The organism is Mesorhizobium sp. WSM4845 (assembly GCF_055811455.1).
Genome location: NZ_JBVVQA010000010.1, coordinates 1 through 56,475 on the forward strand (window position 1 = coordinate 1; position 56,475 = coordinate 56,475).

The 56,475-nt window shown below is 61.9% G+C and carries 52 protein-coding genes, 2 tRNA genes and 1 pseudogene (1 of these 55 only partly in view); 27 read left to right on the top strand and 28 right to left on the bottom strand.

The window, feature by feature from the left end; all coding sequences use genetic code 11:
• Positions 1-177 precede the first annotated feature (177 nt).
• Complete coding sequence (locus AC0L2C_RS13640) at positions 178-501, bottom strand: TfoX/Sxy family protein (protein WP_091591417.1); 324 nt, start codon at positions 499-501, stop codon at positions 178-180.
• Positions 502-591: 90 nt separating this feature from the next.
• Here AC0L2C_RS13640 and AC0L2C_RS13645 point away from each other — a divergent pair, with 90 nt between their 5' ends.
• On the top strand, positions 592-1,089 hold the full coding sequence (locus AC0L2C_RS13645) for a GFA family protein (protein WP_473523573.1): 498 nt from the start codon (positions 592-594) through the stop codon (positions 1,087-1,089).
• A gap of 132 nt (positions 1,090-1,221) precedes the next feature.
• On the opposite strand, the gene sufA is transcribed toward AC0L2C_RS13645, so the two are convergent.
• The 7 genes from sufA to AC0L2C_RS13680 form a co-directional block, all read right to left on the bottom strand.
• Entirely contained in the window at positions 1,222-1,602 is a 381-nt protein-coding gene (gene sufA, locus AC0L2C_RS13650) for a Fe-S cluster assembly scaffold SufA (RefSeq protein ID WP_006206001.1), read from the bottom strand.
• A gap of 89 nt (positions 1,603-1,691) precedes the next feature.
• Positions 1,692-2,084, bottom strand: coding sequence for an SUF system Fe-S cluster assembly protein (locus tag AC0L2C_RS13655; protein WP_128246646.1), 393 nt, complete (start codon positions 2,082-2,084; stop codon positions 1,692-1,694).
• A gap of 5 nt (positions 2,085-2,089) precedes the next feature.
• Complete coding sequence (locus tag AC0L2C_RS13660) at positions 2,090-3,331, bottom strand: cysteine desulfurase (protein WP_473523574.1); 1,242 nt, start codon at positions 3,329-3,331, stop codon at positions 2,090-2,092.
• A 185-nt stretch (positions 3,332-3,516) separates the two neighbouring features.
• The gene (gene sufD, locus AC0L2C_RS13665; RefSeq protein WP_287237500.1) at positions 3,517-4,785 is read right to left on the bottom strand and encodes a Fe-S cluster assembly protein SufD; all 1,269 of its coding nucleotides are present in this window, start codon (positions 4,783-4,785) and stop codon (positions 3,517-3,519) included.
• A gap of 43 nt (positions 4,786-4,828) precedes the next feature.
• Positions 4,829-5,584, bottom strand: coding sequence for a Fe-S cluster assembly ATPase SufC (gene sufC, locus AC0L2C_RS13670; RefSeq protein WP_091591425.1), 756 nt, complete (start codon positions 5,582-5,584; stop codon positions 4,829-4,831).
• A 29-nt stretch (positions 5,585-5,613) separates the two neighbouring features.
• Positions 5,614-7,131 (bottom strand): Fe-S cluster assembly protein SufB, encoded by a 1,518-nt coding sequence (sufB, locus tag AC0L2C_RS13675; protein WP_473523575.1) that lies wholly within the window; start codon positions 7,129-7,131, stop codon positions 5,614-5,616.
• A gap of 187 nt (positions 7,132-7,318) precedes the next feature.
• Positions 7,319-8,482 carry a cysteine desulfurase family protein gene (locus tag AC0L2C_RS13680; RefSeq protein WP_023798291.1) on the bottom strand — a complete coding sequence of 388 codons (1,164 nt, stop codon included), beginning with the start codon at positions 8,480-8,482 and terminating at the stop codon, positions 7,319-7,321.
• Positions 8,483-8,740: 258 nt separating this feature from the next.
• Between AC0L2C_RS13680 and AC0L2C_RS13685 the strand changes: the two genes are divergently transcribed.
• Positions 8,741-9,415 (top strand): alpha/beta hydrolase, encoded by a 675-nt coding sequence (locus AC0L2C_RS13685; RefSeq protein ID WP_027154148.1) that lies wholly within the window; start codon positions 8,741-8,743, stop codon positions 9,413-9,415.
• Between the two features lie 206 nt (positions 9,416-9,621).
• Positions 9,622-10,875 carry a tyrosine--tRNA ligase gene (gene tyrS, locus AC0L2C_RS13690; protein WP_287237496.1) on the top strand — a complete coding sequence of 418 codons (1,254 nt, stop codon included), beginning with the start codon at positions 9,622-9,624 and terminating at the stop codon, positions 10,873-10,875.
• Between the two features lie 303 nt (positions 10,876-11,178).
• On the opposite strand, the gene groL is transcribed toward tyrS, so the two are convergent.
• The 4 genes from groL to AC0L2C_RS13710 all read right to left on the bottom strand — a co-directional run bounded on the left by groL (position 11,179) and on the right by AC0L2C_RS13710 (position 15,236).
• Positions 11,179-12,822 (bottom strand): chaperonin GroEL, encoded by a 1,644-nt coding sequence (gene groL, locus AC0L2C_RS13695; protein WP_027154146.1) that lies wholly within the window; start codon positions 12,820-12,822, stop codon positions 11,179-11,181.
• Between the two features lie 55 nt (positions 12,823-12,877).
• On the bottom strand, positions 12,878-14,134 hold the full coding sequence (gene hemA, locus AC0L2C_RS13700; protein WP_473523653.1) for a 5-aminolevulinate synthase: 1,257 nt from the start codon (positions 14,132-14,134) through the stop codon (positions 12,878-12,880).
• 173 nt (positions 14,135-14,307) lie between these two features.
• Positions 14,308-14,550, bottom strand: coding sequence for a hypothetical protein (locus AC0L2C_RS13705; protein WP_027154144.1), 243 nt, complete (start codon positions 14,548-14,550; stop codon positions 14,308-14,310).
• A gap of 80 nt (positions 14,551-14,630) precedes the next feature.
• Complete coding sequence (locus AC0L2C_RS13710) at positions 14,631-15,236, bottom strand: SCO family protein (protein WP_473523576.1); 606 nt, start codon at positions 15,234-15,236, stop codon at positions 14,631-14,633.
• A gap of 194 nt (positions 15,237-15,430) precedes the next feature.
• On the opposite strand from AC0L2C_RS13710, the gene AC0L2C_RS13715 reads away from it, so the two are divergent.
• The 10 genes from AC0L2C_RS13715 (at position 15,431) to AC0L2C_RS13760 (ending at position 24,661) form a co-directional block, all read left to right on the top strand.
• Positions 15,431-16,129 carry a carboxypeptidase regulatory-like domain-containing protein gene (locus tag AC0L2C_RS13715; protein ID WP_473523654.1) on the top strand — a complete coding sequence of 233 codons (699 nt, stop codon included), beginning with the start codon at positions 15,431-15,433 and terminating at the stop codon, positions 16,127-16,129.
• A gap of 90 nt (positions 16,130-16,219) precedes the next feature.
• On the top strand, positions 16,220-17,365 hold the full coding sequence (locus AC0L2C_RS13720; protein ID WP_023798297.1) for a metallophosphoesterase family protein: 1,146 nt from the start codon (positions 16,220-16,222) through the stop codon (positions 17,363-17,365).
• Positions 17,366-17,376: 11 nt separating this feature from the next.
• Positions 17,377-17,841: a c-type cytochrome gene (locus AC0L2C_RS13725; RefSeq protein WP_023798298.1), complete on the top strand. Its 465-nt coding sequence runs from the start codon at positions 17,377-17,379 to the stop codon at positions 17,839-17,841.
• A 127-nt stretch (positions 17,842-17,968) separates the two neighbouring features.
• Entirely contained in the window at positions 17,969-19,411 is a 1,443-nt protein-coding gene (locus AC0L2C_RS13730) for a cbb3-type cytochrome c oxidase subunit I (protein ID WP_473523655.1), read from the top strand.
• Positions 19,408-21,072 carry a cbb3-type cytochrome c oxidase subunit II gene (locus tag AC0L2C_RS13735; RefSeq protein WP_473523577.1) on the top strand — a complete coding sequence of 555 codons (1,665 nt, stop codon included), beginning with the start codon at positions 19,408-19,410 and terminating at the stop codon, positions 21,070-21,072. The genes AC0L2C_RS13730 and AC0L2C_RS13735 overlap by 4 nt, the downstream gene beginning before the upstream one ends.
• Positions 21,073-21,075: 3 nt before the next feature.
• Positions 21,076-21,270 carry a hypothetical protein gene (locus AC0L2C_RS13740; RefSeq protein ID WP_084833660.1) on the top strand — a complete coding sequence of 65 codons (195 nt, stop codon included), beginning with the start codon at positions 21,076-21,078 and terminating at the stop codon, positions 21,268-21,270.
• Positions 21,224-21,448: a hypothetical protein gene (locus tag AC0L2C_RS13745; RefSeq protein ID WP_023718671.1), complete on the top strand. Its 225-nt coding sequence runs from the start codon at positions 21,224-21,226 to the stop codon at positions 21,446-21,448. The genes AC0L2C_RS13740 and AC0L2C_RS13745 overlap by 47 nt, the downstream gene beginning before the upstream one ends.
• Before the next feature lie 153 nt (positions 21,449-21,601).
• Positions 21,602-21,724: a hypothetical protein gene (locus tag AC0L2C_RS13750; protein ID WP_023798301.1), complete on the top strand. Its 123-nt coding sequence runs from the start codon at positions 21,602-21,604 to the stop codon at positions 21,722-21,724.
• A gap of 25 nt (positions 21,725-21,749) precedes the next feature.
• Positions 21,750-22,478, top strand: coding sequence for a sulfite exporter TauE/SafE family protein (locus tag AC0L2C_RS13755; protein ID WP_287228901.1), 729 nt, complete (start codon positions 21,750-21,752; stop codon positions 22,476-22,478).
• Between the two features lie 56 nt (positions 22,479-22,534).
• Entirely contained in the window at positions 22,535-24,661 is a 2,127-nt protein-coding gene (locus AC0L2C_RS13760) for a heavy metal translocating P-type ATPase (protein ID WP_473523656.1), read from the top strand.
• Between the two features lie 8 nt (positions 24,662-24,669).
• Here AC0L2C_RS13760 and AC0L2C_RS13765 read toward each other — a convergent pair whose 3' ends face one another.
• The 4 genes from AC0L2C_RS13765 to AC0L2C_RS13780 are packed head-to-tail and all read right to left on the bottom strand — an operon-like array spanning position 24,670 to position 27,129.
• Complete coding sequence (locus AC0L2C_RS13765; RefSeq protein WP_128182110.1) at positions 24,670-25,938, bottom strand: NAD(P)/FAD-dependent oxidoreductase; 1,269 nt, start codon at positions 25,936-25,938, stop codon at positions 24,670-24,672.
• Positions 25,935-26,285, bottom strand: a complete 351-nt coding sequence (locus tag AC0L2C_RS13770) for a c-type cytochrome (protein ID WP_236389845.1) — start codon at positions 26,283-26,285, stop codon at positions 25,935-25,937. Before AC0L2C_RS13770 ends, AC0L2C_RS13765 begins: the two co-directional genes overlap by 4 nt.
• 54 nt (positions 26,286-26,339) lie before the next feature.
• Positions 26,340-26,666, bottom strand: a complete 327-nt coding sequence (gene soxZ, locus AC0L2C_RS13775) for a thiosulfate oxidation carrier complex protein SoxZ (RefSeq protein WP_287237484.1) — start codon at positions 26,664-26,666, stop codon at positions 26,340-26,342.
• 16 nt (positions 26,667-26,682) lie between these two features.
• Positions 26,683-27,129, bottom strand: a complete 447-nt coding sequence (locus tag AC0L2C_RS13780) for a thiosulfate oxidation carrier protein SoxY (protein WP_473523578.1) — start codon at positions 27,127-27,129, stop codon at positions 26,683-26,685.
• A gap of 168 nt (positions 27,130-27,297) precedes the next feature.
• Here AC0L2C_RS13780 and AC0L2C_RS13785 point away from each other — a divergent pair.
• Both AC0L2C_RS13785 and AC0L2C_RS13790 read left to right on the top strand, forming a co-directional pair.
• Positions 27,298-27,529 (top strand): annotated as a pseudogene (locus tag AC0L2C_RS13785) (sulfite exporter TauE/SafE family protein); the annotation flags it as partial.
• A gap of 177 nt (positions 27,530-27,706) precedes the next feature.
• Positions 27,707-28,042, top strand: a complete 336-nt coding sequence (locus AC0L2C_RS13790; RefSeq protein WP_473523579.1) for a hypothetical protein — start codon at positions 27,707-27,709, stop codon at positions 28,040-28,042.
• A gap of 112 nt (positions 28,043-28,154) precedes the next feature.
• Here AC0L2C_RS13790 and AC0L2C_RS13795 read toward each other — a convergent pair whose 3' ends face one another.
• Complete coding sequence (locus tag AC0L2C_RS13795; protein WP_473523580.1) at positions 28,155-29,714, bottom strand: BCCT family transporter; 1,560 nt, start codon at positions 29,712-29,714, stop codon at positions 28,155-28,157.
• 210 nt (positions 29,715-29,924) lie between these two features.
• On the bottom strand, positions 29,925-30,071 hold the full coding sequence (locus AC0L2C_RS13800) for a hypothetical protein (protein ID WP_287237477.1): 147 nt from the start codon (positions 30,069-30,071) through the stop codon (positions 29,925-29,927).
• A 58-nt stretch (positions 30,072-30,129) separates the two neighbouring features.
• Here AC0L2C_RS13800 and AC0L2C_RS13805 point away from each other — a divergent pair, with 58 nt between their 5' ends.
• Positions 30,130-31,860, top strand: coding sequence for an adenylate/guanylate cyclase domain-containing protein (locus AC0L2C_RS13805; RefSeq protein WP_023798310.1), 1,731 nt, complete (start codon positions 30,130-30,132; stop codon positions 31,858-31,860).
• A gap of 191 nt (positions 31,861-32,051) precedes the next feature.
• On the opposite strand, the gene AC0L2C_RS13810 is transcribed toward AC0L2C_RS13805, so the two are convergent.
• Positions 32,052-35,426 carry a hypothetical protein gene (locus AC0L2C_RS13810; protein WP_473523581.1) on the bottom strand — a complete coding sequence of 1,125 codons (3,375 nt, stop codon included), beginning with the start codon at positions 35,424-35,426 and terminating at the stop codon, positions 32,052-32,054.
• Between the two features lie 95 nt (positions 35,427-35,521).
• On the opposite strand from AC0L2C_RS13810, the gene AC0L2C_RS13815 reads away from it, so the two are divergent.
• The 8 genes from AC0L2C_RS13815 (at position 35,522) to AC0L2C_RS13850 (ending at position 44,140) form a co-directional block, all read left to right on the top strand.
• On the top strand, positions 35,522-35,989 hold the full coding sequence (locus tag AC0L2C_RS13815; RefSeq protein WP_287171936.1) for a peroxiredoxin: 468 nt from the start codon (positions 35,522-35,524) through the stop codon (positions 35,987-35,989).
• Positions 35,990-36,160: 171 nt separating this feature from the next.
• Positions 36,161-37,450 carry a M23 family metallopeptidase gene (locus AC0L2C_RS13820; RefSeq protein WP_473523582.1) on the top strand — a complete coding sequence of 430 codons (1,290 nt, stop codon included), beginning with the start codon at positions 36,161-36,163 and terminating at the stop codon, positions 37,448-37,450.
• A gap of 320 nt (positions 37,451-37,770) precedes the next feature.
• The gene (locus AC0L2C_RS13825) at positions 37,771-38,937 is read left to right on the top strand and encodes an ROK family transcriptional regulator (RefSeq protein ID WP_287237471.1); all 1,167 of its coding nucleotides are present in this window, start codon (positions 37,771-37,773) and stop codon (positions 38,935-38,937) included.
• A gap of 38 nt (positions 38,938-38,975) precedes the next feature.
• Positions 38,976-39,740 carry an ATP-binding cassette domain-containing protein gene (locus tag AC0L2C_RS13830; RefSeq protein WP_287237469.1) on the top strand — a complete coding sequence of 255 codons (765 nt, stop codon included), beginning with the start codon at positions 38,976-38,978 and terminating at the stop codon, positions 39,738-39,740.
• A gap of 40 nt (positions 39,741-39,780) precedes the next feature.
• Entirely contained in the window at positions 39,781-40,821 is a 1,041-nt protein-coding gene (locus AC0L2C_RS13835; protein ID WP_023798316.1) for a sugar ABC transporter substrate-binding protein, read from the top strand.
• Between the two features lie 150 nt (positions 40,822-40,971).
• A complete protein-coding gene (locus AC0L2C_RS13840; protein WP_287237467.1) occupies positions 40,972-41,967 on the top strand; it encodes an ABC transporter permease in 996 nt (331 codons plus the stop codon).
• 13 nt (positions 41,968-41,980) lie between these two features.
• Positions 41,981-42,766: an SDR family oxidoreductase gene (locus AC0L2C_RS13845; RefSeq protein ID WP_031254617.1), complete on the top strand. Its 786-nt coding sequence runs from the start codon at positions 41,981-41,983 to the stop codon at positions 42,764-42,766.
• Positions 42,767-43,030: 264 nt separating this feature from the next.
• Positions 43,031-44,140 carry a hypothetical protein gene (locus AC0L2C_RS13850; protein ID WP_473523583.1) on the top strand — a complete coding sequence of 370 codons (1,110 nt, stop codon included), beginning with the start codon at positions 43,031-43,033 and terminating at the stop codon, positions 44,138-44,140.
• A gap of 60 nt (positions 44,141-44,200) precedes the next feature.
• Here the strand turns inward: AC0L2C_RS13850 and AC0L2C_RS13855 are convergent, their stop codons facing one another.
• The 5 genes from AC0L2C_RS13855 to asnB all read right to left on the bottom strand — a co-directional run bounded on the left by AC0L2C_RS13855 (position 44,201) and on the right by asnB (position 50,403).
• The gene (locus tag AC0L2C_RS13855) at positions 44,201-45,457 is read right to left on the bottom strand and encodes a flavin-containing monooxygenase (protein WP_287237462.1); all 1,257 of its coding nucleotides are present in this window, start codon (positions 45,455-45,457) and stop codon (positions 44,201-44,203) included.
• 160 nt (positions 45,458-45,617) lie between these two features.
• Entirely contained in the window at positions 45,618-46,625 is a 1,008-nt protein-coding gene (nadE, locus tag AC0L2C_RS13860) for an NAD(+) synthase (protein ID WP_287237461.1), read from the bottom strand.
• Positions 46,622-48,163 (bottom strand): class I adenylate-forming enzyme family protein, encoded by a 1,542-nt coding sequence (locus tag AC0L2C_RS13865; RefSeq protein ID WP_287363264.1) that lies wholly within the window; start codon positions 48,161-48,163, stop codon positions 46,622-46,624. The genes nadE and AC0L2C_RS13865 overlap by 4 nt, the downstream gene beginning before the upstream one ends.
• 23 nt (positions 48,164-48,186) lie before the next feature.
• On the bottom strand, positions 48,187-48,444 hold the full coding sequence (locus AC0L2C_RS13870; protein ID WP_128246668.1) for an acyl carrier protein: 258 nt from the start codon (positions 48,442-48,444) through the stop codon (positions 48,187-48,189).
• A gap of 21 nt (positions 48,445-48,465) precedes the next feature.
• Positions 48,466-50,403 carry an asparagine synthase (glutamine-hydrolyzing) gene (asnB, locus tag AC0L2C_RS13875; protein WP_473523584.1) on the bottom strand — a complete coding sequence of 646 codons (1,938 nt, stop codon included), beginning with the start codon at positions 50,401-50,403 and terminating at the stop codon, positions 48,466-48,468.
• A 329-nt stretch (positions 50,404-50,732) separates the two neighbouring features.
• Between asnB and AC0L2C_RS13880 the strand changes: the two genes are divergently transcribed.
• The gene (locus AC0L2C_RS13880; RefSeq protein WP_473523585.1) at positions 50,733-51,908 is read left to right on the top strand and encodes a hypothetical protein; all 1,176 of its coding nucleotides are present in this window, start codon (positions 50,733-50,735) and stop codon (positions 51,906-51,908) included.
• A gap of 540 nt (positions 51,909-52,448) precedes the next feature.
• On the opposite strand, the gene AC0L2C_RS13885 is transcribed toward AC0L2C_RS13880, so the two are convergent.
• A tRNA-Val gene (locus tag AC0L2C_RS13885) sits at positions 52,449-52,524 on the bottom strand.
• Between the two features lie 215 nt (positions 52,525-52,739).
• On the opposite strand from AC0L2C_RS13885, the gene AC0L2C_RS13890 reads away from it, so the two are divergent.
• Positions 52,740-52,816, top strand: a tRNA-Asp gene (locus AC0L2C_RS13890).
• Between the two features lie 173 nt (positions 52,817-52,989).
• On the opposite strand, the gene AC0L2C_RS13895 is transcribed toward AC0L2C_RS13890, so the two are convergent.
• Both AC0L2C_RS13895 and AC0L2C_RS13900 read right to left on the bottom strand, forming a co-directional pair.
• Positions 52,990-54,096, bottom strand: coding sequence for a flavodoxin family protein (locus AC0L2C_RS13895; protein ID WP_287237453.1), 1,107 nt, complete (start codon positions 54,094-54,096; stop codon positions 52,990-52,992).
• A 55-nt stretch (positions 54,097-54,151) separates the two neighbouring features.
• Positions 54,152-54,631 carry an EF-hand domain-containing protein gene (locus AC0L2C_RS13900; RefSeq protein ID WP_287237451.1) on the bottom strand — a complete coding sequence of 160 codons (480 nt, stop codon included), beginning with the start codon at positions 54,629-54,631 and terminating at the stop codon, positions 54,152-54,154.
• A 287-nt stretch (positions 54,632-54,918) separates the two neighbouring features.
• Between AC0L2C_RS13900 and AC0L2C_RS13905 the strand changes: the two genes are divergently transcribed.
• Complete coding sequence (locus AC0L2C_RS13905; protein ID WP_128170035.1) at positions 54,919-55,704, top strand: ion transporter; 786 nt, start codon at positions 54,919-54,921, stop codon at positions 55,702-55,704.
• 338 nt (positions 55,705-56,042) lie between these two features.
• On the opposite strand, the gene rbsK is transcribed toward AC0L2C_RS13905, so the two are convergent.
• A protein-coding gene (gene rbsK, locus AC0L2C_RS13910) for a ribokinase (protein WP_287237450.1) crosses the window boundary here: on the bottom strand, positions 56,043-56,475 show its 3' end. The gene runs 527 nt beyond the window's last position; the window shows 433 of its 960 coding nt (coding positions 528-960); its start codon lies beyond the right edge, outside the window; it ends in the stop codon at positions 56,043-56,045.

The window sequence follows — 56,475 nt, forward strand, 5'->3', positions numbered from 1 at the left end:
CCCCCCCCCCCCCCCCCCCCCCCCCCCCCCCCCCCCCCCCCCCCCCCCCCCCCCCCCCCCCCCCCCCCCCCCGGCGGGCCCCCCCCCCCCCCCCCCCCCCCCCCCCCCCCCCCCCCGGGGAGAGGGTCGGCGCCAACCTGGAGCGATTGTCTTTAGCTGAGTGGCTAGCGGACGCACCTATTTGCCGGCACGCAGCCCCGCCTCATAGGCCAGGCGTGCCCAGACCGCCATCTCATCCGGGTCGTCGAAGGCGCTGTCGGGAACGCTCCAATACGGCATCGACACCAGCTTGCCGTGCCGCGACCCCGTATAGGTCCATTGCCGGCAGCCGGCCGCCTCGAATTCGGGCGCGCTTTCCGCATCGGCTTTCAGCATCAATTCGTCACGAATGACGATGGCGACGATCACGCCGTCGAAATAGATGCCCTTGCCGCCGAACATCTTGCGAATGCTGACCGGTCCGAGGCCTTCGAAAAGTTCGGCAATGCGTTCATTGTCCATGCCGCGATCATGTCACCCGGATTTCCCCTTGTCATCGCCGCAGCCGGCACCATCCTGACAAGTTGAAAGCCAATTTCGTCGGAGTTTTTCATGCCGCTTCTGCTCAAAGGGTCCTGCCGGTGCAATGCCGTCCGCTTCGAGGTGGAAAGCCACACGCCGGTGCCGCTCATGCTGTGCTACTGCTCGATCTGCCGCAAGCAGCAGGGTGGCGGTGGCTTTGCCATCAATCTCGGTGCCGATTTCGAGACGCTGAAAATCAAGGGCAAGCGCCATCTTGGCGTCTACCAGGCCGAGATCGAGGACGACGAGCATCCGCAATGCGAGATCTCGTCAGGCGAGCGGAATTTCTGCAAAAAATGTGGTTCGGCACTGTGGCTCTATGACCGGACCTGGCCGGAACTGGTCCACCCCTTCGCCTCGGCGATCGACACAGACCTGCCGAAACCGCCTGAAAAGGTGCACCTCATGCTGAAATACAAGGCCAACTGGGTCGAGCCCGAAATCGGCAAGGACGACAAGGTCTTCGACGTCTATCCCGAGGAATCGATCGCAGACTGGCACAAACGAACGGGAATGTGGGTGGATTAGCATTTCTTCGCCCCGTTTACGGGTAGAAGATGCCGGCAGGCAGATGAGGGCGGCGCAACCATCACAGGGCCGGCGCTGCCCCTCATCCGGCCCTTCGGGCCACCTTCTCCCCGTAAACGGGGAGAAGGGAAATCAGGCCGATGCGCGCGCCTCGGCCAGGGCCTTCAGATCGGCCGGCTTGAGCTCCACCGATTCGCCGCAGCCGCAGGCCGAGCTCTGGTTCGGGTTGCGGAAGGTGAAGCCGGTGCGCAGCGTCGTCTGCTCGAAATCCATCTCGGTGCCGAACAGGAAAAGCGCTGCCTCAGGCGCGACATAGACATGGGCGCCGTCGCGCTCGATATGATCGTCCTTGGTGTTGGGCTCGGTCACCAGATCGACCGTATATTCCATGCCGGCGCAGCCGCCCTTCTTGATGCCAAGGCGAATGCCATGCGCATTCTCACGGGTCGCGACGATCTCGCGAACCCGATCGGCAGCCTTTTCGGTCATCGTGATGACGGCGAAGCGTCCCATTCTTTTTCTCCGCGTTCGCGCAGGTTCAAGGCCTGCGGAATGAGTCTTCACCTAAAATGGTGAAGTTTTCTGCCTGGCGCAAGTGCGCCTCAATACCAGCCCACCGCGACCTGCGCCTCTTCCGACATGCGGTCGGGCGACCAGGGCGGATCGAAGGTCATGTTGACCTCGACGCCGGAAACGCCTTCGACGGCGCCGACGGCATTTTCCACCCAGCCCGGCATTTCGCCGGCCACCGGGCAGCCCGGCGCGGTCAGGGTCATGTCGATCTTGACCAAGCGGTCGTCCTCGATGTCGATCTTGTAGATCAGGCCGAGCTCATAGATGTCGGCCGGGATTTCTGGGTCGTAGACCGTCTTCAGCGCCGAAACGATGTCGTCGGTCAGCCGTGCCAGTTCGTCGGCGGGAATGGCCGAGGCGGAAACCACCTCATTGGTTACCGTTTCCGACGTGGTCTCAGCGGTGTGGCCTGCATCATCCATGATCGTCATCCGAAGAACTTTCGCGCTTTTTCGAGCGCATCGGCCAAAGCGTCGACTTCGGCTCTGGTGTTATACATGCCGAACGATGCCCTGCATGTGGAGGTTACGCCAAAACGTTTCAACAGCGGCTGGGCGCAATGGGTGCCGGCACGGACGGCGACGCCTTGCCTGTCGATCACCATCGACACGTCGTGGGCATGAATGCCTTGCAGCTCGAAGGAGATGATGGCGCCCTTGTCAGGCGCATCGCCGAAGATGCGCAGCGAATTGATGGCGCGCAGCCGCTGATGGGCATAATCCTTGAGATCGGCCTCGTGGGCGGCGATGCGCTCGCGGCCGATCTTTTCCATATATTCGAGCGCCGCACCCAGCCCGATCGCCTGGACGATCGGCGGCGTGCCTGCCTCGAAACGGTGCGGCGGATCGTTGTAGGTGACGATGTCTTGCGTCACCTCCTCAATCATCTCGCCGCCGCCCATGAACGGGCGCATGCGCTCCAGCATGTCCCTCTTGCCATAGAGCACGCCGATGCCCGAGGGCCCATAAACCTTGTGGCCGGTGAAGACGAAGAAATCGCAGTCGAGGTCCTGCACGTCGATCGGCATGTGCACGGCGCTCTGGCTGCCGTCGACCAGCACCGGAATGCCGCGCGCATGCGCGATGCGGACGATCTCCTTGATCGGCGTCACGGTGCCTAGCGCATTCGACATGTGCGTGATGGCGACCAGTTTTGTGCGGTCGGTCAGCCGTTTCTCGAACTCCTCGATGTGGAAGATGCCGAGATCGTCGACCGGCACCCAGACCAGCTTCGCGCCCTGCCGCTCGCGGATGAAATGCCACGGCACGATGTTGGAATGGTGTTCCATGATCGACAGGACTATTTCATCGCCCTCGCCGATATTGGGCATGCCATAACCATAAGCAACGGTGTTGATCGCCGCGGTCGTGTTCGAGGTGAAGACGATGTTGTCGGTATCAGGCGCGTTCAGAAATCTTTGCACAATCTTGCGCGCGTTCTCAAAGGCGTCGGTCGCGGCATTCGACAGGAAATGCAAGCCACGATGGACGTTGGCATATTCCTGGGAATAAGCGTGCTGGATGGCGTCGAGCACGGCCTGCGGCTTCTGCGCCGAGGCGCCGTTGTCGAGATAGACTAGCGGTTTGCCGTAGACTTCCCGCGACAGGATCGGAAAGTCGCGGCGGATCGCCTCGACGTCGTAGGGGATGTTTTCGACTTTCTGGTCCATCTCGAAGTCCTTGCTACGCCGCGTTCCTTCCAGCACCCCTCATCCGTCTTGGCGCTACGCGCCAATCCACCTTCTCCCACAAGGGGAGAAGGAGAGGCGCTCTTCCTTCTCCCCTTGTGGGAGAAGGTGTCGGCGAAGGCGACGGATGAGGGGTGTTGGCCGAAGCGCCAAACCCTCACCCACTGTCACCCGTGCGCCGCGAACCAGCCGTCGAGCCTCGTTTCCAGCGCCTCGACGATCGCTTCGTCGTCGAGTTCCTCGATCACCTCGGCGACGAACGCCTTGACCAGCAGGCCACGAGCGGCCTTCTCGTCGATGCCGCGCGCCATCAGGTAGAACAAGTGGCTATGATCGATCTCGGTGACGGTGGCGCCGTGGCCGCAAACGACGTCGTCGGCGAAGATTTCGAGCTCAGGCTTGGTCGAGAACTCGCCGTCATCCGACAGAAGCAGCGTGTTGCAGGCCATCTTGGCGTTGGTCTTCTGCGCGTATTGGTGGACGTTGATGCGCCCCTGGAAGACGCCGCGCGCTCTTCCCGTCACCACGTTGCGGATCACTTCCGTCGAAGCCGTGTGCGGCACCGCATGGTCGAGCACCATGGTCACGTCGGTATGGGTATCACCAGCAAGCAGGTTGATGCCGCGCAGCGTGAAATCGGCGCCTTCGCCTGTCGTTCTGACCACGATCTCCTGGCGCACCAGCTTGCCGCCGGCATTCATCACGAACAGCGTCAGCTTCGCATTTTTGCCAAGATGCGCCTTGAACTGGGCAAGATGCGTCGCCGTATCCGGCTGCTCCTGCACGATCAGCCAGGTCACCTCGGCGCCCTCGTCAAGCAGAAGCTGGCTGACCGAACTGACGAGTGCGGCGCCCTCGCCCGCCTGGCGCTCGACGATCACGGCCTTGGCGCCGGCGCCGACGCGGACGCTGAGGCGGACATGCGTCTGGCCGCCGGCCTGCAGGTTCTGCAGTTCGATCGGCTTGTCCAACTCGGTGCCGTCGGCAATGTCGACAAAATAGCCGTCGGCAACGAAAGCGGTGTTCAGCGCGCCGATGGCATCGTCGGCGCCATAGAGGTCGAGGCCCGGTGCGATGCTGCCGTCGGTCAGCTTCTCCGACAGGCGCTGCACGGCGATGCCCTCGATTTCAGGCATTTTCGCACTGGACACGCCGTTGAGCACCGGCAGGACAGCGGATCCTTCGACGACAGGCGCAATGGCTTTTGGGGCGGCTGCGGGATCGAAATCCGGAACCGAAGTCAATAGGCGTCGCAGGTCGCTGTAGTGCCAGGATTCGACGCGCCGCGTCGGCAGGCCGCTCTTAATCGCCTCGATGGCGTCGTCGCGCTTCAGCATCACCGTGCCGTCGCCGGGCAGCAACGACAGCCGGTCGCTGAAGGCGTCGATCAGCGCCGTTTCGGCCGGCGTTCGCTGGGGTGTCGTATGTATATTCATCGGTCTCGCCTTGTTTGGCTTGCCTTCTTGGCCTTCTGGCATCTCACGCAGCTTGGCCGATCACGCCGGCATAGCCATTGGCCTCGAGGTCGAGCGCCAGCGACTTGTCGCCCGACTTGACCACCTGGCCTCTGTACAGCACGTGCACGCTATCCGGCACGATGTACTGAAGCAGGCGCTGGTAGTGGGTGATGATGACGATGGCGCGGTCCGGCGCGCGCAACGCGTTGACGCCTTCCGAAACGATCTTCAGCGCATCGATGTCGAGACCTGAGTCTGTCTCGTCGAGCACGCACAGCTTTGGCTCCAGAAGCTTCATCTGCAGGATCTCGGCGCGCTTCTTCTCGCCGCCGGAAAAGCCGACATTGAGCGGCCGCTTCAGCATCGCCATGTCCATGTCGAGCAAGGCGGCGGCATCCTTCACGCGCTTCAGGAATTCCGGGATCTTCAGCGGCTCCTCGCCGCGCGCCTTGCGCTGCTCGTTCATCGCCACTTTCAGGAATTCCATCGTCGCCACACCGGGTATCTCCATCGGATACTGGAAGGCGAGAAAAATGCCTGATGTGGCGCGCTCGGCAGGATCCATTTCGAGGATCGACCGGCCGTTGTAGAGGATGTCGCCTTCGGTCACCTCATAATCCTCGCGCCCGGCGAGGATGTAGGACAGCGTCGATTTTCCCGAGCCGTTCGGCCCCATGATGGCGGCGACCTCGCCGGCTTTCACCGTCAGGTTCAGGCCGCGGATGATCTCGGTGCCGTCATCGACGATGCGAGCATGCAAATTTCTGATTTCAAGCATTTTTCTTTTCCTGAAAATTTTCGGTCCGGTCAGCCGACCGAGCCCTCGAGGCTGATCCCAATCAGCTTCTGCGCCTCGACCGCGAATTCCATCGGCAGTTGCTGGATGACGTCCTTGACGAAGCCGTTGACGATCAGCGCGATCGCCTCTTCTTCGGGAATGCCGCGCTGCATGACGTAGAACTTCTGGTCCTCGGAAATCTTCGACGTCGTCGCCTCATGCTCGAACTGCGCCGTTGCGTTCTTGGCTTCCATGTAGGGCACGGTGTGCGCGCCGCACTGGTCGCCGATCAGCAGCGAGTCGCAGTTGGTGAAGTTGCGGGCGTTGGTCGCCTTGCGGTGCGCCGAGACTTGGCCGCGATAGGTGTTCTGCGAGAAGCCGGCGGCGATGCCCTTGGAGATGATGCGGCTCGACGTGTTCTTGCCGAGATGGATCATCTTGGTGCCGCTGTCGACCTGCTGGTAGCCGTTCGACACGGCGATCGAATAGAACTCGCCGCTGGAATCGTCACCGCGCAGGATGCAGCTCGGATATTTCCAGGTGATCGCCGAGCCGGTCTCGACCTGCGTCCATGAAATCTTCGAATGGTGGCCGCGGCAGTCGCCGCGCTTGGTGACGAAATTGTAGATGCCGCCCTTGCCTTCGGCGTCGCCGGGGTACCAGTTCTGCACCGTCGAGTATTTGATCTCGGCATCGTCGAGCGCGATCAGTTCGACAACCGCAGCGTGAAGCTGGTTCTCGTCGCGCTGCGGCGCCGTGCAGCCTTCGAGATAGGAGACGTAGGCCCCTTCCTCGGCGATGATCAGCGTGCGCTCGAACTGGCCGGTGTTCTTCTCGTTCATGCGGAAATAGGTCGACAGTTCCATCGGGCAGCGCACGCCCTTGGGCACGAAGACGAAAGAACCGTCGGTGAACACCGCCGAATTCAGCGTGGCGTAGAAATTGTCCGAGGTCGGCACCACCGAGCCGAGATACTTCTTCACCAGATCCGGGTGCTCGCGGATGGCTTCCGAGATCGAGCAGAAGATGACGCCGGCCTGCGCCAGCTCCTTCTTGAAGGTGGTGACGACGGAAACCGAATCGAACACGGCGTCGACGGCGACGCGGCCCGACTTGTAGACATTGTCGCTGGCTTCCTCGAGTTCCGACGCGTCGGTCTTCTGCACACCGGCGAGGATCTCCTGTTCCCTCAGCGGGATGCCGAGCTTTTCATAGACCCTCAACAGTTCGGGGTCGACGTCGCTCAGCGATGTCGGTCCCGGCGTGCTCTTGGGCGCCGCATAATAGTAGAGGTCCTGGAAATCGATCTTCGGATAATGGACGCGCGCCCATTTCGGCTCGTCCAGGGTCACCCAGCGCCGATACGCTTCCAGGCGCCATTCCAGCATCCAGGACGGCTCGTCCTTCTTCGCCGAAATGAAGCGGATAATGTCTTCACTCAGGCCCTTTGGGGCCTTGTCCATCGCGATTTCGGTCTGGAATCCGTATTTGTATTGGTCGACGTCGATCTTTCGGACCCGATCGATCGTGTCCTGCACAGCAGGCATCAGCGTTCTCCATCCACGCCGGGGTCAAGGCCCGGCAGTTTTCAAACTATGGCACCGCGAAACGAGTACCCGCGAGGCACCCGAGGCGGCGTAAGTTCCATATAGTGCGTCCCTGCCGGGAATTCACCCGGCCACCATGAAACGCACGGCTCTACCAGGCCAAAAAGCCTGCGTTTGTTTGCCGCGCTCAGGCGGCTTCTTCCCTGCCTGCGCGGCGTGAGGCAATGCCTGCCAGCGCAGCGCGGAACAGTTCGATGTCCTGCGCGCTCGTTGCGTGGCCGATGGACACGCGCAAAGCGCCAAGGCTGTCATTGTATCCCATGGCTTTCAGTACATGGCTCGGGCCGACCTTGCCCGACGAACAGGCGGAACCGGCCGACAGCGCCACGCCCGCCAGATCGAAGGCGATCTGCGCCGTCTCGGCCTTGATGCCCGCAATAGCGAAGAATGTCGTGTTGGCAAGCCTCGGCGCGCCGGTTCCGAAGATCTCCGCAACCGGCACCAGCGTTTTCACGATGGCCTCGATCTCATCGCGGCGGCTGCCGACCGCATCGATACTCTTCAATCCGATCAGGGCCTCCCGCGCCGCCGCGCCGAAGCCGGCGATCGCGGCCAGGTTTTCGGTGCCGCCGCGATGACCCTTTTCCTGGCCACCGCCGGCGATCAAGGGCCTGGGCATCATCAGGTCCGAGGCGGCGATAATGGCGCCAACGCCCTTGGGACCGCCGATCTTGTGGGAAGACAGAATCAAGTAATCGGCATAACCCGCTGACATATCGAGCGGAATGCGACCGGCTGCCTGCACGGCGTCGACGACCAGGATGCCGCCTGCCGCCTTGACGATTTCGGCGATGCGCCCGACCGGCTGGATGACGCCGGTCTCGTTGTTGGCGGCATGGATCGCCACCAGCGGCAGGCCGTCTGCCTTGTCATGCCGGCCAAGTGCCGCCGCCAGCGCGTCCAGCCTGACAATGCCGTCGGCGTCGACGCCGATGCGTGTTACCCGGGCTGCCGGAAAGCGCCCGCCGTTCAGCACACAAGGATGATCGGCTTCGCAGACATAGAGCCGGCTCATGCGGACAGTGCCGCGCCCCATCTGCCAATCCGGCGTCAGCAGCGTCGAGGCGGCTTCCGTCGCACCGGAGGTGAACACGACATGCTCGACGCCGGCGTTGACCAGCAGCGCCACATCGCGCCTTGCATTCTCGATCAGCCGCCGTGCGGCGCGGCCCTCGGCATGGACCGACGACGGGTTGCCGGCGGTGTCGAGCGCGGCAATCATTGCCGCGCGCGCCGCGGCAAGCAGCGGGGCGCTGGCATTGTAGTCGAGATAGGCGCGTCTTCCGGCCATTTTCGTTTCGATCGGTCCCTTCAAGAGCCATTCCGCGAGGATAGCGCGTTATTTCCTTGAAATTGCAAGGCAAGCCGTCCTATTTACGCGACTTGCGGCGCGGATGGCCGAACCACGACGTTTTGGCCACCCAGTTTTGAACAATTCTAAACTAGCTTCTAAGAAGACGCTCGCCCTGCGTCAAGGCCTGCGGAAGACTGGGGCCAGAGGAAGAGTTGTTCCGGGCGCCGCGCATTCTTATGCCATGTGGAGTATTTTATGCCTGAGGTCATTTTCACCGGTCCGGCCGGCCGCCTGGAGGGTCGCTACCAGCCTTCCAAGGAAAAGAGCGCGCCGATCGCCATCATCCTGCACCCGCACCCACAGTTCGGCGGCACGATGAACAACAAGATCGTCTACGACCTCTTCTACATGTTCCAGAAGCGGGATTTCACCACGCTGCGCTTCAATTTCCGCGGTATCGGCCGCAGCCAGGGCGAATTCGACCACGGCACCGGCGAATTGTCGGATGCGGCCGCGGCACTTGACTGGGTGCAGTCGCTGCATCCGGATTCCAAGAGCTGCTGGGTCGCCGGCTATTCGTTCGGCTCGTGGATCGGCATGCAGCTTCTGATGCGCCGGCCGGAGATCGAAGGCTTCATCTCGATCGCGCCGCAGCCCAACACCTATGATTTCTCGTTCCTGGCGCCCTGCCCGTCGTCCGGCCTCATCATCCATGGCGACGCCGACAAGGTCGCGCCGCCAAAGGACGTGCAGGGGCTGGTCGACAAGCTCCACACGCAAAAGGGCATCACCATCACCCAGAAGACCTTGCCCGGCGCCAACCATTTCTTCTCCAACGATGCGGACCTCTTGCTCCAGGAATGCGCGGACTATCTCGATCGCCGTCTGGCGGGCGAGTTGTCCGACCCGCGGCCGAAACGGTTGAGATAGGCCGAACAGCGAAGATTATCTCCGGCATCTCGCGTCGGGCTCTGTCGCAGGATATGGCATTCGATTCGAAGCCGTGCGGCGCCGTTACAGCGGTCTGGTGGAAAAACCGGATTCCCCTTTTGCTGACCGCGCTTGGATGCTAAACGCCCGCGTTCACGCATGCCACGCCCGATCCGCTTCGGTTGGGCGCTTTCGGGAAAGAAAAAATGTCCGCCTTCAAATCCGATTTCCTGCGCGTAATGAGCGAGCGTGGTTTCATCCACCAGATTTCGGATGATGCCGGCCTCGACCAGCTTTTCGCCAGGGAAACGGTGACCGCCTATGTCGGCTACGATGCCACCGCGACCAGCCTGCATATCGGCAATCTGATTTCCGCGACCATGCTCTACTGGCTGCAGGAGACCGGCCACCGGCCGATCGCGCTGATGGGCGGCGGCACTTCGATGATCGGCGATCCTTCCTTCCGCGACGACCAGCGCAAGCTTTTGACGCCTGAGGCCATCGCCACCAACATCGAGGGCATCAAGCGCATCTTCGGCCGCATCCTGCGTTTCGGCGACGGTGCGGGCGACGCGATCATGGTCAACAATGCCGACTGGCTGATGAAGCTCAACTATGTCGAGTTCCTGCGCGATGTCGGCCGGCATTTTTCGGTCAACCGCATGTTGACCTTCGACAGCGTCAAGCTGAGGCTCGAGCGCGAGCAATCGCTCTCCTTCCTCGAATTCAACTACATGATCCTGCAGGGCTATGATTTCGTCGAGCTCAGCCGGCGCTATGGCTGCCGCCTGCAGATGGGCGGATCGGACCAGTGGGGCAATATCATCAACGGCGTCGATCTCGGACACCGCATGGGCACGCCGCAGCTTTATGCCCTGACCACACCGCTGCTGACGACGTCGTCAGGCGCCAAGATGGGCAAATCGGCGAAGGGTGCGGTCTGGCTGAACGGCGACCTCTACTCGCCCTATGATTTCTGGCAGTACTGGCGCAACACCGAGGACGCCGACGTAACGCGTTTCCTCAAGATTTTCACCCGCCTGCCGCTCAGCGAGATCGCGCGGCTCGCCGCGCTTGGCGGCTCCGAGATCAACGAGGCCAAGAAGGTCCTGGCCACTGAAACGACGGCCATCGTGCACGGCCGCGAAGCAGCCGAGCGAGCCGAGGAAACCGCGCGCAAGACGTTTGAAGAAGGCGCGCTGGCCGAAACGCTGCCGACCGTCGAGGTCGGCAAGGCCGATCTGGAAAGCGGCGTCGGCATATTGTCGCTGTTCGTTGCCGCCGGGCTTGCCGCGTCCAACGGCGAGGCGCGGCGACACATCCAGGGCGGCGCCGTGCGGCTGAACGACCAGTCCGTGTCCGACGATCGCCGGTTGGTGACGCTTGAGGATCTGGGTCCGGAACAGGTCGTAAAGCTGTCGCTCGGCAAGAAAAAACACGTTCTGGTGCGGCCGGTCTGACCAGCGCTTGATCGATCTCGATGGAATCGGGATGGGGCTTCATTAGTCCTTTCCCGAAACCGGTTTCACATCTTGCTGCGCTGACCTTCGGTTCGGGATCACGGCCCAGGTAAAACCTAATCAGGTAGGTACTGAGAAGGGCCGAGATGGGTGAATATTGCCATTCGTCTCATCTATCGGAGCGAGCAGGGAGCGCCATAAGCCGACACCTTGGATACCGTGATCCTCGACGACTTGTCTCACCTCGATAGCGGACGAGATCATTTTTGACGGCGGCGAGCGCGGATTACGACCGCGAAGCGGTCAGAAATCCAAATCCATATCGTGATGATGATGCTCGTGACCGGGAAGCTCCGGCGGCGGCGGGCCAGGCACTTCGGCCACCATCGCCTCCGTCATGATGAGGAGGCCTGCCACCGAGGCTGCGCCCTGGAGCGCCGTTCGCACCACCTTGGCTGGGTCGATGATGCCCTTTGACACCAGATCCGCGTACACGCCCGATTGGGCATCGTAGCCATAGGCGTTGTCGTCGTTTTCGAGGATCCCGGCGATGACGACCGAGCCTTCCAGGCCGGCATTAATCGCGATTTGCCGAGCCGGCCAGGTGATCGCCTTCCTGACGATCGCGATGCCGACCTGCTGGTCCTCGTTGCTGCCCTTGAGCTTCTTGAGCGCCCTGCCGGCGCGCAGTAAGGCGACCCCACCGCCGGGGAGAATGCCCTCTGCAACCGCGGCTCTTGTCGCGTTCATCGCGTCATCGATGCGATCCTTCTTCTCCCTGACCTCGACTTCGGTTGCACCGCCGACCCGGATAACGGCGACGCCACCGGCGAGCCTGGCCAGCCGCTCCTGGAGGTTCTCGCGGTCGAAATCGGAGGTGGTTTCCGCAAGCTCGAGCTTGATCTCGGCGATGCGGGCCTCGATGCTTTCCCGCTCGCCGGCGCCGCCGACGATCGTGGTGTTTGCCTTGTCGATCATCACCTTCTTGGTGCGCCCGAGCATATCGAGGGAAGCATGTTCGAGCTTGATGCCCAAATCCTCGGAGATCACCGTTCCGCCGGTCATCAGCGCGAGATCCTGCAGCATCGCCTTGCGGCGGTTTCCGTAGGCCGGCGCCTTCACGGCTGCAACCTTGAGAGCGCCGCGCAACTTGTTGACCACCAGCGCCGCCATCACCTCACTCTCGACATCCTCGGCGATGATGAGCAGCGGCTTGCCGGCCTGCACCACCTTCTCCAGCAGCGGCAGTATTTCGTTCAGACTGGACAGTTTCTTCTCGCTGACGAGGACATAGGCATCCTGCATCTCGACCCGCATCTTTGCGCGATTGGTGATGAAATGGGGCGAGATATAGCCGCGGTCGAACTGCATGCCCTCGACGAATTCGAGTTCGGTTTCGAGCGACGTCCCGTCCTCGACAGTGATCACGCCGTCATTGCCGACCCTCTTCATGGCGTCGGCGAGGCAGCGGCCGATCTCCCTGTCGCCGTTGGCCGAGATGGTCCCGACTTGCGCAATCTCGACGTTCGAGGTGACCTTCGTGGCGTTGTTTTTGAGTTCCGCGACGACGGCTTCGACCGCGAGATCGATGCCGCGTTTCAGGTCCATGGGATTCATGCCGGCGGCCACCGCCTTGGCGCCCTCCCGGGCGATCGCATGCGCGAGCACGACGGCGGTGGTCGTGCCGTCGCCGGCCTGATGGGAGGTTTTTGTTGCTATCTCTCGCACCATCTGGGCGCCCATGTTCTCGAACTTGTTGTCGAGTTCGATTTCCCTGGCGACGGTCACGCCGTCCTTCGTGACCCGTGGCGCGCCGTGCTCCCTGCCGATCGCGACGTTGCGCCCCCGCGGGCCAAGCGTGACGCTCACCGCATTCGCCAGGATGTCAATGCCGCGCAGCATTCTGTCGCGAGCTTCGAACGAGAACATGATTTCCTTGGCAGCCATTTCCTTGATCCTTAAGACTAAATCTTCGGGGAACGGCGACGCCTCATTCGGCCGCTCAGGCGAGATTGTCCCGTGGCAGCCCGAGCCGATTCCAGACATCGAACAAAGCTGCCGCGAGCCGATCAATCATGATGTCCTCATGACAGGGTGTCGGCGTGATGCGCAGCCGCTCAGTTCCCTTCGCCACAGTCGGATAATTGATCGGCTGGATATAGATGTCGTGATCGCTCAGCAGCAGGTCGCTCGCCGCTTTGCAATGCGCCGGATCGCCGACTGCCACCGGAACGATATGGGTGTCGCTCAGGATGACCGGCAGCGCAGCGGCACCCAGCGCCGCCTTGACCCGCCGGACGCGATCCTGCTGGCGCTTGCGCTCCCAGTGCGAGGTTTTCAGATGCCGGATCGCCGCTGTGGCCGCGGCGCAGATCGCCGGCGGCAACGCGGTGGTGAAGATGAAACCCGGAGCATAGGAACGAACCGCATCGATCAGCACAGCACTTCCCGTGATATAGCCGCCGAGGCAGCCGAAGGCCTTGGCGAGCGTGCCTTCGATCACATCGATCCGGTTCATGGCGCCGTCGCGCGCGGCGATGCCGGCGCCGCGAGGGCCGTACATGCCCACAGCATGGACCTCGTCGAGATAGGTCATTGCGCCGTAACGATCGGCGATTTCGCAAATGCGATTGATTGGCGCGACGTCGCCGTCCATCGAATAGAGACTTTCGAAGACGATGAGTTTTGGCCGATCCGGACCCGCTGCCTTCAACAATTCCTCGAGATGATCGACGTCGTTGTGGCGGAAGATGCTCTTCTGCGTACCGGACTGACGGATGCCTTCGATCATCGAATTGTGGTTGAGCGCATCGGACAGGATCAGACAACCGGGGATCAGCTTGGCGATGGTCGAGATGCCAGTCTGGTTCGAAACATAGCCGGACGTAAAGACCAGTGCCGCCTCCTTGCCGTGGAGATCGGCAAGCTCGCTCTGGAGTTCTAGGAGCGGATGGCTGGTGCCGGAGATATTGCGCGTCCCGCCGGCCCCCGTTCCCAGGCGGGTAGCAGTCTCCACCATGGCGGCGACCACTTTTGGGTGTTGTCCCATCCCGAGATAGTCGTTGGAGCACCAGATCACGACGTCCTTCGGTCCATGCGGGGAATGCCACACGGCATTGGGAAAGCGTCCGGCGACGCGCTCAAGGTCCGCGAACACACGGTAGCGCCGTTCCTCCTGCAGACGCGCGATCGCATCTGCAAAGAAACCGTCATAACTCGTATTGCCTGGCACCAAGATACGGCCTTGCCCATCGGCCATATCGCCCGCATCTCCGGTCATCGGAGGTCCAAATCGCCGCGGCGCAAGGACGTTCTTTACGCCGCCAGGTTTGCCGGTGTGCAACGCTGTGGGTTCCGCCATCGCCCGATTCCCGTGCTTGCATACGAATTATGTCGAAGCGCGATGCGCGCCGATCCCGCTCGCATAGTTCCTCACGACCCGCGTTCAGGAAGGTCGAAATTGAGCTGCAACATTCGCGCGATGTTTATCAGAATTGTCTCGCAGACCTTATCTTGATTAGGATCCAGATATTTGACAGTCCAGTTTGCCCCGTTCTCCTTGGTTTCGAGCCGCTGAATCACAAAATCAGTGACGTGCTCGCATCCCGGCTCCTTATGAAGATCCGCGAGGATCAATGCCTTAAGCTCCGAAGCCTCCTTTGTATGTCTTTGCATGGTCGCTCTCCTTCCGGATGACAACTTTCTATGGATCGCTCAACTGCATAATCGTGATGTCCGTCATCCCAGGGCTGGTGTCATCGCACCAGTTCACCCAACCTAGCGGCAATGCCGCTGCTTGGTGTGTCAGAGTCTAGCCCCTCCACGAATTGCCCCTGTGGGTTCATGATGTAGATGTGGGTGCCGTGATCCATTAGGTAGTCGTCACCGCCCGCCTCGCCCCGGCGCGCCACACCATAGGCGCCATATGCCTCCGAAACCGCAGCGATCTGTTGCGGGCTGCCGGTCAGTCCCACGATGCGCGGATCGAACGCTGCGGTAAAGCTTCCCATCACCTCAGGCGTGTCGCGTTCGGGATCGACAGTGATGAAGAGCGGTTGCAGTTTTGCGGCGTCGGGGCCGAGTTCCTCAATCGCCGCGGCGATTGATGACAGCGTCGTTGGACAGATGTCGGGACAAGAAGTATAGCCGAAGAAAACCAGCAGCCATTTGCCGCGATAAGTCTCATCGGTGACCGTCGTTCCGTCCGGCGCCGTAAGCGTGAATGGGCCACCGACCGTCACAGGCGCCGTGTCGGCCCGCACGAGCGGTTGGCAGATCGACAGGGCCGCTGCGAATATGATGCAGAAGAGGATATGCGGACCGTAGGCCCAGGGGCTGAGGAGTCCATGCCGCCGCTTCATCAAGTACCTCCGGCACTTCGAGAATGACGCACCAACCCCCGCGTGTGTTTGTGATTAACAAACTCACCTAAACTATCTCACTTTATCATGTTTTGTTGCTGAATGGCTAGACATGGTACTGGTTTAGCTCTATTTTTAAAAGTTGCCCCTCATCTCGCTAGAAGGAGGAGGCTTTTATGACCATTCGCGAATTGATGAGCGGGCTGGCGACGATCGCTGTCGTTGCGATGATGTCCGCGCCTGCGCAAGCCTACGAAGTGGGTCCGGTCACGGGAGGCGGAACGATTGAGGGTACGATCGTCTACCGCGGCGACGTGCCGACAACAAAGATCATCCCCACCAAGGATATCGAGGTGTGCGGCGACCCCCGCGAGGAGCCGCTGATCGAAGTCGGCAGCGATCAGGCCGTGCAGAACGCGGCGGTGCAGCTGGTCGACGTGGCACAGGGAAAGGCCTGGCCAGAGCCCGGAAAGCCGCCTGAGCTTAACAACCTCAAATGTCGCTTTGAGCCCGCGGTTCAGATGATACCGGCTGGTTCGCTGGAGGTGGTCAACAGCGACCCAATGCTCCACAACACCCACGGGTATTATGGCAAGCGCACCGCCTTCAACCTGGCGCTGCCCAATAAGGGCCAGCGGATACCCGTCGAACTGAAGCGGGCCGGCACTGTCCGCATCGACTGCGACGCGCATGGCTGGATGGAAGGCTGGGTCTATGTGGTGGACAATCCCTACTATGCGGTCACCGGCGCCGACGGCAAGTTCAGCATAACCGATGTTCCGCCTGGGAACTACAAGCTCGTGGCGATCCACCCCTTCACCGGGCCCATCGAGCAGCCCGTAACGGTAGAGGAGAATAAGGCCACCAGTCTGACGATTGAACTGAAAAAATAAGAAAATGGGCGACCCACTGATTCAATGGGGTCGCGCTCCTGCGAGAAGACCGACGCTTTAAGAAACGGTCTGCACTGAGGAGGAACCCTGATGTCTGACGAGCTTGACCGCATTCGGCGCGAAATGCATGCGGTGCTGCAGCCGCCCGGAGTACGGCCCGACGACTCGCTCCAAATCACCCGCCGCACCTTCATTCACAGATCGCTGCTGTTCGGCGCTGCTTCCGTCGGCCAGACCTTCGCGTGGTGGCCGCTGCTGAACACCATCGACGTCGCTCACGCCGCCGAAGCGCCCTTCAAGTTTGCCTGGATTTCGGACACCCATCTCTACGAGAGATCCCTCAACACGCGCTTCGTCGACAAGGTGGTGCGCGCCGTGCAAGAGGTCCAGGCCATGGATCCGCCGGCCGACTTCCTGATCTTCGGCGGCGACCTGGCCCAGCTCGGAAAGATCGAGGAACTTGAGCTTGGCGTTGAGCTCCTCAAGGATCTGAAGATCAAGAAGTACTACATCCCGGGCGAGCATGACTGGTATCTGGATATGGGCAAGAAGTGGGGCGAGTTGTTCGGCCAACCCAACTGGACCTTCGATCACAAAGGCGTGCGCTTCATCGGGCTCGATACGGTCAGCCGGGGACCGGACTACTGGACAGCGAAGAAGATGACGCCAGAGGAGCGCATGGGCCACATGGCTACCCTCGACGGCACGGTTGCCGGCGCGTGGGCCGGCGTCGGCCGCGAGCAACTCGACTGGATGCAGAAGACACTCGCCGACTGGGATAAGTCCAAACCGATCGTCATCTTCAGCCATAATCCGCTGTACGAGTACTACCCGCCCTGGAATTTCTGGGTGCGCGACTGGCGCGAAGTGAATGACGTGCTGAAGCCTTATAAAAAGGTCACCAACATCCATGGTCACGTGCACCAGGTGCTCTACAACGAGATCGGCAGCATGCGCTCGATCGGCATGCTGGCGACCTCCTGGCCGTGGCCGTATGCCCCGGAAGGCGTCCCCAAGCTGACCAAGCCGATGATCCGGGTCGACCCCGGCGATCACTTCGATGGAGTCGGTTGGGAAACCGTCAACGTCAACGCCGACGACAAGGTCGACGTCGAGTACATCATGTGGGGCCGCAAGGAGGTGCTCGTCCAGTCGCCGGAGGACCACGACAAGAGCATTGAGGAGGTCTTACAGCCACGCATCGCCGACAGACAGTACCCGTGGGAAAATCCATAAAGGGGATGGCTATGATAAACACATCGACATTCCTCTGCATTCTGAGGCGTTCCACCGTCGCCGGAGCAGTCGTCGCAGCTGCCGTCGTCGTCGGCCCGGCCAGTGCCAACAAGGACCCGGTGACGCCAAAGCAGCTGAAGCTCTATCAAGAGGCGTTCATGGAGGAGGTCAGGAAGGGAGACCTCCTGTTCCACGGTGATGCGGCGATGGCGGAGCAGTTGGGCGTCAAGCTTTCGACCACCGGGTGGGCCTGCGCCATGTGCCATCCGATGGCCTCCGATACCCACCCGCATGCGTTCCCGAAGTTCCAGCAGTCGATGGCCAAATTCGCGACACTGCGCGACATGATCAACTGGTGCATCGAGAAACCGAACCAGGGTGAGAAGATCGATCCCGAATCGGAGGCGATGAAGGCGCTCGAGGCGTACATCACTTGGTCGAACACCGGTTCGGTGTTGGTGCCAGGCAAGTACTAGTCTCGTCGATAGCCGGGGCTCGGCTTCACGGGAGCGCGCCATCGGGGCGACACCTCGATGGCGGGGTTGAAGCAGTCGTGCGGCCCGGGGACCGCGCGGGGAGGTCTATGCGTTGGCAGAGACTGGGATGGAGCTGCGCGGCAAGTTCGCGAATGTGGACCTGGATGCGCTGGTCGACAACCGGGTCGTGCGGACCTGGCTTTATTTCGGCATGTTCTGGCTGATGGTAACGCCATCCGTCGGCGTCCTGATATCGAGCACCTTCAACTACCCCGACTATCTCGGATCGGGGAATCTCGAGCTCACCTTCGGCCGGCTGCGCCCGGTCCACGTCAACGGTGTCATCTTCGGCGCTTTCTCGACGCTTTTCATCGGCCTTTGCTACTATCTCGTGCCGCGTCTGTCGGGGGTGCGGGTAATATGGTCGGAGTGGTCAGTTCTTCTCGCATGGGTCTGGAACGTCGCAACGCTTGCCGGTTTGGTCGGCTTGCTGTTCGGCGACAGTGACGGTTTGGAAGCCGGAGAGTTTCCGCTCTATGCGAAGGTCGCATTTTTCATCGTAGTGGCTGTTGCTACCGCGCAATTCCTGATCACGATCAGTCGAAGGCTCGAGCCGGCGATCTATGTCGCGCTATGGTACTTGATCGCCACTTTCGTGTGGACGACGATGAACTTCGTGCTTGGAAGCTTCATCCTGCCGTACACGATCTCGGGCATCAACAGCGCCGCCTTCCATGGCCTCTATCTCCACTACATCGTCGGCCTGTGGCTAACGCCCGCGGGCTACGTGATCATTTACTATTTCCTGCCAATCAGCGCGCGAAATCCGCTCTATGCCCATAAGCTCTCGCTGGTAGGCTTCTGGTCCCTGGCATTGTTTTACCCGTTCGTCGGCATCCACCATTACCTCTACAGCCCGATCGCGGACTGGGCCGAGACCTTGGCCGTCGTCACATCGATGCTGCTGATCATTCCGGTGTGGACGGTGCTGGTGAACTTCTTCGGCACCATGATGGGCAAGTGGCATGAGTTCGGCAGGAACTTGCCGGCGAAGTTCCTGATCATGGGCTCGCTCATGTATCTCGTCGGCTGCTTCCAGGGCTCGACCGAGGCGCTGCGGCAGCTGCAGCAGCCGACCCACTTCACCGATTTCGTCATCTCGCATTCGCATCTCACCGTGTTCGGCACCTTCGTCGTATGGGCGATGGGGGGCCTCGTCTATACTTGGCCGCGACTGTTCGGGCGCGAACTCTGGTCCTTCAAGCTCGGCAACTGGTCGTTCTGGCTGATCACCGTCGGCATCACGACCATGGGCCTGGTCCTCACAGCGGGCGGGCTGCAGCAGGGTTATCAATGGATGAATGGGGTCGAATGGCTCGACTCGCTCGTCTGGGTGAAGCCCTACTGGCTGGCGCGGACCCTGGCAGGCATCAGCATGGATATCGGGATGTCGCTGCTGGTGGTGAATCTGATGCTGACCGCACTGACCAGTCCGGCGGCTGAGGCGCGACGCGTCCGCGGGTCGGTCGAGGCGCCTACCCCGGCCCCGGCGGGAGGGCCTGCGCAGTGAACGTTCGCTTCTTCGCGCTGTTCGCCGGCGTCTTCTGCATCACCCTTGCGGTGATCACGCAGGGCGTGCTGCCCTTCGTGGAGCCGTCCTCGCGAACTACGCGCGTGACCTCGGTGGTGCGCACGGATTTCGGCCAGCTGAAATGGACGGTTTCAGAGGCGACGGACTACACCGAGCAGCAGCGTCGCGGCCGCAACATTTACCTGCGCGAAGGCTGCTGGTACTGCCATTCGCAATTCGTGCGGCCGGTGACCGGCGAGATCCGCCGCTGGGGACCGGTCAGCGAGGCGGGCGAATACGCCTATGACGTGCCGCACCTGTTAGGCACACGCCGGATCGGGCCGGACCTGACGCGCGTCGGCCTGAAATACAGCGACGAATGGCACCTGGCGCACTTCTACAATCCGCGGATGCTGGTGCCGGACTCGATAATGGCGCCGTATCGCGGTCTCTTCCACGAGCCCGATGCAGCCGTCCGTATCGTTGACGACGGCGCTGGCGGTCGGACCCTGGAAAGGACAGAGGTCACCGAAGGCCTTTTCGACTTCGACAGCCAGCAAGCGATCCAGCTGACGCCGAATGCGTACGGGTTGCTGTTCGTGCCGCTGAAGGCGCGCGAAAGAAAGCCGATCATCCTGACGCCGAATGATGAATACACAGGAGAAACCGTCAGCATCGCGGCGGAGACGGAATCGCTGGCGGCGCTCGTTTCCTACGTCCAGAAGCTCGGCACGAACCGGGGTAAATGGCGCGATCTTTTCGAGCCGCAAAGTCTGGAGGTCATGGATGCGACGATGCCGCGCTCCGAGGAATGGATTGCCTATGGCAAGGAAGTCTATGAGCGCCGCTGCATCGGTTGCCACGGTGCCAAAGGCGACGGCAACGGGCCGGCCGCCACCTTTATGTTTAACCAGCGGCCCAGGGACTTCACGTCCGCAGTCTTCAAATTTAGGTTGACAAAGGAGCCCCTGCCCACGGACGGGGACATGCTGCGCACCATTACTCGCGGCATCCGCGGCACGGCAATGCCCCCTTGGTACGAACTGCCGCTCAACGATCGGCTGGCGGTGATCCAGTACATCAAGTATGAGCTGGCGGTTGACCGTTCCGACCCCGCCAGTCCTTACGCTTTCTTCGTCGAGGAGCCGCCTGGCCCACCGTTGTATATCGGGCGCCCGCCGACCCCGTCCCAGACGATGCTGGACCGTGGCAAGGAGGTTTGGCAGGTGGCGAAGTGCTGGGAATGCCACGGCCAAGGCGGCAAGGGCGACGGCGAGAAGGCTGCCGGCCTCAAGGATGATATCGGGTTCGCCACCCCGCCGGCCGACCTCACCAGCGGCCAGTTCAAGTCTGGCCCGGCCGTCGAAGACATCTTCCGGACGATAACTACCGGCCTCAGCGGCACGCCGATGCCGTCCTATCGGGATTCCTTTCCGGACGAGGACCGATGGGCACTTTCCTATTTCGTGGTGGCGCTTTCCGCCTATAAAGACCCGCTCTCGCTGCAGCCGCTGTCGATCAAGCAGGAGGCCCGCGCGGCGCTGAACGATCTGGAACTGGTCGCTGACAAGCCTGAGCGAGCCTATGTGCCCGATCCGTCGGTGCCGGCGTCCGGCCCGCCAGCGCCGCCTGGCGAGAAACAAGCACCCGCAGGAGGTTAGCGCATGCTCGGTTTTGAAGTCACCGGACCGTATGCGGGCGCCATGATGATGAGCCTGGCGGCCCTGTTCTTGTTCATCTGGGGCGTCCTATCCGGCGCGTTGAGCGGCACCGACAAAGCCGCCAACGGGTTTTTTGAAAGGGAGATGGAGAATGAGCGATCTGCAGAGCAGCGATCCGGAGAGCCCGACGCACCCTGAACTGGATGTACGTCAAAGCTCGCACCCTGAACTAGAGGACTATGCCGGCGGCCTGATACAGGCGCGTGTGGGCTTCATTCCGCTATGGCTTCTCGTCGTTTACGTGCTGCTGTTCGCCTGGGGGCTGTATTACATGTATGTTTATTGGGGCGGGCTCGGCCCCGGCCGTCTGTTCTAAGAAGACTGTCGCAAGAGCTGGTAAGGCAGGAGTGATGGAGATGTTGGTAGCCAAAATTCTCCTTGGGGTCGCCGCATTGAACCTCCTTTTCCTGGCTTTCGAGGTGGCGGTAAACGTGCTTCGTCTTTATTTCGGCTGACATAGGAGCAGCGGATGCTACAGGACACGGTTTTCAAGCTCGCTGACGCCGGCTTGCCACAGATGCTCGGCTTCCTCATCTATGGCGGCTGCACCGTCGGCTTTATCATCTTTCTTGTCTATCTTGTGCGGCAATAGCGACGCGGACGCGGCGAAAACGCCAATGATCTACTACCTCGTGATCTTCGCCGCTGGATTTGCAGGCAGCTTTCATTGCATCGGCATGTGCGGCGGCTTTGCCTGCGCGCTGGGCCGCGATCAGCGAGGCGGAGGCGCAACCGTCCTTCGCCACCTGCTCTATAATACCGGCCGATTGACAACCTATTGCTTTCTGGGCGGGCTCGCGGGTGCGATCGGTCAGGTCATCTGCACCACGCAAGGTCTAACGGCGGCGCCGCTCTTGAACGGCTCTCTCGACACCGCCCAACGAATTCTCGCGATCGTCGCTGGCCTGCTCATGATTGCCATGGCATTGCAGTTCTTCGGCTGGCTGCAGGTCTTTCATCGCCTTGCGATCGGATTTGGCGGCAGCACATTTGCATTGTCCCTGCGCGGTCTGTTGACTGCCCGGAGCAGCGCCGCGCCGCTTGCCTTTGGCGTTTTCAACGGCTTCCTGCCATGTCCCCTGGTCTATGCCTTCGCCGCCCAGGCGGCGAGCACCGCCGGAGCGCTTCCCGGGTTTCTCGTCATGGCATGGTTCGGACTGGGAACCTTCCCCGCGATGTTGATGATGGGCGGCGTTGGCCGGATACTCGGGCCAGCCTGGCGGCGGCGCGGCGTGCGGCTGGCTGGTGGCTTTATTCTTTTGCTCGGTCTCATCACGCTCGGCCGTGGTCTCCTGCCTTCCGGTGCGCATATCGGCCTTGCCTGGCTGGGCGGACATCCCGCATGACTGCGCATGGCGATCTCCTCTGTAGCCATTGTTCGCTGCCCGTCGGCCTGCGCCCGATGGAGCGCAGGCTCAACGGTGAGGCTTGCGCGTTCTGCTGCTACGGCTGTTGCATCGCCTTTCAGGTGAAGAGCGGCAGACGCGAAGAGTGGGAAGCGGCCTGGCTTCTGATCCAGCTCGGCGTGGGAGGCTTTCTCTCCATGAATATCATGATGTTCAGCCTCCTCCTCTATTCGGACGCGTTCACCGGCGTCGATGCGGGCGTGCTGCCGTGGATTCACCTTTTGCTCTGGATCTTCGCGACGCCGGCGGTGGTGATTCTCGGCGGACCCTATCTGCGCGAAATGTGGCTCAATGGCATTCAGGGACGGGTGACGTCGTCGGCACTCATCGTGCTTGGCGTCGCTGCCGCTTACCTCTATTCAGCATTTGCCGTGTTCGAGGGCAGCACGCATGTCTATTTCGACACCGCCGTGATGGTGCTGATGCTGTTCACCGTTGGCCGCTATCTCGAGGCTGTTGGCCGCGCCAGGGCGGCGCGCGACCTCGAACCTCTTCTGGCTGCAGAAAGCGAGAGCGCGACCGTGGTCGATGGCGCGGCAGAGATCCGCCGTCCGGTGCGAGAGGTATCGGCCGGCATGCTGGTGCGGGTCCGGCCAGGCGAGCGCATTCCGGTCGACGGCGTGGTTGTCGAGGGGGAATCGAACACCGATGAAGCCGTGATTACCGGAGAAAGCCGGCAAGTGACCAAGGGCGCCGGCTCCATGGTGATTGCCGGCAGTATCAATATCGACGGCCCGCTCCTGATCCAAAGCAGCGGTGACGGAACTGCAACCCGCTGGGCACAGATTTGCCGATCGGTGCGCGAAGCGTTGGGCCGTCGCAGTCCAACCCAGCGCCTTGCCGATCGCGTCGTTGGCGTGTCCGTGCCGCTCGTCCTCGCCCTCGGCGGGCTGACGATCGTTTACTGGGCGCAGTCATTGCCGTTCGATCGGGCGTTGCTGATTGGCCTCTCGGTACTGGTGGTTGCCTGTCCTTGTGCCGTCGGCCTCGCTGCTCCGATGGCGGCATCACTCGGCATCGGCCGGTTGGCACGGCACGGCTGCCTTGTCCGCGACCCCGGCGTGCTTGAGACCCTCGCGCGTGTCCGGTTGCTCGCCTTCGACAAGACCGGCACTCTGACGGCGGGCAAAGCGCGTCTCGTCGGCGTCGACTGCCAGGAGGTCGGCATCGACGAAGTGCTGGCGCGCGCCGCCGGTCTGGAGCGACTTTCCGAGCATGGTCTGGCGCGGGCCATCGCGGCAGCCGCCGCTCAGCGCGGCATCACGCCGCTCGTCACCCGCGATGTCCGGGCGGTTCCCGGCCGTGGCGTCCGCGGCAGCGCCGAAGGCCGGCCCGTAGCGGCAGGGAACGGCAGATTGATGAATGATCTGGGCTGGCCGCTTCCCCCGTCGCTGACTGAGCGTGCGCGGTCGCTGGAGGCGAGCGGTTATTCGGTGGTCTATGTCGGTTGGGGCGAGCAGGTTCACGCCGTGCTGTCGCTCGATGATTCACCGCTTCCCGAGGCGCATGCCGCGATCGCGGCCCTGCGTGGGCGCGGGCTCGACGCCACGCTGTTGACCGGCGACTTGGCGCAAGCGGCGGAGCGGATCGCGGCTCTGGTCGGGATCAAGGACGTCCAAGCGGGCCTTTCGCCGGAGGCCAAACGGCTGGCCCTGGATCGGCTCCGCCATGACCACGGTTCGGTGGCGATGGTCGGCGATGGACTGAATGACGGGCCGGTCCTGGCCGCCGCAGATGTCGGTATTGCCGTCGGCTCCGCCACCGATCTCGCCCGCGAGACTGCAGCGCTCGTGCTCCCTGCGGACGGATTGTGGATGCTGCCCTGGATCGTCGACGTGGCCCGTGCGGTCCGCAGGACCATCTTGACCAACCTTATGTGGGCGTTCGGCTACAACCTCGTCGCCCTGACGTTCGCAACATTCGGACTTCTGCAGCCAATCCTTGCGGCGGCGGTCATGGCCGGCTCGAGCATTCTCGTGGTGGTGAATTCGCTGCGGCTGGAGCGGCTGCCCGATCCTGTTCCAGCGCTGATCCCGGAGCAACGATCCGGCACCAAGTCGCAGCGTACCCACGATGGCGCCGGCATTTCCGCAATGGCCGGCCCGGCCGTCGAGCGGAGTTGAGTTTCGTTTCAGCCAAACACGTCGTGCGTGAAGGCGTCATACCAGCCTTCCGCCGCGCGCGCAGCCTGCCGGCGGACCTCGGAGCTTTCCTCGACCTTGCTGACGAAGCTGATGACGCTCTTGAGCTTCCCGTCGACGGGCTTGAAGCTGATGGCGTTGCTGAACGCATCGTCGGGGGCGAGATAGGTGTAGCAGGTGTTGAACAAATGCGCCGGGAAACGCGCTGATCCAGTGAGATCGGCCGCGATGGCAAAGGCGCAGGCTTTGGCCTGGCTGTTGGCGCAGAAGGCGGATTTCGGCATATCCCCGCCGATGATCGCGTCACCGACCAGATGGACGCCGGGCTGCAGCGCCGATTCGAAGGTGACCGGATCGACCGGACACCAGCCCGACCGATTGGCGAGCCCCGCCTGCTGCGCCAAGCGCCCGGCCATTTGCGCCGGGATGACATTGGCCACCGCGGCCTTGAATGTAGCTCCCGCGGTGATCACCGACCGGGTCTTCGCGTCGATTGCCGTGACCCCGCCGGTGAACTGAGCCGGTAGCCATTCGATCATTCCCGGATAGTGGCGGTTCCAAGCGTCCTGGAACAGGTCCTGCGCGTTGAAGCTGTCTTTGGCATCGAGGATCAGAATTTTGGCCTTGGGTTTGCGGCGCTGGAAATAGGATGCGACGAGGGAAGCGCGCTCGTAGGGGGCGGGCGGGCAGCGAAACGGATTCGGCGGAGCAACGAGCACGAACAGCCCGCCGTCCTCCATGCTTTCCAGTTGCCGGCGCAGCAGCTTGCTTTGCGGTCCTGCATTCCAGGCGTGCGGCATGATCTCCATCGCCGCTTCGTCATAGCCCTTAAGCGCCCGATCCCTGAATGCGATGCCTGGCGCGACAACGAGACGGTCGTAGCTGAGCTTTGAACCGTTGTTGAGCGCAACGGTTTTCGCCGCCGGGTGAATCGCCGCGGCGGACTCATGAATGACGATGATACCATTTTGTTTTGCCAGCGCTTCATAACCATGACTGAGCGATTCGAACGGGCGCAGCCCGGCGAGATAGAGATTGCTGAAGAAACAGGTCGCGTAGCTCTGCCGCGGTTCAACCAGGGTCACCTCGATAGCCGTGGCGCTGGCGGCGAGATATCTGGCGACCGTTGCGCCGCCGATGCCGCCGCCGATCACGACGACACGCGCCTTGGCCTGGCCCCGCGCCTTCGGCTGGTTGAGCGCCGTTAACAACGCTGCTCCGGTGAGGCGGCCGAACTCGCGACGAGTCCAGGATTTCATCGCGGGTTACTTCCCTGCGCTGCGACATAGCGCGCGACGCTCGCGATCTCCTCGTCGCTGAGCGACAGCGCGATAACGTGCATGATGTGATTTGGACTCTCGCTCGCCCGGTAGGCAAGCAGGGCGTTGGTAAGCCTCTCCTCACCAAGCCCGATGATGCTGGGAATGCCTGTGCCGCCGCCATCGAGACGATGGCAGGACGCACAGATTGCGGCGAGTTGAGCGCCTTGATCGGGCCCCGCCGCCGCGCCGGATTGGCTGAAGAGCAGCACGAGGCCCGTGGCAATCGCAGATCTCGCGACGGGGCGCATGCTGAATACCCGTCTGTTTCGCAGTTTTCCGGTCACGCTCCCACTCAACTTGTCACGCTATAATTCGCGCAGCTCGATTGCGTCGACACCTCAACCGACCGTGAACTGGTGCGACAACATATAGACGCCACCCCCGTCTTCTTCCCAGACAAAATCGAGCCGGCCGCTCTCCGTCGCGCGCAAGGAAAATTCGAAGAACGGGTTGGCCGAAATCGCCTCGTGAAGATCGACACTGAACACCACAGTTTCGTTGTAGCGACAGACAAACTTGTTGATGATCTTGCGCGGGATTACATTGCCTTGATCATCATGGCGTAGCCCCGTTTCCATCTCATGGCTGATGATGGTCTTGACCTGAAAAATCTCCCCCTTCGCCGCAGCGTTTGGCACGATCACGCGTGGTGTCGCGGTGGTCACAGTCTCTCTCCGATCCTCAGGCACAGCCATCCGTGGCGACACGGACCCACGTCGTGGTCATCAGCAAAATGCCGTCATTCATTTCAGCGACAGCGACGACGTGTTGCGGTTTGGCAAGCCGGATGCGCGTCGACACGCGGGGCAGACTGCGTTGCGGGACGAAGTGGAAACTGGCCACTTCGATGAGCGGGTTCCGCGGCGCGAACACGCGCATCTGCCTTACATGGTCGGCCTCGGTCATGGGGCTGTCGATGTAAAGAGTCATGGGCACGGTGTAGCCGGTCGGGAAGTCCGTCGGCATTATCAGGTGAAGGCGATCCGACACCGTGGCCGTCCGTCCGGTGAGCTGCTCGATGAGATCCAACGCTTCATCGTTCGCACGCGCGCTCCGCGGCGAGAAGAGCGCGACCCCGGCAAACCCCACACTCCCGGCGATCAACACATCGCGGCGCGTCAAGCTCATCGTCCCGGTCTCCAAACCCTGCCACCTCTTTAGGCCACTCTAAGAACGCATCGGCGGCGGCAGGCGGCGCACTCGGACACATCAGTGCGGCAGCTTCTACCAAATTTAGCACCAACAACCGCTGGGAGCAATCTCGCGGAAGTGCCCATGGCCGCCCTTTAAACCAATGCATTCTGTTTTACCGGCCGTTGGGAGCACGCCGGCGGATTCTGCGGCTACCCAACTTCGGTCGCCGCCCTGATCGCTGGAGGCGTTATTGCGGCACCGCTGTCGGGATAGATGGTCAAGGCATTGCGGGAAAGGACGCTCTTGGGCTGTCGGATCTCTGATCACACTCTTGGCCGGCTATCAGATGCTCGAATTAACTGGAGCGCTCGAACCGCGCCAGCGCAATGTCTGATTTACAAGCCTCCGCGACATTCATGATAAGGCTGAAAAAGGACGGGTTAGGGTGTGGGAAGCGGTCGTTGGTCTCGTCCCAACGAGCAAGTAGCGCCCCTGAGCTGACCCATCCGGGCCGGACCCCGGGGCAGTCTCGCGTGCCGCCCGATAACTCGCGAGGCTAAGCCCAGAACGCATGCCAGGCGTAGAGGTCGTAGAAGTGCTCCCGGCCGTCAATCACCTTGCCATTCTTGATGTCGAAGACAATGCAACAGAGCACATCCAGCCGTTTGCCGTTGCGCTCCCCGGTATTGCGATGGACGCCGACCACGCGTCCGTCCTCGCTCGCCATCACGGGCTTGCCGCGTCCAACGGCGAGGCGCGGCGACACATCCAGGGCGGCGCCGTGCGGCTGAACGACCAGTCCGTGTCCGACGATCGCCGGTTGGTGACGCTTGAGGATCTAGGTCCGGAACAGGTCGTAAAGCTGTCGCTCGGCAAGAAAAAACACGTTCTGGTGCGGCCGGTCTGACCGGCCGGCTCGGACGCGCCATGTGTGGACGTTCCAGCGCGCGTATCGAACTCGCACTTTGCTACCAAAAGTTGCGCGGAACAAGCCCGAGCAACGTTGTTGCTTTCGGAGTTCACACCGGCTGCGTCGGGACCGTGGGAGCAGCCTCCAATTCGTTAAACCGCCCGTGGACTTCGATATCATCAAGAAGTCCCATCCACAGCGACACACATAACCCAACCATCACGAGGAGGAACGGCGCGGCCGCGACGATGGATGCAGTCTGGAGCCCAGCCAAGCCACCCATCACCAGCAACACACAAGCAGAGGCTCCGGCCAAAATGCCCCACAGAACCACGATCCCGGACCTTGGGTGAAGAGTTCCGCGCGAAGAGAGCATTCCCATGACAACGGAAGCCGCGTCAGCTCCCGACACGAAGAATATTGCAACCAGGAACATCGCAAGGGTCGATGTCAGCGTGGTGGCCGGATATTGGGCAAGAAGCGCGAACAGCGATACTGGAGCGCCCTTTTCGTTGACGGCTTCGACAAGTCCGCCCAATCCCATCAGTTCGGAGTGAAGTGCAGTTCCGCCCATGACGGTGAACCAAAAGAAGGTTACAGCGCTGGGGATGAGCAACACGCCAACGATAAACTCGCGGATTGTGCGGCCCCGAGAGATCCGAGCTATGAAAACGCCGACAAAGGGAGCCCAGGATATCCACCAGGCCCAATAGAAGATGGTCCAGCTGCCAAGCCACTTTCCGTCGCTGAATGCTGCCGTGCGAAACGACATCGAGACCAGGTCGCTGAGGTAGTAGCCAAGCGATTCGATCAGCGTGTCGAATATGAACACGGTCGGTCCAATGATCGCCAGAAAGAGCAGGAGCAGCAGAGCAATGACCATGTTCAGGTTGCTCAGGAATTGCACGCCCTTGCCAACCCCGGAAACCGCCGACAGGATGAATAGAACGGTCAATGCCGCGATAATCGTCAGTGCAATTGTTGCGGACTCGCCGGTATTCCAGAGGAAGTTCATCCCGCTGTTGATCTGCTGAGCGCCAAGTCCCAACGAAGTGGCCGTTCCAAACAGTGTCGCGATGATTGCGAGGACGTCGATCGCCCGGCCGATCGGGCCGTGGATGCGGTTACCGAGCAGAGGCTGGAAGGCACTCGACATCAAAGTCGGCAGGTTGCGCCTGTAACTGAAGTACGCAAGCGCCAATCCAACAACCGCGTAGATCGCCCACGGGTGCAGCGCCCAATGGAAATAGGCGTATTGCATTGCCACGACCGCGGCCTCCCTTGACTGCGGCTCCGCCATTCCGTGCGGTGGCGCGCCAAAATGGAAGACCGGTTCGGCCACTCCCCAAAACATCAGGCCGATGCCCATCCCGACGCTGAACATCATGCAGACCCATGACACGGTCGAAAATTCAGGCTTTTCGTCATCTCGCCCGAGCTTGATCTTGCCGAACCTGCCAACCGCCAGGAAAACAGCCAACATCAGGAAGAACGCCGTCGAAACGACAAACATCCAGCCGAATGTCTTGATGATCGTATTCAAGGTCGCTGTCGCCACTGTGGCGAGACTGTCAGGAGCGAGGCCGCCCCAAAGCACAAAGCCGCCAGCTATGATGACAGCCGGCCAAAATACGCCGGAGTCTACACTCCGGGTGCCTGTTATGGACATCCGCTCACTCCCATTTTTGCGTGGAACATCGTGCGCGGCCGGCTTTTCAAGCATTTTCTGGCTGGAACGACAGAGCGGTTCGCGTGGTAAAACTGATTGAATGACGCTGCGTTAGCTGGCTCAATCGCGACTTCGTTGCGACCCAGTTCCGACACATTCGAAAGTACGTCGGCCGCGCTTCGACTACATCGACCATCGCGCAGCAGCTGCTTAGTGCGGAGGAACCCGCCCTTGCCGGAGAGCGGCAGTCCATCCCGCATGGTCATAGGGCGTGCCCTGGAAGGCGGTGCCGATGCGCGGGCCGCGCAGCACGCCATTAGCCCGCTTCAGATAGCCGGCGCCCTTGATCAGCCACATGCCCAAATTGCTGGATTTGGCAGCCCAGGAAGGATAGGCTTGGTTTTTGGTTCAGGCGATGGAACAGAGACTAGCCGCAATTCTGGCTGCCGATATGGCGGGCTACAGTCGGCTAATGGAGGCCGACGAATCCGGCACGCTCGCACGCCTTCGGACCCATCGCATAGAACTGGTCGATCCCGCCATCGCGAAGAACAAGGGCCGGATCATCAAGACCACCGGAGACGGCATGCTCGTTGAGTTCCAGAGCGTGACCGATGCCGTGAAATGCGCCGTGGAAATCCAACAGCGCATGAAACGGCGCAATTCGGATGTGCCGCAAGAACGGCGTATCGAATTCAGGATCGGCATAAATCTCGGCGACATCATTTTCGACGATGAGGACATTTTTGGCGACGGCGTCAACATTGCCTCGCGCATCGAGCAACTCGCCGACGTCGGCGGTATCTGCGTGACCGCAGCGGTGGCGACCCAAATTGCCGACCGTCTCGAAATTGCCATGGAGGATTTGGGCGAGAAGACGTTAAAGAACATCAGCCGCCCGGTTCGCCTCTATCGCGTTGGGTTTGACAGTCATGTCCTGCCAGAAGTCGAGGCAAAGCGATCCATCTCGAAACCTTCGATAGTGGTGCTGCCATTCAACAACATGAGCGGCGACCCCGAGCAGGAATTTTTCGCGGACGGACTGACCGAGGACATCATCACCGAACTATCCCGCCATCATGAACTGTTCGTCATCTCGCGCAATTCCAGCTTCGTCTACAAGAACCGCGCCGTGAATGTGCGCGAGGTGGCCGAGAAACTCGACGTCCAATACCTGGTGGAGGGAAGCGTTCGCAAGATCGGCAACAGGGTGCGCGTGACGGTTCAGCTCATCGACACGGCGAATGACGCTCATATTTGGGCAGACAAATATGACCGGAAGCTGGACGACATATTCGCGATTCAGGATGAGGTAACCGCGGCGATCGCAGCCACGCTGCCCGGTCGTGTCGAGGCGGCTCAGCGGGACCAGCTCGCGCGGGCGAAACCTGCAAACATGGCCGCGTATGAATGTGTTCTTGCTGCCAAGGTGCTGCATCACCGAGGCACGATTGAGGATAATGAACGCGCGCAAACCTTGATAGGCAGGGCCGTCGCGCTCGACCCCGATTATGCCCATGCCCATGCCTGGCGCGCCTGCATTCTTGGCCAGGCCTGGGTCCATAACTGGTGCAAAGACAGGGATGCCGTCTGGAACGACATCTTGGCAGCGCTGGACAGGGCGCTGGCGCTGGACGACAACGATGCCGATGTCCACCGCATCCTCGCCGCCGTGAACGTGAACAACAATGAGCTGACCACAGCGCGCTACCATCAAGAGCGCGCCCTCGCCCTCAATCCCAACTACGACCTCGTGGTGGTGCAGCAAGGCGAGTTGTTGACGTGGCTGGGAAGGCCGGAAGAGGGAATTGAATGGATCCGCAAGGCAATGCAGTTGAACCCGCACCACCCGGAGAGGTTCTGGAGCCATCTGGGAAAGGCGCATTTCGCCGCGCGCCAGTATGGCGAGGCGATCGAAGCTTTCATGCATTTGTCAACCATGGACTCGGTTCAGCACGCTTTCGCCGCTGCCTGCTACGGCTGGCTCGGCGACGAAATCGCGGCCGCGGCGCATCTGCGCAAGATCAAAACGCTCGATCCCCAGTTCGACCTCGATTCATTTATCGCCACCCTGCACTATGCCCAGAAGTCTGATGTGCAGCACGTCCGCGAGGGACTGCTGAAAGCCGGTATTGCCAACCTGTAGCCAGCCGGTGACTACGAACCGGATCCAATCGGGGACAGGCAAAAAGACCGGCCCCCACCCAAGGACGAAGCCGCTCGCGCGGCACTGGCGCGCGAGCGGCTCCGTCCAGGGGTCATGGGCGTGAATTCGGCCGGGGCGAGCCAGAGTCCGGCCATGTCAAGACTCGGTCTCTAAGCGATTGGGTTTTGACCTTACCGGTACTCGAAGATCGACCTGAAAATTCCGGGCGCGATCACCGACAGCGGATTGACGTCCAGTTTGGGCTTGTTGGCATTGCCCCTGAGCCGGTAAGTCACGCCGATCAGCCCGCGATCACGGCCATTGCCGAGCAACGCGCCGAACAGCGGCAGTTCGCCAAAGATGCGATTGATGCCGTAGACCGGCATGAAGGTGCCGGTCATGTCCATGTTGTTGTTCCGGTCATAGAGCGTGCCCTGGAAGGTGGTGCCGATGCGCGGGCCGCGCAGCACGCCATTGGCCAGCTTCAGATAGCCGGCGCCCTTTTCGATCTCGGAAAAGCCGCGCTCGAACTTCACTCTCGACGTGTCGATATTGGCTTTGACGGCTTCGTTGAGGCTGCGGCTGTCGCCGGCCGGCGTCGTCGATACGAGCGAGGCGAGTTTCGGCTCGTTGACCACGAAGAAATCATGCGAGTCGACCTGGCCCTTCATCGGCCCATCGCTTGCCCCGGCGAGCGCCAGGGTGATCGAGCCGCCCTCCATATGCTCGTAGATGTTGAGGAACCGCAGGATTGCGCCGGCGTCGGCCGACCGCACGTTGAGGGCGCGCTTGCCGGCGCCGGTCGTATTGCTGATGCTGATGGCAGCACCCGAACTTGCCGTGGCGCTCACCTTGAGCCCATTCACCCTCGAGCCGGCGGCGCTGTAGTCGAGCTTCAGGTTCGACAGCGTCTCGTTGTGGAAGCCGGTCAGCGAATTGACGTCGGCGCTGACCGAAATCGCGTCGGAGCCCGTGGCCTTGGTGGCGGTGTCGACATCGGACGTGAATTGCTTGATCAGCGAGCGCGCGTCCAGCGCGCTGCCGCTGATGTCGATCGCGTAGCCCTTGCCCGATCGTTTCACCGAAACGGCAACGTTGTCTCCCCGGTTCAGCTTGACGTTGCTGAACCGCGCTGAGGACAGGGCGCCTTTGACCAGCACCACGCCGCCATCGATCGAAAAGGTCTTTCCATCCAGGTCGAAGTCGGACAGCGTCGTGGTGTCGCCGGATTTGGCCATGGCAAATGTGACATTGGCTGGAATGCCGGGGCCCTTGCTCCAGCCTGCCCAGGGAATGTCCAGCCTGGCATTGGTCAGGTCCGCCGAAACAGTCTGGTTGCCCGTGCCGCTCTTGTCGATCTCAACCTTGACGGTTCCGGAAAGCAGTTCCGACAGGCCAGGCATGGCGGCGGCACGTATCTTGTCGTCGAGCATCAGCGCCACTTTCCGGCTGCGTGGCGGTCCGCCGTCCCTGAGCGGCTCGATCAGGTCGAGTTCGGCTGGAATGCCGTTGAGCAGCGCCTTGGCCGATATCACAGCCTTCTCGCGTTCGACCGTGATCGAACCATCCGCGTCCGTCACCGTCTGGTCTTCGAACGGCTTGCCCAGCGAAAGGTCTTTGTAATCGAGCGTCACCAGCCAATCGAGTTTCGAGCTGTCGACGCCTGACTGCAGCGGAATATCCGCCTTGACGTGGCCGGTCACCGTGCCGGACAGGTCGTCCGGCAGCAGGCCGACATGGCGCATGGCATTGATCGGCTCGTAGGAGGCGAGCTCGGCGATTGCGGACGCCTCCCCGGCAACATCGATATCGAGCGCGCCGATCACCGGCGGGCGGTTCGCCGCCTTGATCGTCATCGTGCCGTTGCTTGCCGCCACCGTGCGGCCGCTGGCCATATAGACGCTGCCCGAGGACAAGGCGATGTCGACGTCATTACCGTGGAATTCGACGACGCCGACGGCATCGCGTATCGGCGGAATGCGACCGGCCGTATCGAATCGCGATCCTTCGACCTGGAACCGGCCGAATATCTCATCCGATGAAAGCGGGATGCCGTTGCCAAGGCGCCCGGGCACGACCTGGAACTGCAGGCTGGCGTCGACGACGCGGCCGCCGAACAGGTTTTTCAGCACCCACAGGCGAGCGTTTCGCGCCGAAAACCAGGGCCACAACTGCTTCACATGCGAGACCGGCATGTCGTGGACGTTGAAGGCTACAGATATGCCCGGCACCTTTCCCCTGGCGAACTCGATAGAAGCCGTGCCCAGCGCCTCGCTGGCGGACCCGGATCTGATCCCGATCTGCTCGGCCACGAGCTTGCGGCTGCGGGTCTGGTAGACGCCGGCCACCCGGGCGATGAAATCGAGCGCAGGTTCGGAGGATTCCGAAGGCGCCAGCGTCGAGCCGTCGCTGGTCAGGTCGTAGCGATAGGACGGCTCCTCGCCCGCTGTTCCAGTCGCCGGCTTCGGCCCGATCGAACCGGCGAACTCGAATGTCGAGCGACCGGTCCTCACTTGCAGCCGGTCCACCTGGAGCTTGTTGGCGCCGGCGACAAGCGTCGCAGCGAGATCGACGTCGGCTGGAAGCGAGCCACGCGTGCCAAGATCGAGCACGGCACCGGCGAACGACAACGAGGCCGTCAGCTGCGACGCGTTCTCGCCGGATCCTTCCGATCCCGCCAGCTTCAAGGCAATCGCGCCAAGCGTCCCGCCCGGCGCTGCCGCAGCCTGGTCAAGCTGCGCTATCTCGACGCTGGCATCCAACGCCGTCACGCGCCGCGTCGTCGTATCGCGGCTGGCTGAGGCGGCGATGGTGAGTGCCCTGCCGTCGACGGCCGCGTCGGATGAAAACTCCATGCCGCCCGGCCCCGACTGCGCAACGGTAGCATCCGCGATCCTGACCAGTTTGACCAACCCGGCCTCGGGCTGAACGAGGTCGACATTGCGCAGCTCGATCCGGCGCATCTGCTCCTCGCGCACCGCATCGAGCGCGTGACCGATGCTGGCAAAGACCGTGCCGGCCAGCCTGTCCGGATCGATGAGGCCGTCATCATTGCGCAGCGCCGCCGTCCAGTCGCCACCCGACGGCAGCGCCGACATCACGATGCGCGCGTCGGAGATCCTGGCGCTGGTAAGCCGCAGCTCGCCCGAAAGCAGCGGTATCAGCCTTACGCCGAAGCGGACACGCCCGGCATCGGCCAGCGGCTTGCCGTCGGCGGTCTTGAGGCTGACGTCGCTGACCTGCAGCGCAATGAAGCTTGATCCGTCGAGCGTGAGACGGGCCGGCCCGACCGCGACGTCGAGGTCGACGCCGGCCAATTTCTCGATGGCCGTTTCCGCCTCGGCCCGCAGCCGCTCGGTGCCGAAGCCGGACATGCCGATCGCATAGACAGCGGCGGTGGCCAGCAGCACAAGGGCCAAAAGGCCGGCAAACAGCCGCGCAAGAATACCAACGCCGCGGCCCTGGCCGAGCGGCGGTATGCGGCACGCGGACGGGAAGGCCCCCAGGTCGGTGATTTCATCACGCCTGAATCTGATCTTCTCGTGCTGCGGCTGCTCCTGATCCACACAATTTTCCGTTGAGCGAACTCGACCGTGGACGACTCCCGGTGCGACAATATATCGATGAGGCTTCGCGCGTAACCACAAACAAGGGCATCGATATGGCTGATCTCGACGTCGGCGACGTTGCGCCGCAGTTCGACCTTCCCCGCGACGGCGGCGGATCGCTCAGCCTCGCGTCATTGCGGGGAAAGCCGGTCGTGCTTTACTTCTATCCGCAGGACGACACCACCGGCTGCACCAATGAGGCGATCGGCTTTTCGCAGTTGAAGCCAGAATTCGAAAAGCTCGGCGCTGTCGTGATCGGCCTGTCGCCGGACAGTGTCCGAAAACACGACAAATTCAAGTCGAAATACGATCTGACCGTCGACCTCGTCGCCGACGAGGAGCGCAAGGTGATCGAAGCCTATCATCTGTGGGTCGAGAAGCAGCTCTATGGCCGCCGCTATATGGGCGTCGAGCGCGCAACGTTCCTGATCGGCAGCGACGGACGGATCGCCCGGATCTGGCGAAACGTTCGCGTCAAAGGCCATGTCGAGGCGGTGCTGGAGGCCGTGCGCGCGCTTTGACGTCGATTTCGGGACGTCAATTTCGGCTGTGGCCTGAACCGTGTGAAGCACGGGCGCCGAAGCAATCCGGCTGCAACCCATGGGCTGCAAGCTGGGCGCCAGCAACCGACCGTTAACCTTAATGATGTGTAATCGGGCTTGTCGTTGGTGTCGTAACGAAAGCTTGGTCCTGTGAACGTAGCCAGTCAGTCAACGGTCTTTGGCAGGCGCAATGAGCCCCACACGGTCATTATCGCCCGGGGCAACGAGATCAGGCATTTCACCATACGGCCATGGCTTGCCGCATTTTGCGGCTCGGCGCTGGCGGCGATGGCGATAGGCTATCTGCTGGCGACCTCCTATCTCGTGCTGCGCGACGACCTGATCGGCGCGACCACGGCACGGCAGGCGCGCATGCAGCAGGCCTATGAGGACCGCATCTCCGCACTGCGCGCCCAGGTCGACCGGATCACCAGCCGTCAGCTGCTCGACCAGCAGCTCATGGAAACCAAAGTTGGCGAGTTGCTGGAACGACAGACCCAGCTCAGCCTGCGCCATGGCCGCCTCGGCCCACTCCTCGAACGCGCCGAGAGCGACGTCGGAACGCCGCCTGCCGCAGGCCCGGCTGCGTCCGCCATGCCGGATAGACGCGCCGAGGTGACCGACGCCCAGCCGCCGGCCTATGCGGTTGCCAGCGCCGGCGCCAACCTTGGCGCTGGTGACACCAGGCCGTTCTCGCTGTGGTCGACCCGCTCCGATCCGCTGCCGAGTGACACGGCGGCCGATCGTGCCGACAGGCTGTTCGTGTCGATCAACGCCGCGCTCAAGGCCATAGAGAGCCAGCAGCTCACCCGCATCGCCACGCTTGCCGACAACGCCTACAAAAACGCCGATGCGATTTCTCAGGCGCTCGACGCGGCGGGCCTGCCGGTCGACGGCGATTTCGGCAAGAGCGATGCCGGCGGTCCGCTGATACCACTCGACAGTTCGATGACGTTCGACAGCAAGGTAAGGGAACTCGACGAGGCGCTGGACGCGCTCGACCGGCTGAAGACGGAGGCGCGACGGCTGCCGCTCGCCAACCCCGCGCCCGGCCGCTCGGTCACCAGCCCGTTCGGCGTGCGCCCCGATCCGCTCCTCGGCACCGCCGCGCTGCATTCGGGGATGGATTTCAGGGCGCCGACCGGAATGCCTGCCAAGGTCACGGCGCCCGGCGTCGTCGTCAAGGCCGGCTGGAACGGCGGCTACGGCCGCATGGTCGAGGTCGACCATGGCAATGGCTTTGCGACGCGCTATGGGCATCTCAGCAAAATCGACGTGACCGTCGGCAAGCGGCTCAATGCCGGCGACGTCATCGGCAAGACCGGCAGCAGCGGCCGCTCGACCGGCCCACATCTGCATTACGAGATCCGCCACCATGGCGAGGCCATCGACCCGCTGCGCTTCCTGAGGGTCGGCAAGAAGGTCGCGCGGTATCTTTAGTGGCTGCAGGGGTGCATCTGGCACGTCGTAGGCTTTTCGGACGTCGGTGCAGGACCTTTTCGATGCTGGCGGGACAGCGCCCCCCTCTGTCCTGCCGGACATCTCCCCCCACAAGGGGGGAGATTGGCCGTCCCCTCGGCCTTCGCCAATTTTCAACATTCAAGAAAGGGCACTGTCGCCGAAGCTGCCAATCTCCCCCCTTGTGGGGGAGATGTCCGGCAGGACAGAGGGGGGCGCGAAGGAACGCCGGATTCTTTTTGAATTCCATTTGACTGAATAAATATTCGGTGCCACCCTCTTGTCTCCCAGGGATGCAAGACATGGCACTGCGGGGGACCAATCAGGAGTTTGGGCGGCCTTACAACAGGCGTATCGTCCTTGAGTCCATCCGCCTTCACGGTCCGATCGCCCGCGGCGACATTGCCAAGCGGGTCGGGCTCACCGTTCAAACGGTCTCGACCATCGTTCGCGAGCTGGAAGAACACGGCTACGTTCTGTCGATGCGCGAAGAGCCGCGAGGGCGCGGGCTGCCTCCGGCGACCCTGCGGATCAACCCGGAGGGCGGCTATGCCGTCGGCATCCACGTCACTCCGCTGGGTATCAATGCCGCGCTGATCAATTTGAGCGGCGACGTGATCGAGAGCGCCTACCGCGAGGCCCCCAACGCAACGCCCGACCATGCCTTCGATCTGATCGGCGCGATGGTGCTTGAATTGACCGGACTGCGGCCGGGCGGTCGCGTTCTCGGCATCGGCATGGCGCTGCCCGGCCCTTTCGGCGTGGAGTCGATGAGCTTTGTCGGCCCGACGACGATGACCGGCTGGAAGGACGTGGCGCTTCGGGAACGGCTGGAGGCCTCGACCGGGCTGCCCGCGTTTTTCGAGACCGATATGGCGGCCGCGGCAATGGGCGAGCGCCTCTATGGCCTCGGGATCGGGTATTCCGAATACTACTATCTTTATTTCGGTGTCGGTCTTGGCGGCGTCATGGTCCATGACGGAAGCGCGCTACGCGGCGCCTGGGGAAATGCCGGCGAAATCGGGCACATCCCTGTCGTGCCGGGCGGCGCGCCGTGCCCCTGCGGCAATCGCGGCTGCCTCGAACGATACCTCTCGCTCGAGGCGCTGCAGCGCCGGAACATCAGCGACGCCGATTGGGTTGACGAAGTCGGGCCGATCTTCCGCAACGCCATCACCATCGTCGAGAACCTGTTCGATCCCGAAACCATCATCCTCGGCGGACTGGCGTCCACCGATCTGCTTGAACGGCTGGCCGGTTCGGCTGCCAGGCTTGCCAACTCGATCTCGGCGCGAAGCGACCGCACGGCGCCGCGTGTCACCGTCGCACGCGGCGGCCAGCATGCGGTGCTGCGCGGGGCCGCCGCACTTGCCGTCTCAGGCGTGCTTTCGCCGCGCTTCGGCCAGATATTCACCGCCGAGCGCGAACGCGGGCGAGATATACTGCAAGGCAAGGGGATCGCGGCATGAGCGGAGCTCAGCCTGGCATGAGCGGAGCTCAGCCTGGCATGAGCCAACCCCTGCTGGTGCTCGACAATGTCACCAAGAATTTTGGCGCGATCGAAGCGCTCAAGGGCATCAGCTTCTCGATCGGCAAAGGCGAGGTGGTGGCGCTTCTGGGCGACAATGGCGCCGGCAAATCGACGCTGGTCAAGATCATCGCCGGCGGCCTGGAGCCGACCTCCGGCCGCATGCTGTTCGAGGGCAAGGAATTCCTCGCCAAATCTCCCGCCGAGGCCAAGGCGGCTGGGATCGAGACCGTCTACCAGGACCTCTCGCTTTGCACCAATGTCGACGTGGTGGCCAATTTCTTCATGGGCCGCGAGATCACCAGGAAATTCCTTGGCGTTCGCGTGCTCGACGAACCGGCCATGGAGCAGGTGGTCGAAAAGGCCTTGGCCAGCGCCGGCACCCGCATCCCTTCGCTCAGAACCAATGTCGAGCATCTCTCGGGCGGCCAGCGGCAGGCCATCGAACTCAATCGATTCGTGCATTTTGGCGGCAAGCTCGTGCTTCTCGACGAGCCGTTCGCAGCACTCGGTGTCGAGCAGACGCGGCGCGGCCTCGACATGATCCGCCAGGTGGCGAGGCAAGGCATCGGCGTCGTCATCATCACCCATATCATGCAGCAGGCCTTCCAGGTCGCCGACCGGATCGTGGTGATCCGGCAAGGCGTCGTGGCCGGCGATGTCGCGCGCAACAAGACAAGTCCCGACGCGGTGATCGACATGATCACCGGAGAGACGCTCGCCGGTGCCGGACCGGCAGGCTGAGGGACAAAATGAGGGGTCCGGCGCAAGAGGAGCGAACGACATGAAGAAAATACTTCTTTCCGTCTTCGGTATCCTGGCACTGGCCTTTGCCACGCTCACGCCGGCATTCGCCCAGTCCAAGGGCACCGTCTACTACCTGGTGCCGACATTGCTCGACGAATTCCAGACCGGCTCGGTGAGCGCTCTGGAGATGTTCCTGAAGCAGGTCGGCTACGAGATGAAGACGCTGAACGCCGACAACAAGACCGACGCTCAGCAATCGCAGATGAACGACGTCATTGCGCTCAAGCCGTCGGCGATCATTCTTGCCGCCGTCGATTTCAATGCGTTGAAGCCGTCGATCGAGGCCGCCCGCGCCGCCGGCATCCCGGTTGTCGAGTTCGATCGCCAGATCACCTCGACGCCATCCGATTTCACCTCGGTGGCGGGAACGGTCGAGATCGGCCAGATTGCCGCCGATCAGGCCGAGAAGCTTTTGAAGGCGAAGCATGGATCGGTGAAAGGCAAGATCCTCCAGGTGCTTGGCGATCCTGGCGACCCCTACACGCTCGACATCCAGAAGGGTTTCGAGGAGAAGATGAAGGCGTTCCCGGACGTCAAGATCATCTCGGTTCCGGCCATGCAATGGGCGGCGGATGCAGCCGGAACCATCGTCAACGACCAGATGCTCGCCAACCCGGATATCGACCTGATCTTCAGTCACGCCGCGCATCTCTCGGTCGCTGCCGTCGCCTCGCTCGAGGCCGCCGGCAAGAAACCGGGCGACGTCATGCTGATGAGCTCGAACGGCGCGCCGGTCGGCCTCGACCTGATCCGCAAGGGCTGGCTCAACGTCGAAGTCGAGCAGCCGCTCTACGCTCAGGCCGCCGCCGTCGCCATGTTCATGGACAAGGTCGTCAACAAGCAGGAGATCAAGCCGGGCGAGTACGATGTGCTCGGCCTGAAGTCGGCCGTGACGATTGAAGCCTGGGGACCGAACATCAAGATCCCCGGCGCTGCGATCACCAAGGAAAACGTCGACAACCCGGCCTTCTGGGGCAACATGAAGCCGCCCTCGGGCACCGTGAAGCCGGTCGAGTAGCAAAGTCGCCCAAGGCTCCGGGCCGCGCCGGCCCGGAGCTCAGCCGGCACGTTCGAACGACGCGCAAGTCAAGCTGCAGAAGTTTTTCAATCCGCGCGTGATCCCTAAAATCGAATTGGTTTCGGGGTCATGCGCCAGCCGGATCAGCATATGAATCCCCGCACGCGCCGCGCCCTCGAGTTCGTCCTCAACAACCTCGTCTGGTTCATGCTGGTCTTCGTGCTGGTGGTCTTCTCCATCTCCATTCCGAACTATTTCCAGCTCGGCATCTTCGCCAACATCATCGAGGCGTCGAGCGTGCTTGGCGTCATGTCGATCGGCCTGGCGCTGGTCATCATCACCGGTCACATGGACCTGTCGGTCGAATCCGTGGCGGCGCTCAGTGCCATGGCGGTCGGCATCCTGTTCTGCTCGGCAGGTATCGGCCTTGGCGTTCAATTGCACCCGGAATGGCTGATGGTTCCGGTTTCGCTGCTGATCGCCCTTGCTGTCGGCAGCATCATCGGCGCCGTCAACGGCTACCTGGTCGTCAAGGTGAAGATGAGTGCCTTCATCATCACGCTGGCGTCCTACATCTGGGTGCGCGGCCTCGTGCTGGTCATTTCCGGCGGCCGCTCGGCACAGGACCTTGCGCCAGCAATCCGCTGGTTCGGCATTCAGCGCCTGCTTGGCCTGCCGCTCACCGCCTGGATCGCGATTGCGTGTTTCGTGGTCTTCTCGCTGATCATGGCCAAGACCCCCTTCGGCAGGCACTTGGTCATGATCGGCGGCAACGAGACCGCAACCTTCCGCGCCGGCATCCGCGTCAACCGCAACCTCGTCATCGCCTTCGTTCTCGCCGGCGCCATCGCCGGCCTTGCCGGCTGGCTGCTGGCGATCCGCACCTCCGGCGCCACCGCCAACCTCGGCGTCGGCCTGCTGTTCAACGCCTTCGCCGCCGTCGTCATCGGCGGCGTCAGCCTTAAGGGTGGCGTCGGCACCCTGCCCGGCGTCTATGCCGGCGTGCTGTTGTTGTCGGCCATCAACACGGCGATCAACCTCATGGGCCTGCCGGCCAACTTCACCCAGGTGATCCATGGCCTGCTGGTGCTTGCCGCCGTGCTGCTCGACGCGTTCAAGCAAACCATCCGCCAAAGACTGGCATGAGAGGGGGGCTGGCATGACCGGGCGTCCACAGATCGGAAGACTTTCGGACAAGGTCGCGCTGATCGTCGGCGGCGCCCGCGGCATCGGCAAGGGCATCGCACAGCGCTTTGCCGAAGAAGGCGCCAAGCTGGTGCTGGCGGATACCGAGGTCGAAGCCGGGCAAGCGGCCGCGGACGAAGTCGGCGCTGCCTTCATCCGCACCGACATCTCGCAGATGGCCGATGCCGAGGCCGCCGTAGCACTGGCGCTCGACCATCACGGCCGTCTCGACATCATGGTCCAGAATGCCGGCATCTATCCCTGGCAATTGCTGGAAAACACCAGCCCGGAGGATTGGGACCGTGTCATGGCGGTCAATTTGCGCGGCAGCTTCAATGCCGCCCGGGCCGCGCTCGTTCCGATGAAGGCGCAGCACTTTGGCCGCATGCTGTTCACCTCCTCGATCACCGGCCCGCACGTCACCAGCCCCGGTCACGGCCACTATTCGGCGACCAAGGCCGGCATCAACGGCCTGATCCGTTCGGCCGCTCTCGAATTCTCGGGCTACGGCATCACCGTCAACGGCGTCGAGCCCGGCAACATCCTCACCGAAGCCATCCAGCTGCATCGCGGCGCCGCCTATATCAAGAACATGGAGGACTCCATCCCGCTCGGCCGCCTCGGCAGCCCGCGCGACGTGGCCAATGCCTTCCTGTTCCTGGCTTCGGACGACGCCAGCTACATCACCGGCACGACCATCATCGTCGATGGCGGGCAGCTGCTGCCCGAAGGCAAGGACTTCCGGCTGCTTCCGCCATGATCCGCGCCCGATAAACTCGATTCGCCGCCCAATACTTCAACATCGGTTTACCCGAAGCTGGTAACAGCAACGACGCTCGTTTTCATGATCAAGCAAAGGGTCTGCCTTGCCGCAGCGTTACAGCTCTCCTTTCGACCACCACCGGAGCGAGTGCAATTGTAGATTGCATAGCTGCGGGCAGTTGCCGTTCGCGGCGATGGCCAATGGGGAGCCGGGCCTTGCCATGGTCTGGAAACGCGGGGACTCCGGTGCCGGGAGCCGGGCTTGAGCGTCATTCGCGCCCTGGAAAGTGCCGATGTTCCGGCAGTCGCAGGCATGTTTCAACTTGTGCTGCGCAAGGAGCGGACCGAAGCGCCGTCCGCGCTCATCGACTATATGAGACGGTTTTATCTGGAGGCGCCGGGTTGCGGAGGCGATCTCCGGTCGCTTGTCCATGTCAACGACGCCGGCCGCGTCTCCGGGTTCGTCGGCGTTCACGTGTTGCCGATGCAATTCAACGGCCGGCAATTACGCGCCGCCATCTGCAGCTCGCTCATGGTCGAGGATCATGAGCGCGACCCGATGGCCGGCGCCCGCTTGTTGAAGGCTTATCTGGATGGTCCGCAGGATATCTCGTTCAGCGAGACCGCCAACGATATTTCCACAAAATTGTGGACCCGGTTGCGCGGCGTTGTCCTGCCGCAATACAGTCTCGACTGGGTGCGCGTGATGCGGCCGTCGAGCTTTGTGCTCAGCCTTTCCGCCAGTCGCATGAAATCTGTCCGAATGCTCAATCCGTTTGCGCATGCAATCGACCGGTTTTATTGCCGGCAAATGAAGTCCAGCGAACGACGCTGGTCCGGGGTGGCGGCGGACGGGGCAGGTCATGGCGCTTTTCGGACATCCCAAATCGACAGCGACGCATTTGCCAGGCTCGTCGAACCGTTGACCGCCCAGTTCGCCCTGCGCCCGAGTTGGGCGGAAGGCCAGCTTGATCATATGCTGACCGATGCGGCACAAAGGCCGGATCTGGGCGAGCTTGTCTACGTTTCCGTGGCATCGCCGGTCGGCACCAATGTCGGCGCATTCGCCTATCACGCGCAGGCGGGTGACATCGGCCGCGTGCTGCAGATCCTCGCCCTCCCCGGCCAAGCGGGTTCCGTCATCGACTGCCTGATCGATGATGCCGCCGTACGCGGCGTCAGCGGCCTGCGCGGACGCATTCAACCCGCACTTCTGGAAGCAATGCTTGGGCGACGCATCGCTTTCCTGACCGTTGCCTCGACCGTGGTGCATTCACGCGATCCAGAGCTTCTGGATGCCATGAAGAACTCGCAAGCTTTCCTGAACGGGCTTGCGGGCGAGCAGTGGAGCCGGCTGGGTCACTTCACCTGAAGCGTTCAGGCCTTTGCCTTCGCTCAGCTGTCAGGAGCTTGTTGACTATGCCAAAGTCGGTCACGAATGCCCTGCGATATGTTCGACAAGGCGAGGTGCTTCCTCGGCGATCGCCAGGATGATGCCTGACTTGCGTGTGGAGGCGAAGTCCAGCCCTGCGAAGTAAAGGCCCGGCAGGGCGGCCACGCCATCCGCGTGAACAGGCTGTCCCGCGCTGTCGAGCGCACCGGGAAGCCTCATCCAACTGAAATCGCCCTTAAAGCCCGTGCACCACACCACGCTCGTTACGCCGGAGCGGGAGAGATCGAGCGAACCGATCGTCGGGTTCGGCTGACGCATCGCGACCGTCTCCGCCGGGTCGGGCTCCGCAACCGGTGCATCGATCCCCATGCGGCTGATATAGTCGTCGACATGGCGTCTGACATTTTCGGAGGCTTCATCCGCAAAGCGGGCATTCGCTTCGAGATCGTCGGCAAACGAGAGGCTGCCGGCATCCTCGATGCCGGTGAGACGCCCAAGCAGCACGACACCCTGCGCGCTCAGCGCCTGAAGGCTTATCGTACGCGTCGACCCGAGCACGCCACGCGGCGGGATGCGTCCCGCAAGTCGAATGACCTCCTCCCGGCGCACGTCGAGAAACCCGCTTTCGAGCAGCCAGACCATGATGTCGCGGCCCCGGTAGCGCCGTGGAAGCCGTCCGACACGACTGGTCGCAAGGAAGACCGTTTGACCCGCGTCCGCCAATTCCTCCGCGATCTGGGCACCCGATTGGCCGCTTCCGACCACCAGCACCGCTCCATCGGGCAGATCGGCAGCGCTGCGGTAGCCGGAAGCGTCGATCTGGCGGAGAGCGGGCGACAACGCGGCGGCCCAGACCGGGCGCACCGGACAATTCAGGCTGCCGCTTGCGACGATCACATTGCGCGCCCAACGCGTGCCGTGTGAGGTGGTCAGCCGATAGGCGCCATTCTCGTGCGTGAGTTCGCTTACCGCAGTATCCGGTTCGATCGGCAGCGCGTTGCGCCCGGCGAAATCCTCAAGGAGAGTGACGAACTGATCGCGCGTCAGGGCACCATCCGGATCCGGACCGTCATAGCAATCGCCCGGCATGACGGTCTGCACGTTGGGAGTATTCATCCGAAATAAGTCCCATCGCTGTGTGCGCCAGGTCTCTCCTATGCGGCCCCGCTCCAATACGCTGTGGCGCAGCCCCCGTCGCGCCAGCCAATAGCTGACACCCAGGCCGGCCCAGCCGGCCCCGATGACGACAGCATCGAGAACATCGCCGCCATCGGTCATTTGCTGCGGTGATCTCATAATCGCCCCCCGGCAATCTCGCCGCGCAGCATTAAGCCTTGTCCACGGCAACTAGTCCAGCACCGCCGATTTCCGTCCGGCTGGCCGAGCGCATTCAAGACGGACAGGCGGAACATCGGTCACCCTGAAGCGCTCGCCGTGGCCAGGTTGGAGAAGCAGGTCAGGTATCGACTTCCTCGACCTCATCAACGAGTTGCGGGCGCAGGTGCAGGTAGCGCGTTGCCTTGCGTTTGGCGGCGATGTCGGCCCAGACGCGTTCCACCTGCGAGGCGTCCAGTCCTGCCGCCTGCCCCACCACTTCGGCAGCCACGCCGTTGTTGAGGCCGCAAAGGCAAAGATCCATGCGGTCATAGGGAAGCGAGAAGTAGAACTCCTCCTGCGTCTGCGCCAGCGAGTAGGTATCGGTGGTCGGCGGCCGATTGCGGATTTCCTCGGGGACGCCGAGATAGGCCGCCAGCGCATAGACCTGCGTTTTGTAGAGGTGGGCGATCGGCTTGACGTCCGCCGCGCCGTCACCGTTCTTGACGAAGAAGCCCTGATCGTATTCCAGCCGGTTGGGCGTTCCGAGAACGGCGAAGTTCAGCCGGTCGGCATGAAAATATTCGATCTGCTTGCGGGTGCGCTGCTTCATGTTGGTGGCGGCGACGATGCCGAGATAGACCGGCAGCGGCATTCTCAGTTTGGTCTGCTTGCCCCCGGGGTCCTGCACCACCAGCGACGAAATATTGTAGCCCTCATGCTCGAGGGCGTTCGCAATCACGATCTTCGAGGCCCAGCCTTCGCCGTAGTCCGGGACCAATTCGCGGATGAAAGCGTCGCGGCGCTGATAGCAGCCCATGGCGCGCAGGATCGGCCCGATATCCTCCACAATAGAATCGACACCGAAAGTGCCGGCGACAAGCCGGCCGAGCCGCAGACTTTCCGGATCGGAATCGTTTTCCGGCATGAAGAGGCACAGTACATTCTGTGGCCCGACGGCTCGCGCCGCCAACGCCACCGAAACGCTGGAATCGATCCCGCCGGAAAGACCGAGCACCAGGCCGCGCTTGCGAATGCCGCGCAACTGCTGGCGCAAGGCGGTCACGATCCTGTCCGTTTCGGCGCCGGGGTCGATCGCCAGGGCCTGCGCCAGAATGGTCGGCGCGTCATCGCCGGGGCGAACGCTCATTGCGCGGCCTCCATCATCTCCGACGCAAGCCGGCGGCTGACCTTGCCCGTATCCGTCTTCGGCAATTCCAGGCGGAACTCTATGATTTTGGGCACCATGAAATCCTCGAGATGACGGGCGCAGTGGCGCATGACATCCTTTTCGCTGAGCTTCGGGTCCGAGCGTATGACGAGCGCGCCTATCGCATGCCCGAGCAGCGGATCCGGCACGCCGACGACAACGGCCTCGGCGATGCCCGGATGGCCGTGAAGCACGGCTTCCACTTCCTTCGGCGCCACCTTCTCTCCCCGCGTCTTTATGATGTCGTCCTTGCGGCCGACGAAATAGAGAAAGCCGTCCTCATCGGTCCTGAACAGGTCACCGGTGTAGAGGACCTTCTCCCAAGGGTTCGGGCCCGGTCGCAGCGCTCGTTCCGTCGCAGCTTCGTTTCGCCAATAACCCTGCATGACGTGCGGTCCGCGAATGACCAGCTCACCCGCCACACCTGGCGGCACGCTCTGCCCGTTGTCGTCGACGACAAAGGCTTCGGTGTTCGGAATGGCTATGCCGACCGAACCCGGCCGGTGGTCGAGCTCCTCGGGCGGCAGATAGGTGCAGCGCTTGCATTCCGTCTGGCCATACATCGAATACAGCCTGACACCGGGAAAAAGGCAGCGCAGACGTTCGATATGGGCCGGCGGCAAGGCCGCCGCCGTGTTGGAAATATAGCTGACGCTGGGCAGGAAGCCCGGTTCCAGGTCACGCATCTGCAGGATCATCGCTGCCATCGTCGGCACCAGCGGAAGACCGGTGACGCCCTCCTCGCGGATACGCTCAAAGATCGCTTGAGGAAAGGCGAAGGATTTTTCGAGCACGAGCGTGGCGCCGAGCCTGACGGCCATCAGCAATTGATAGAGGCCGTAGTCGAAGGCAAGAGGAAGGACATTCAGAATGATGTCGTCGGACGTGTTGCGCAGATAGGTGGTGATGGAGTCCGCCGCCGCGTCGCAATTGCGGTGCGTCATCATCACGCCCTTGGGCCGGCCGGTTGAGCCCGACGTGTAGATCAGCATCGCCAGATCGACGTCGATGCCGCGGTGGTCGATCTCCCCGGCTTCGAGCGTCAGGCAGTCCGTCAGGGATGCAGCCCCCACCGGGCATTGGCCATCGGCGCCGACGGTCGAAGCCACGAAGATGCCGGTGTTGCCGCCGCAGGCCTCGGCGACCACGGGCATCAGTTTTGCCTGGGTGAGGATCGCGGCAGCGTCGCAATCGGCAAGGATGTAGGCAAGCTTGTCGGCCTTGGTCGATGGGTTGACCGGGATGAAGGTCGCCCCTGCCTTGAGGACGGCGTAAATCGAAACCGCGATCTCCCAGCAATTGTCCATGAAAACGACGACCCGGTCGTTGCGCCTGACGCCGTTCGCGAAAAGCGCAGCGGCAAGGCGGCTCGAGAGATCGTCCAGTTCTTCGTAGCTCAGCCTTTTATGCCCGGTGATCAATGCCGTCTTGGCAGGTTGGGCAGCGGCATTCGCGGCCAGAAAATGTTCGATCCGCACGGAACGCTCCTCGCCGATCGGGCCTAGACTGCCGGCGCTTTCGCCTTGATGAAGGACGAAATACGCTCAATCGAATCCAGGTTGGCCGGCACGATGTCGGTATCGACCATCGCAATACCGAAGGTATCCTCGATGAACGCCACGAGTTCGACCACGGCGGTCGAGTCGATGATGTCGTTCTCGATCAGCGAGGCTGTATCTGCAAGTTCGTAAGACGTGTCGCCGAACAAGAAATTGTCGACGATGAAGGCTCTGACCTTGTCCTTGATTGTTATCATCATCTTTTCCCTTCCCTGGATTCCTCAAGCTGCTCTTGCTGCACTGGCTTCTTGGCCGGTGAAATTCTTCTGCCACAGCTGCGTCGACAGGATGCCGACGAAGGCAGCGTTGTCGCGGAATCCCGACGCTGGCTGCGTGCGGCATTTCTCATGAAGGCTGGCCACCGCCTTGGCGTTGAACAGTCCGCCGGCAGCGATGTTCGCTTCGCTTAAGCAATCACGCACATAGTCCAGTTCCCCGGCTCCAACGAAGGAGCGGGCTTCCGGCGCCCGGTAGGGCTGCTTGGCACGCTCCCCGATCGCGCCGGGAAGCAGATGCCCCGCCGCTTTGCGCAATATGTGCTTTTCGACCAGTCCCTTCAGCTTCATTTCAGGCGGAAGTCTTGCGGCAAATTCCACCAGGCGATGGTCGAGATAGGGAAACCGTCCTTCGATCCCATGCGCCATGGCCATCCGATCGCCTTGGCTGGACAGGATATAGCCCGGCAGCAGGAAGCGGCTTTCGAGATATTGCGCCTGATGCAGCGGGTGCCATAGCGAAAAAGCCTGGGGCAACCAGCTGACCAGTTCCTCGGCCGCATCATAGCCCTTCAACGTCGCGCGCAGGTCACCGGAAAAGAAAATCTTCGCCGCCGCCGTGGTCTTGAAGCGCGGCCGATGCGAGAACAGCGGATCGTCGAGCGCAGCGTTGCCGGCGCCGAAGAACGCCGCTAAATACTCCACGGACTGCTGCTGCAGACCCGGCAGATAGGGATAAAGCCTGCGGAACAGCTGTGGCCTGATGCGCGATGCCGGCTGCCGTGCGCAGAACCGACGCACACGCGCTTCCCTAAAAATATCGTAGCCGGCAAAAACCTCGTCGGCGCCCTCGCCGGTCAGCACCACTTTCAGGCCAGCCTCGCGAACGAGGCCGGACAACTGGTAGAGCGGGGCTGGGGCGGTGCGGATGATCGGCCGCTCGGCAAAGCGGATGACTTCGGGGAAGACGCCGGCGATATCGCCGGCCTGGCAGGCAATGGTTCGGTGCCGGGAGCCAATTGCTGACGCCATCTCGATCTGGAAAGCGCTTTCGTCGTGCTCGGCGCTGTCGAACGTCACCGAAAATGTCTGCAGCTGGAGAGGAGTCATGCCGGCGGCAAGCGCCGAGACCAGGGATGAATCGAGCCCGCCCGAAAGATAAGAACCGACCGGCACGTCGGCGCGCATGCGAAGCCTCACCGCATCGCTCAAAAGCGCCTGCAGTTCCTCGGCCGCATCGTCCTCGTTGGTGAGCTTCGGCGGCGCGTCCCGATGCGGATAGTCGAGGTGCCAATATCGCTTGACCGTGACTTGCCCCGGTGTCGCGATCATCACGCTTGCCGGCTCCAGTTCGTGGATGTTGCGGAAAGCCGTGCGGGGAGCAATCGGCGCCCACAGTGTAAAGATCTGGTCGAGTGCGATCGGATCGATCTCGGCCGAGACGCCGGGAACCTTCAGCAGCGCCTTGATCTCCGACGCGAAGTACAGCACGCCGTCCCTGTTCGTGTAGAACAGCGGCCGGACACCCATCCGGTCTCGGGCAAGCACCATGCGCCGACGCCTGTTATCCCATATCGCGAAGGCGAAATCGCCGTTCAGAAGCGACAGGCAGTCTTCGCCCATCTCGTCATACAGGTGCAGGATGACCTCGGTGTCGCTCGACGTACGGAAGCGCCGGCCCTTGGCGATCAGCCCTTCGCGCAGTTCCAAATAGTTGAAAATCTCGCCGTTGAACGCAATCGTCAAATTGCCTGACACGTCCGACATCGGCTGCTGGCCATCACCGATCCCGATCACCGACAGCCGCGCATGGCCGAGCCCGGCGTCGGCTGCCACAAACTTCCCTTGCTCATCCGGCCCGCGATGGGCGATCGCAGCGATCATCCGCGCAAGCAAAGCTTCCGCATCCCGGATCGACCCGAAATAGCCCCCGAATCCGCACATTGGTTTGACTCATATATCGGTGAGGTAGGAGACATAAGCTTGAATGGTTTCCACAAGCGTTAACCGGATTATTTCGGCCGACACATGGTTAATAATAGCTTAAGCAGCAATCATACTTTCTAAGGAAATGCAACTCTTGGTCGTCCACTTCGTGTGCCAATTAACCTACTCCTAGACATAAGAAAATTAAGGAGTACAAATAGCACAATAGTTTGAGTTCCTATTTTCCTCTGGCGCGCAATAAGAACGTGCCAGTGGGAAGTTGCCGTTAGCTTTCAGTGCTTGCTTTCATGGAGAATAAATAGAGAGGTTAGCTCGAGGAGGGTGTTATGACAGCGCGTCTCTTTAGGTGCACGATCAAAAATTCCGGCCAAGCCCCCATCAGGTGGGTAAAGGATCATCTTGATCACGGTGAGTGGGCTGAGGGAAGCCTTCCTTCCCAGGCAGCTGGACTTATCAACCCCGGCCAATCAGGCCACTATCAAGCGGAGTCCGGGGGCGACATTCCCATTCTGAGCAGCATCATGACGGGCACAGAAGGATGGGTCGCCTTCCGAACCACGAACACAAGCGGAACCAGTGAGTTCTTCAAAATCTCACACTTCCTGCCCTATTGGTCACCGCGTAGGGGTGCGAGTGTCGAGACAATGCGTTTTGATCCGACCATCGCCCCTGGGTCCGGAGAGTTCGACACGCGGGACACGACCCCGGCCACGATCTCGGTTAAGCGGACCAACTTCTTCTCGCCACACGACGAGCTAGCGGAAGCGCAGAGCCTTCCATGGCTGGTATTCTGGTCCGTCGGACAGATCTTCACTCAGCCTTACGGTGACTTTCACTGGCATTTGAACATCGAGGTGACGAATACCGCTCCGGCTGCCTCCACAACGATTCCATTTTCTTCTACGCCGCCGTCAAACATCGATTCACAGTCGTTCCGTTTCTCCAGCCCAGAGATGTGGCGTGGCGTGTGGGACAGCGACGACAGGCGAGTGACCGCTGTTATATCGGTGTTGCCGAACAAGTTGTTGAAGGTCAGGATCGTAGAGAGGAGTCCCGACGGCACGGAGCAAACGATCGAAGCGACCGATTTACCCATATCTAGGACGAAGTCTTTTGAGATCGCCAGCCTATTTGATCCCATTCCGTTCCTGCGGGATCACGCTGAGGTGCTGAGCCAGCTTCCCCGAATGGTGCAGGTGGAACGACAGGGTGGAAACGAGTTTGAATTGCTTGATATCATCACACGTGAGCATCCTCTGCACAGCGTTGCAGTCGAGGCGGTGCAGCGGGAATTCGAGATCGGTAGCTTCGGGCTAAGGCCCCGGGAGTTGGGTGGTGATTACCTGAGCTTGCCCAACGATGCCGTGCTGGAAATCGAAGAAGTCACGGCCGATGGAACCGTGATCGGCTATGGTCTGAGATATGTCCGTCCTGGTTTCGTGCCGGTTCTAGTGTTCGACTCGATCGACACACAGTTGCACCGCCGAATGGTTCTCAACTAGGCCCAAAGACCAAGCCTGATGTGAGACGTAAACGGTATGTGGCGAAACGCATCGTCGTGGCGGCAAGGGCTTCCGTCAGGTCCGCCGCCCCGGCATCCCATCGTACCGGTGACTAGGAACGGACATCACCGTTGCCAGTGACGCCGCTCTGCAAGCCTTCTTTGAGCTTGTCCAGGAAGACCCGCATGCGTGGAATGCCCTCACGGTCGAGGTATCCCGCGACCGCATGAAATGGCGGCGGTCGCAGCCCCGGCAACGAAGTGCCGCCACCGGTCCCATGCAGTATTCCGCTCGTTTCAGCGAGGCCTGCCACTGGTGGAATGCCTTCGCCTGCGCCTCTTCGTAAGCTCTTTCAGCCCGCCAGCCCATGCCTGAATCCCCATCATCCCCCGATGCAGGATCAGGACTTGCGGGTTGCCAGTCAAGTACGCTGGACCAGCGCTACCTTTTCAAGGCTTGTATCGGTGGCGGTTTCGGTGGCGGTTGCTGAGGTCACCGAGATCTGGAAGCTGGTAACTGTGCGGATTTCCTTAAGAAATTTGGTGGGCGATGACGGGCTCGAACCGCCGACATCTTCGGTGTAAACGAAGCGCTCTACCAACTGAGCTAATCGCCCGCTCCGGGGCGGACCTTTAAGCAGTTAGGACGGGGTTCGCAAGGCCAAATGAGCGCACGACGGCCTCGCCGCTGGTGGTTTTCGGCGGCAAAATCCGGCTCGTCAAAAAACCTTCTGCTGTTTGCTGTTATGCTGTCGCGCTCCGCTTGACACCCGGTGGCTTACGCCTTATCCACCGCCCCAACGACGAACACGGCTGACCGTGCTCGTCTTGCGCGGGTGTAGCTCAGTTGGTTAGAGTGCCGGCCTGTCACGCCGGAGGTCGCGGGTTCGAGCCCCGTCACTCGCGCCATTTTCAATCACTTAGCTGATTGGAAATGTAAAAAACTCTGAATGCCGGACCGGCAATTCAGATATTCGGGTCGACCTTGGCGCCCGATAAATTTCAGCGCTTGGCCTGATTTTCAGAAACCTGTTCGATCTGGCCCATCACCGCTTGCGGATCGCCGTTCTGAGCTAGTGTTCCTATTTTTGCCGCGGGTCTTCCAGGCCGATGCCGATCTGACGGAAACGGCCCGACCGACGTTCGACGACGGCTTCGGCGAGCGAGCGGGCGGCGTTGCGGACCTCTTCCTGGATTGTCTCGTCGGCATCGAGTTCCTCATGGCTTGTAGCGTACGGCTTCCAGTAGCCGATGTAGCGGTCGAGCTCGGCGCTTGGGCCGGCCGGCGACAACTTCATGAAGCGCAGCCAGTCGGCGATGGAATGCCGCACATTCTCCGCACCTTCGACATCGCCGTGCACGATCACAGAAAACAGCCTTCCTGCCAGATGACGCGGATAGTCCCACCCGGCCAGTTCTACCTCCTTTGCCTTTGCCGCATCCTTTCCTTGTGTCAGCGAGGGGTCCGGATTGCCGCCGTCCGCGCAGACAAGCCTGTCCATCATCAGTTTGACAGGCGAAGAAACCTGATACCAATTCACCGGCGAGATGATCATGATGCCGTGGGCGGCGACCCACATCGGGTAGATTTCGTTCATCCAGTCCTGAACTTGCCCAAGCGAATGGTTGGGATAGCAGGAACAGGGCCAATGGCAGAGCGGAGCGGCCGTCGAAAAGCACGCCTTGCACGGATGGATGTTCCTCCCGTATTCGGAAGCAAGCCGCGACAGATCGAGAATTTCGACCGCAAGTCTCGTTTCCTTGTCGATGGTCTCACGGGCGATTTCGGCGAGCCGGAAACTCTTCGACATCTCGCCGGGACAGGTGTGGTCGCTGCGCGACGACCCGTTGATGATCAACAGACGCGGCGGCGCCGTTAGGTCCTCGTACCGACGCTGCGCCTGTAGCACCGCCTCGTGCGCCGCAATCCAATCGACGGACAGATCGTAGTCGGGGTCGCTGAACCCAAGACCGGCTTTCCTCGTGATCGGGCTCTTGCGGGAATCCGCGTAAGCCTGCCAGGCGATCGAAGCGATTTGCTCAATCGACTGGGCGAACGGTTCGAACGCTGGATCGACGAATTGCTGCTTGTACCTCGCCTTGAAGGCTTTCTCACTCAGTCTGGGACTAGCCATGCCCTTGCGAGGCGCCGGGGTTTTCCCGACAAATTTGGCAACGAGACCAGCCATTTCCGAATTCCTTTCCCGAATTCTTGTCCAGGAACGCGCAAGATCTTGCAGTGATTTATTCACCCGTTCCGTCAGCGCCTCCGTGGAAGAAGGATCGAATTTCCTCCCTGTCGATGCTGTCATCGGCGTCCTCGTCGACGGCGCTGAATATCCGCTCGACAAAATCCTGAACCTCGGTTTGAGACAGCGCCCCATCGCCGTTGGCGTCGACTATGGCGAACATCATTCGCATCCGTGCGCCATGCATCATCCCGCCTCCCATATGGCGCCGGTCATGCCTTCGGAAATCGCGATGCCAACGGTCGTCACCTCGCTGCTCTGCTCGCGGGCGGCGATGCTGCATTCTCTCCTCCAGCATCTCAGTCATCATCTCGCGCATCGTTTGGCGCATGGAGTCTTCGGTTGGCCCGCCTGGCGACGGCTGTGAACCTTGTGCAGGTGCGGCGGGCGCAGGCGAGCTCGTCTGGGGTAGCGCCGGCGAAGCCAGCATAGCCAACGCCGCGGCAATTGCTGTGGTCTTGCTTGCTGATGTCATCGTGTTCTCCTTGGAGAATGGGTGGACCGAACGTGTCGGCATCTAAGCCAAACCCGCTGCTCCCCGCATGGTTCCTAGCGCGTTGCAACGCTGGTGATTGGTGAAAACGGCGATAACGGCCAATCTCCCCCCTTGAGGGGGAGATCAGCAGCTTAGCCGCAGCATTCTTCGGCTGTTTCGACTTTTTGTATCCGGTGCGCCACAAGCCGGCCATATGGGTTTGAGCATTGGATTTTCCCGAACCCGGTTCCCATTTTCGGGTCCGATGCTCTAACGGAGAAGAAGCCTTGGATGCCCTGAAATCGCTCATCGAATCGCGCCGCTTCGACCTCGCGATCATGGTCCTGATCCTGATCAACGCCGTCACGCTCGGCCTCGAAACCTCGCCCGACGCGATTGCTGCCTTTGGCCCGCTTCTGACGGCTATCGACCGCGCCATCCTCAGCGTCTTCGTGCTCGAACTCGCGATCCGGCTGGTCGTCTACAGGACGCATTTCTTCCGCGATCCATGGCGCATCTTCGACCTCTTCGTCGTCGGTTTCGCGCTCATCCCCACGACCGGCTCTCTCTCGGTGCTGCGGGCGCTGCGCATCCTGCGGGTGCTGCGCCTGATCAGCATCGTTCCGTCGCTGCGCCGTGTCGTCACCGGCTTCATCACCGCCTTGCCCGGCATGGGCTCGATCATGCTGCTGCTCGGGCTGGTGTTCTACGTCTTTGCGGTGATGGCGACGAAGCTCTACGGCTCGTCCTTTCCCGAACTGTTCGGCGGCATACCAGAATCGCTGTTCACGCTTTTCCAGGTCATGACCCTCGAGGGCTGGTCGGACGGCGTGGTGCGCCCGGTCATGGTGGTCTATCCGGCGGCCTGGCTGTTCTTCATCCCGTTCATCATCGCGACCTCGTTCACCGTGCTCAATCTGTTCATCGGCGTGATCGTTTCGGCGATGGAGGCCGAGCATGAAGCCGTGGAATCGGCCGACAGGGCGACGCTGCATAGCGATCAGGCCATGATCCTGGCGGAGTTGCAGGCGCTGCGGGCGGAGGTCCGCGAATTGTCCGGCGTTCGCGGCTAGATCGCCTCCGCGAGAAACATTCCGGTCCGTCGGCGGCTTGTGACGGTGTGGTGCGGTGAAAGAGCCCGCCGCTCCATTTGCGAAGCGGCGGGGGTCCCCCAATCACCCCCCGATTGTCAGGTCAAAATTGCCCCCCGGCATTGCTGACCGTGCAATTGCGGCGCCAGACCCAGTGATCCATTACGGGACACCTGTGCCAAAGACGCAAGCCAGGTTTGCCGATTCATATTAACTGTGCCTAATATGTCACCGTGGTCGGAACGGACTGATGTCACGACGGTGCAGAACCTTTGATGGCGCAGCGAGGCGCCCCCTCTGTCCTGCCGGACATCTCCCCCTCAAGGGGGGAGATCAGCTTCGGCCTTGGCGAGCAGCGCCTCGACCTCTTGCAGCGTCGGCATCGACGGCGCCGTGCCCCGCCGCGTCACCGAGATGCCAGCAACGGCGCAGGCGAAGCGGACCGCCTGCAGCGGGTCCACGCCTCTCGCAAGTGCTGCGGCCAGGCCGCCATTGAAGGCGTCGCCGGCGCCGGTGGTCTCGACCACGGAACCGGCTTTGATCGCGCCAACATGGTCGGAGCGGCTGGCCGTGTGCAGCAGCGCGCCCTGTTCGCCGAGCGTCACGATAACCGCGCCGGCGCCTTTTCCAAGCAAACGATCGGCGGCGCGGCGGGCGTCGTCGATGGACGAAACCTTGATGCCGGTCAGTTCCTCGGCCTCGGTCTCGTTGGGCGTGACATAGTCGCAGAGCGTGTAGATGCGGTCAGGAAGC

Excerpts from the sequence above, each read along its gene's own strand:
- AC0L2C_RS13640 (WP_091591417.1), bottom strand. The coding sequence starts at position 501 with ATGGACAATGAACGCATTGCCGAACTTTTCGAAGGCCTCGGACCGGTC.
- AC0L2C_RS13645 (WP_473523573.1), top strand. The coding sequence starts at position 592 with ATGCCGCTTCTGCTCAAAGGGTCCTGCCGGTGCAATGCCGTCCGCTTC.
- sufA (WP_006206001.1), bottom strand. The coding sequence starts at position 1,602 with ATGGGACGCTTCGCCGTCATCACGATGACCGAAAAGGCTGCCGATCGG.
- AC0L2C_RS13655 (WP_128246646.1), bottom strand. The coding sequence starts at position 2,084 with ATGGATGATGCAGGCCACACCGCTGAGACCACGTCGGAAACGGTAACC.
- AC0L2C_RS13660 (WP_473523574.1), bottom strand. The coding sequence starts at position 3,331 with ATGGACCAGAAAGTCGAAAACATCCCCTACGACGTCGAGGCGATCCGC.
- sufD (WP_287237500.1), bottom strand. The coding sequence starts at position 4,785 with ATGAATATACATACGACACCCCAGCGAACGCCGGCCGAAACGGCGCTG.
- sufC (WP_091591425.1), bottom strand. The coding sequence starts at position 5,584 with ATGCTTGAAATCAGAAATTTGCATGCTCGCATCGTCGATGACGGCACC.
- sufB (WP_473523575.1), bottom strand. The coding sequence starts at position 7,131 with ATGCCTGCTGTGCAGGACACGATCGATCGGGTCCGAAAGATCGACGTC.
- AC0L2C_RS13680 (WP_023798291.1), bottom strand. The coding sequence starts at position 8,482 with ATGGCCGGAAGACGCGCCTATCTCGACTACAATGCCAGCGCCCCGCTG.
- AC0L2C_RS13685 (WP_027154148.1), top strand. The coding sequence starts at position 8,741 with ATGCCTGAGGTCATTTTCACCGGTCCGGCCGGCCGCCTGGAGGGTCGC.
- tyrS (WP_287237496.1), top strand. The coding sequence starts at position 9,622 with ATGTCCGCCTTCAAATCCGATTTCCTGCGCGTAATGAGCGAGCGTGGT.
- groL (WP_027154146.1), bottom strand. The coding sequence starts at position 12,822 with ATGGCTGCCAAGGAAATCATGTTCTCGTTCGAAGCTCGCGACAGAATG.
- hemA (WP_473523653.1), bottom strand. The coding sequence starts at position 14,134 with ATGGCCGATGGGCAAGGCCGTATCTTGGTGCCAGGCAATACGAGTTAT.
- AC0L2C_RS13705 (WP_027154144.1), bottom strand. The coding sequence starts at position 14,550 with ATGCAAAGACATACAAAGGAGGCTTCGGAGCTTAAGGCATTGATCCTC.
- AC0L2C_RS13710 (WP_473523576.1), bottom strand. The coding sequence starts at position 15,236 with ATGAAGCGGCGGCATGGACTCCTCAGCCCCTGGGCCTACGGTCCGCAT.
- AC0L2C_RS13715 (WP_473523654.1), top strand. The coding sequence starts at position 15,431 with ATGAGCGGGCTGGCGACGATCGCTGTCGTTGCGATGATGTCCGCGCCT.
- AC0L2C_RS13720 (WP_023798297.1), top strand. The coding sequence starts at position 16,220 with ATGTCTGACGAGCTTGACCGCATTCGGCGCGAAATGCATGCGGTGCTG.
- AC0L2C_RS13725 (WP_023798298.1), top strand. The coding sequence starts at position 17,377 with ATGATAAACACATCGACATTCCTCTGCATTCTGAGGCGTTCCACCGTC.
- AC0L2C_RS13730 (WP_473523655.1), top strand. The coding sequence starts at position 17,969 with ATGGAGCTGCGCGGCAAGTTCGCGAATGTGGACCTGGATGCGCTGGTC.
- AC0L2C_RS13740 (WP_084833660.1), top strand. The coding sequence starts at position 21,076 with ATGCTCGGTTTTGAAGTCACCGGACCGTATGCGGGCGCCATGATGATG.
- AC0L2C_RS13745 (WP_023718671.1), top strand. The coding sequence starts at position 21,224 with ATGAGCGATCTGCAGAGCAGCGATCCGGAGAGCCCGACGCACCCTGAA.
- AC0L2C_RS13750 (WP_023798301.1), top strand. The coding sequence starts at position 21,602 with ATGCTACAGGACACGGTTTTCAAGCTCGCTGACGCCGGCTTGCCACAG.
- AC0L2C_RS13755 (WP_287228901.1), top strand. The coding sequence starts at position 21,750 with ATGATCTACTACCTCGTGATCTTCGCCGCTGGATTTGCAGGCAGCTTT.
- AC0L2C_RS13760 (WP_473523656.1), top strand. The coding sequence starts at position 22,535 with ATGGAGCGCAGGCTCAACGGTGAGGCTTGCGCGTTCTGCTGCTACGGC.
- AC0L2C_RS13765 (WP_128182110.1), bottom strand. The coding sequence starts at position 25,938 with ATGAAATCCTGGACTCGTCGCGAGTTCGGCCGCCTCACCGGAGCAGCG.
- AC0L2C_RS13780 (WP_473523578.1), bottom strand. The coding sequence starts at position 27,129 with ATGAGCTTGACGCGCCGCGATGTGTTGATCGCCGGGAGTGTGGGGTTT.
- AC0L2C_RS13790 (WP_473523579.1), top strand. The coding sequence starts at position 27,707 with ATGCCAGGCGTAGAGGTCGTAGAAGTGCTCCCGGCCGTCAATCACCTT.
- AC0L2C_RS13795 (WP_473523580.1), bottom strand. The coding sequence starts at position 29,714 with ATGTCCATAACAGGCACCCGGAGTGTAGACTCCGGCGTATTTTGGCCG.
- AC0L2C_RS13800 (WP_287237477.1), bottom strand. The coding sequence starts at position 30,071 with ATGTGGCTGATCAAGGGCGCCGGCTATCTGAAGCGGGCTAATGGCGTG.
- AC0L2C_RS13805 (WP_023798310.1), top strand. The coding sequence starts at position 30,130 with ATGGAACAGAGACTAGCCGCAATTCTGGCTGCCGATATGGCGGGCTAC.
- AC0L2C_RS13815 (WP_287171936.1), top strand. The coding sequence starts at position 35,522 with ATGGCTGATCTCGACGTCGGCGACGTTGCGCCGCAGTTCGACCTTCCC.
- AC0L2C_RS13825 (WP_287237471.1), top strand. The coding sequence starts at position 37,771 with ATGGCACTGCGGGGGACCAATCAGGAGTTTGGGCGGCCTTACAACAGG.
- AC0L2C_RS13830 (WP_287237469.1), top strand. The coding sequence starts at position 38,976 with ATGAGCCAACCCCTGCTGGTGCTCGACAATGTCACCAAGAATTTTGGC.
- AC0L2C_RS13835 (WP_023798316.1), top strand. The coding sequence starts at position 39,781 with ATGAAGAAAATACTTCTTTCCGTCTTCGGTATCCTGGCACTGGCCTTT.
- AC0L2C_RS13840 (WP_287237467.1), top strand. The coding sequence starts at position 40,972 with ATGAATCCCCGCACGCGCCGCGCCCTCGAGTTCGTCCTCAACAACCTC.
- AC0L2C_RS13845 (WP_031254617.1), top strand. The coding sequence starts at position 41,981 with ATGACCGGGCGTCCACAGATCGGAAGACTTTCGGACAAGGTCGCGCTG.
- AC0L2C_RS13855 (WP_287237462.1), bottom strand. The coding sequence starts at position 45,457 with ATGAGATCACCGCAGCAAATGACCGATGGCGGCGATGTTCTCGATGCT.
- nadE (WP_287237461.1), bottom strand. The coding sequence starts at position 46,625 with ATGAGCGTTCGCCCCGGCGATGACGCGCCGACCATTCTGGCGCAGGCC.
- AC0L2C_RS13870 (WP_128246668.1), bottom strand. The coding sequence starts at position 48,444 with ATGATGATAACAATCAAGGACAAGGTCAGAGCCTTCATCGTCGACAAT.
- asnB (WP_473523584.1), bottom strand. The coding sequence starts at position 50,403 with ATGTGCGGATTCGGGGGCTATTTCGGGTCGATCCGGGATGCGGAAGCT.
- AC0L2C_RS13880 (WP_473523585.1), top strand. The coding sequence starts at position 50,733 with ATGACAGCGCGTCTCTTTAGGTGCACGATCAAAAATTCCGGCCAAGCC.
- AC0L2C_RS13895 (WP_287237453.1), bottom strand. The coding sequence starts at position 54,096 with ATGGCTGGTCTCGTTGCCAAATTTGTCGGGAAAACCCCGGCGCCTCGC.
- AC0L2C_RS13900 (WP_287237451.1), bottom strand. The coding sequence starts at position 54,631 with ATGACATCAGCAAGCAAGACCACAGCAATTGCCGCGGCGTTGGCTATG.